This is a genomic window from Clostridium sp. ZBS2 (genome assembly GCF_023845855.1).
Classification (GTDB): Bacteria; Bacillota; Clostridia; order Clostridiales; family Clostridiaceae; genus Clostridium; species Clostridium aquiflavi.
The window spans coordinates 1-57,671 of the sequence record NZ_JAMQIF010000006.1; the positions used below are offsets into that span (position 1 = coordinate 1).

54 protein-coding genes and 1 pseudogene (1 of these 55 running past the window's edge) are annotated in these 57,671 nt (G+C 26.8%); 48 read left to right on the top strand and 7 right to left on the bottom strand.

All coding sequences use genetic code 11. The features are described 5' to 3' along the window. Positions 1-272 precede the first annotated feature (272 nt). Complete coding sequence (locus NG918_RS02550; protein WP_252216217.1) at positions 273-1,655, top strand: TldD/PmbA family protein; 1,383 nt, start codon at positions 273-275, stop codon at positions 1,653-1,655. Positions 1,656-1,658: 3 nt separating this feature from the next. Continuing rightward, complete coding sequence (locus NG918_RS02555) at positions 1,659-3,002, top strand: TldD/PmbA family protein (protein WP_252216218.1); 1,344 nt, start codon at positions 1,659-1,661, stop codon at positions 3,000-3,002. A 204-nt stretch (positions 3,003-3,206) separates the two neighbouring features. Here the strand turns inward: NG918_RS02555 and NG918_RS02560 are convergent, their stop codons facing one another. Then, positions 3,207-5,057 carry an LTA synthase family protein gene (locus NG918_RS02560; protein WP_252216219.1) on the bottom strand — a complete coding sequence of 617 codons (1,851 nt, stop codon included), beginning with the start codon at positions 5,055-5,057 and terminating at the stop codon, positions 3,207-3,209. A gap of 183 nt (positions 5,058-5,240) precedes the next feature. Between NG918_RS02560 and yedF the strand changes: the two genes are divergently transcribed. Beyond that, positions 5,241-5,819, top strand: a complete 579-nt coding sequence (yedF, locus tag NG918_RS02565; protein WP_252216221.1) for a sulfurtransferase-like selenium metabolism protein YedF — start codon at positions 5,241-5,243, stop codon at positions 5,817-5,819. Positions 5,820-5,849: 30 nt separating this feature from the next. After that, the gene (locus NG918_RS02570) at positions 5,850-6,806 is read left to right on the top strand and encodes an NAD(P)/FAD-dependent oxidoreductase (protein WP_252216223.1); all 957 of its coding nucleotides are present in this window, start codon (positions 5,850-5,852) and stop codon (positions 6,804-6,806) included. Here the strand turns inward: NG918_RS02570 and NG918_RS02575 are convergent. Next, positions 6,803-7,366, bottom strand: coding sequence for a GDSL-type esterase/lipase family protein (locus NG918_RS02575; protein ID WP_252216226.1), 564 nt, complete (start codon positions 7,364-7,366; stop codon positions 6,803-6,805). The genes NG918_RS02570 and NG918_RS02575 overlap by 4 nt on opposite strands. A 15-nt stretch (positions 7,367-7,381) precedes the next feature. Beyond that, on the bottom strand, positions 7,382-7,999 hold the full coding sequence (locus tag NG918_RS02580; protein ID WP_252216229.1) for a RusA family crossover junction endodeoxyribonuclease: 618 nt from the start codon (positions 7,997-7,999) through the stop codon (positions 7,382-7,384). 320 nt (positions 8,000-8,319) lie between these two features. Between NG918_RS02580 and tsaD the strand changes: the two genes are divergently transcribed. From tsaD to NG918_RS02610, 6 genes are all read left to right on the top strand, one after another. Next, positions 8,320-9,339 (top strand): tRNA (adenosine(37)-N6)-threonylcarbamoyltransferase complex transferase subunit TsaD, encoded by a 1,020-nt coding sequence (tsaD, locus tag NG918_RS02585; protein WP_252216234.1) that lies wholly within the window; start codon positions 8,320-8,322, stop codon positions 9,337-9,339. Positions 9,340-9,341: 2 nt separating this feature from the next. Further along, positions 9,342-10,346, top strand: coding sequence for an alpha/beta fold hydrolase (locus NG918_RS02590; protein ID WP_252216237.1), 1,005 nt, complete (start codon positions 9,342-9,344; stop codon positions 10,344-10,346). Between the two features lie 161 nt (positions 10,347-10,507). Then, positions 10,508-11,695, top strand: coding sequence for a S1C family serine protease (locus NG918_RS02595; RefSeq protein ID WP_252224373.1), 1,188 nt, complete (start codon positions 10,508-10,510; stop codon positions 11,693-11,695). Positions 11,696-11,857: 162 nt separating this feature from the next. Next, entirely contained in the window at positions 11,858-12,274 is a 417-nt protein-coding gene (locus tag NG918_RS02600; RefSeq protein WP_252216243.1) for a carboxypeptidase-like regulatory domain-containing protein, read from the top strand. A 314-nt stretch (positions 12,275-12,588) separates the two neighbouring features. Beyond that, positions 12,589-13,671, top strand: a complete 1,083-nt coding sequence (gene eutH / locus NG918_RS02605; RefSeq protein WP_252216246.1) for an ethanolamine utilization protein EutH — start codon at positions 12,589-12,591, stop codon at positions 13,669-13,671. A gap of 25 nt (positions 13,672-13,696) precedes the next feature. Beyond that, a complete protein-coding gene (locus NG918_RS02610; RefSeq protein ID WP_252216249.1) occupies positions 13,697-14,833 on the top strand; it encodes an ABC transporter substrate-binding protein in 1,137 nt (378 codons plus the stop codon). A 2-nt stretch (positions 14,834-14,835) separates the two neighbouring features. On the opposite strand, the gene NG918_RS02615 is transcribed toward NG918_RS02610, so the two are convergent. Next, the gene (locus NG918_RS02615) at positions 14,836-15,957 is read right to left on the bottom strand and encodes a glycosyltransferase family 4 protein (RefSeq protein ID WP_252216252.1); all 1,122 of its coding nucleotides are present in this window, start codon (positions 15,955-15,957) and stop codon (positions 14,836-14,838) included. Positions 15,958-16,103: 146 nt separating this feature from the next. Between NG918_RS02615 and NG918_RS02620 the strand changes: the two genes are divergently transcribed. From NG918_RS02620 to NG918_RS02630, 3 genes are all read left to right on the top strand, one after another. Then, positions 16,104-17,120: a CotS family spore coat protein gene (locus NG918_RS02620; RefSeq protein ID WP_252216255.1), complete on the top strand. Its 1,017-nt coding sequence runs from the start codon at positions 16,104-16,106 to the stop codon at positions 17,118-17,120. A 19-nt stretch (positions 17,121-17,139) separates the two neighbouring features. Next, the gene (locus NG918_RS02625) at positions 17,140-17,865 is read left to right on the top strand and encodes a spore coat protein (RefSeq protein WP_252216258.1); all 726 of its coding nucleotides are present in this window, start codon (positions 17,140-17,142) and stop codon (positions 17,863-17,865) included. Between the two features lie 93 nt (positions 17,866-17,958). Then, entirely contained in the window at positions 17,959-19,002 is a 1,044-nt protein-coding gene (locus NG918_RS02630; RefSeq protein WP_252224376.1) for a CotS family spore coat protein, read from the top strand. Positions 19,003-19,208: 206 nt separating this feature from the next. Here the strand turns inward: NG918_RS02630 and NG918_RS02635 are convergent, their stop codons facing one another. Beyond that, positions 19,209-20,351, bottom strand: coding sequence for a glycosyltransferase family 4 protein (locus NG918_RS02635; protein WP_252216264.1), 1,143 nt, complete (start codon positions 20,349-20,351; stop codon positions 19,209-19,211). Between the two features lie 109 nt (positions 20,352-20,460). On the opposite strand from NG918_RS02635, the gene NG918_RS02640 reads away from it, so the two are divergent. The 13 genes from NG918_RS02640 (at position 20,461) to rho (ending at position 35,912) form a co-directional block, all read left to right on the top strand. Further along, a complete protein-coding gene (locus NG918_RS02640; RefSeq protein WP_252216266.1) occupies positions 20,461-21,462 on the top strand; it encodes a CotS family spore coat protein in 1,002 nt (333 codons plus the stop codon). A 177-nt stretch (positions 21,463-21,639) separates the two neighbouring features. Then, a complete protein-coding gene (yabG, locus tag NG918_RS02645) occupies positions 21,640-22,503 on the top strand; it encodes a sporulation peptidase YabG (RefSeq protein ID WP_252216273.1) in 864 nt (287 codons plus the stop codon). A gap of 188 nt (positions 22,504-22,691) precedes the next feature. Further along, positions 22,692-22,934, top strand: a complete 243-nt coding sequence (locus tag NG918_RS02650) for a Veg family protein (protein WP_003369318.1) — start codon at positions 22,692-22,694, stop codon at positions 22,932-22,934. A gap of 401 nt (positions 22,935-23,335) precedes the next feature. Beyond that, a complete protein-coding gene (locus NG918_RS02655) occupies positions 23,336-24,898 on the top strand; it encodes a DUF3794 and LysM peptidoglycan-binding domain-containing protein (RefSeq protein ID WP_252216276.1) in 1,563 nt (520 codons plus the stop codon). Positions 24,899-25,121: 223 nt separating this feature from the next. Next, a complete protein-coding gene (locus NG918_RS02660; RefSeq protein WP_252216279.1) occupies positions 25,122-25,967 on the top strand; it encodes a cyanophycinase in 846 nt (281 codons plus the stop codon). Next, on the top strand, positions 25,939-28,557 hold the full coding sequence (cphA, locus tag NG918_RS02665) for a cyanophycin synthetase (protein ID WP_252216284.1): 2,619 nt from the start codon (positions 25,939-25,941) through the stop codon (positions 28,555-28,557). Before NG918_RS02660 ends, cphA begins: the two co-directional genes overlap by 29 nt. A 180-nt stretch (positions 28,558-28,737) precedes the next feature. Continuing rightward, the gene (gene ispE, locus NG918_RS02670) at positions 28,738-29,580 is read left to right on the top strand and encodes a 4-(cytidine 5'-diphospho)-2-C-methyl-D-erythritol kinase (RefSeq protein ID WP_252216295.1); all 843 of its coding nucleotides are present in this window, start codon (positions 28,738-28,740) and stop codon (positions 29,578-29,580) included. 61 nt (positions 29,581-29,641) lie between these two features. After that, the gene (gene spoIIR / locus NG918_RS02675; protein ID WP_252216302.1) at positions 29,642-30,274 is read left to right on the top strand and encodes a stage II sporulation protein R; all 633 of its coding nucleotides are present in this window, start codon (positions 29,642-29,644) and stop codon (positions 30,272-30,274) included. Between the two features lie 30 nt (positions 30,275-30,304). Continuing rightward, positions 30,305-31,297, top strand: a complete 993-nt coding sequence (locus NG918_RS02680; protein ID WP_252216310.1) for a tRNA 4-thiouridine(8) synthase ThiI — start codon at positions 30,305-30,307, stop codon at positions 31,295-31,297. A 64-nt stretch (positions 31,298-31,361) separates the two neighbouring features. After that, positions 31,362-31,784 carry a YwiB family protein gene (locus NG918_RS02685; protein WP_252216311.1) on the top strand — a complete coding sequence of 141 codons (423 nt, stop codon included), beginning with the start codon at positions 31,362-31,364 and terminating at the stop codon, positions 31,782-31,784. A gap of 130 nt (positions 31,785-31,914) precedes the next feature. Next, complete coding sequence (locus NG918_RS02690; protein WP_252216313.1) at positions 31,915-32,214, top strand: hypothetical protein; 300 nt, start codon at positions 31,915-31,917, stop codon at positions 32,212-32,214. A gap of 184 nt (positions 32,215-32,398) precedes the next feature. Next, the gene (pyrG, locus tag NG918_RS02695; protein ID WP_252216314.1) at positions 32,399-34,000 is read left to right on the top strand and encodes a CTP synthase; all 1,602 of its coding nucleotides are present in this window, start codon (positions 32,399-32,401) and stop codon (positions 33,998-34,000) included. A 379-nt stretch (positions 34,001-34,379) separates the two neighbouring features. Next, complete coding sequence (rho, locus tag NG918_RS02700) at positions 34,380-35,912, top strand: transcription termination factor Rho (RefSeq protein WP_252216315.1); 1,533 nt, start codon at positions 34,380-34,382, stop codon at positions 35,910-35,912. A gap of 47 nt (positions 35,913-35,959) precedes the next feature. On the opposite strand, the gene NG918_RS02705 is transcribed toward rho, so the two are convergent. Both NG918_RS02705 and rpmE read right to left on the bottom strand, forming a co-directional pair. Next, positions 35,960-37,063, bottom strand: a complete 1,104-nt coding sequence (locus tag NG918_RS02705) for an MGDG synthase family glycosyltransferase (RefSeq protein ID WP_252216316.1) — start codon at positions 37,061-37,063, stop codon at positions 35,960-35,962. A gap of 139 nt (positions 37,064-37,202) precedes the next feature. Further along, positions 37,203-37,412, bottom strand: a complete 210-nt coding sequence (gene rpmE, locus NG918_RS02710) for a 50S ribosomal protein L31 (protein ID WP_252216317.1) — start codon at positions 37,410-37,412, stop codon at positions 37,203-37,205. Between the two features lie 177 nt (positions 37,413-37,589). Here rpmE and NG918_RS02715 point away from each other — a divergent pair, with 177 nt between their 5' ends. The 22 genes and pseudogenes from NG918_RS02715 to spoIID all read left to right on the top strand — a co-directional run. Beyond that, positions 37,590-38,177 (top strand): thymidine kinase, encoded by a 588-nt coding sequence (locus NG918_RS02715; protein ID WP_252216319.1) that lies wholly within the window; start codon positions 37,590-37,592, stop codon positions 38,175-38,177. 29 nt (positions 38,178-38,206) lie between these two features. Then, positions 38,207-39,971, top strand: a pseudogene (prmC, locus tag NG918_RS02720) (peptide chain release factor N(5)-glutamine methyltransferase). A 265-nt stretch (positions 39,972-40,236) separates the two neighbouring features. Next, entirely contained in the window at positions 40,237-41,319 is a 1,083-nt protein-coding gene (gene prfA, locus NG918_RS02725) for a peptide chain release factor 1 (RefSeq protein ID WP_252216321.1), read from the top strand. Positions 41,320-41,400: 81 nt separating this feature from the next. After that, a complete protein-coding gene (locus NG918_RS02730) occupies positions 41,401-41,988 on the top strand; it encodes a hypothetical protein (RefSeq protein ID WP_252216388.1) in 588 nt (195 codons plus the stop codon). Positions 41,989-42,006: 18 nt separating this feature from the next. Continuing rightward, a complete protein-coding gene (locus NG918_RS02735; RefSeq protein WP_252216324.1) occupies positions 42,007-43,056 on the top strand; it encodes an L-threonylcarbamoyladenylate synthase in 1,050 nt (349 codons plus the stop codon). A 123-nt stretch (positions 43,057-43,179) separates the two neighbouring features. Next, entirely contained in the window at positions 43,180-43,629 is a 450-nt protein-coding gene (gene rpiB, locus NG918_RS02740) for a ribose 5-phosphate isomerase B (protein WP_252224387.1), read from the top strand. Between the two features lie 45 nt (positions 43,630-43,674). Beyond that, positions 43,675-44,304, top strand: coding sequence for a uracil phosphoribosyltransferase (gene upp / locus NG918_RS02745; RefSeq protein WP_252216329.1), 630 nt, complete (start codon positions 43,675-43,677; stop codon positions 44,302-44,304). Between the two features lie 111 nt (positions 44,305-44,415). Then, positions 44,416-44,910 carry a dCMP deaminase family protein gene (locus tag NG918_RS02750; protein ID WP_252216331.1) on the top strand — a complete coding sequence of 165 codons (495 nt, stop codon included), beginning with the start codon at positions 44,416-44,418 and terminating at the stop codon, positions 44,908-44,910. A gap of 127 nt (positions 44,911-45,037) precedes the next feature. Next, positions 45,038-46,186 carry a non-hydrolyzing UDP-N-acetylglucosamine 2-epimerase gene (wecB, locus tag NG918_RS02755; protein WP_252224389.1) on the top strand — a complete coding sequence of 383 codons (1,149 nt, stop codon included), beginning with the start codon at positions 45,038-45,040 and terminating at the stop codon, positions 46,184-46,186. A gap of 128 nt (positions 46,187-46,314) precedes the next feature. Next, positions 46,315-47,496, top strand: coding sequence for an acetyl-CoA C-acetyltransferase (locus NG918_RS02760; protein WP_252216336.1), 1,182 nt, complete (start codon positions 46,315-46,317; stop codon positions 47,494-47,496). 983 nt (positions 47,497-48,479) lie between these two features. Next, entirely contained in the window at positions 48,480-48,845 is a 366-nt protein-coding gene (locus NG918_RS02765; protein WP_252224391.1) for a hypothetical protein, read from the top strand. A gap of 1 nt (position 48,846) precedes the next feature. Beyond that, complete coding sequence (locus NG918_RS02770) at positions 48,847-49,527, top strand: F0F1 ATP synthase subunit A (protein WP_252224393.1); 681 nt, start codon at positions 48,847-48,849, stop codon at positions 49,525-49,527. Positions 49,528-49,559: 32 nt separating this feature from the next. Next, a complete protein-coding gene (atpE, locus tag NG918_RS02775; protein WP_017353571.1) occupies positions 49,560-49,775 on the top strand; it encodes an ATP synthase F0 subunit C in 216 nt (71 codons plus the stop codon). A 50-nt stretch (positions 49,776-49,825) separates the two neighbouring features. After that, positions 49,826-50,305, top strand: coding sequence for a F0F1 ATP synthase subunit B (locus tag NG918_RS02780; RefSeq protein ID WP_252216345.1), 480 nt, complete (start codon positions 49,826-49,828; stop codon positions 50,303-50,305). A 2-nt stretch (positions 50,306-50,307) separates the two neighbouring features. Continuing rightward, positions 50,308-50,847, top strand: coding sequence for a F0F1 ATP synthase subunit delta (locus NG918_RS02785; protein ID WP_252216347.1), 540 nt, complete (start codon positions 50,308-50,310; stop codon positions 50,845-50,847). A gap of 10 nt (positions 50,848-50,857) precedes the next feature. Then, the gene (atpA, locus tag NG918_RS02790) at positions 50,858-52,372 is read left to right on the top strand and encodes a F0F1 ATP synthase subunit alpha (protein ID WP_252216350.1); all 1,515 of its coding nucleotides are present in this window, start codon (positions 50,858-50,860) and stop codon (positions 52,370-52,372) included. A gap of 40 nt (positions 52,373-52,412) precedes the next feature. Then, the gene (gene atpG, locus NG918_RS02795; protein WP_252224396.1) at positions 52,413-53,264 is read left to right on the top strand and encodes an ATP synthase F1 subunit gamma; all 852 of its coding nucleotides are present in this window, start codon (positions 52,413-52,415) and stop codon (positions 53,262-53,264) included. Positions 53,265-53,279: 15 nt separating this feature from the next. Beyond that, complete coding sequence (gene atpD, locus NG918_RS02800) at positions 53,280-54,671, top strand: F0F1 ATP synthase subunit beta (protein WP_252216356.1); 1,392 nt, start codon at positions 53,280-53,282, stop codon at positions 54,669-54,671. A gap of 13 nt (positions 54,672-54,684) precedes the next feature. After that, positions 54,685-55,089, top strand: a complete 405-nt coding sequence (gene atpC, locus NG918_RS02805; protein ID WP_252216357.1) for an ATP synthase F1 subunit epsilon — start codon at positions 54,685-54,687, stop codon at positions 55,087-55,089. 157 nt (positions 55,090-55,246) lie between these two features. After that, a complete protein-coding gene (locus NG918_RS02810) occupies positions 55,247-55,885 on the top strand; it encodes a YwmB family TATA-box binding protein (RefSeq protein WP_252224404.1) in 639 nt (212 codons plus the stop codon). A gap of 61 nt (positions 55,886-55,946) precedes the next feature. Next, the gene (gene murA, locus NG918_RS02815) at positions 55,947-57,209 is read left to right on the top strand and encodes a UDP-N-acetylglucosamine 1-carboxyvinyltransferase (RefSeq protein WP_252216359.1); all 1,263 of its coding nucleotides are present in this window, start codon (positions 55,947-55,949) and stop codon (positions 57,207-57,209) included. A gap of 121 nt (positions 57,210-57,330) precedes the next feature. Then, positions 57,331-57,671, top strand: partial view of a stage II sporulation protein D gene (gene spoIID / locus NG918_RS02820; RefSeq protein WP_252224409.1) — the 5' portion only. The gene runs 697 nt beyond the window's last position; 341 of the gene's 1,038 nt are visible here — the first part of the coding sequence; the start codon lies at positions 57,331-57,333; its stop codon lies beyond the right edge, outside the window.

Genomic DNA, 57,671 nt, shown 5'->3' on the forward strand with positions numbered 1-57,671 from the left:
AAGGCTCTGTTTTAGCAGAGTGTTGATATATGAATAAGCAAAGTGAGCCAAGTAATTGAACTTAGGAATGCTAAAATGAGATAATATATAAATTATATATAAAAACTATTAAAGTAAAATTTAAAATTAAGATAGACTTACTATAATATGGCATAGTATTATAGTAAATAATATGAGAATATAAGAGTAGTATAGTTTAAATTATTATAGTAATTGTATTGTAATAAGAAGTTTTATTATATAAAAGATTGAAAATATGAGGGAGGATTTATATGTTAACAAAAAGCATTGTATCACAGGTATTAGCAAGATGCTTAGTAACTGGGGGGGATTTTGCAGAAATTTTTGAAGATGATTCTGTAAATAATTCCATATCATTAATAGATGGAAAAGTAGAGGATGCTATAGGTGGAAGAAACTATGGTATTGGAATTAGAATTTTTAAAGGATTAAAGAGCGTATATGCATATACAAATAATAATAGTTTAGATTCTTTATTAGAAACAGCTTATAGAGCAGCATTAGCTTTAGGGAATGCAAATGAAAAGGAAAAGAATATTATAATAAATGAGAAAAAGATACAAACAATACATCCAATAATGTTTTATCCTAAGGATGTAAATTATAATAAAAAAATAGATATTTTAAAGTTAGCTTATAATAGTGCTAAAAATTATAATAGTGAAATTTCACAGGTTATAACAAGCTATGGTGATAAGGAACAAAATATTTTAATCGCTAATAGTGACGGATTATATATAGAAGACAAAAGAATAAGAACACGACTTGGAATAAATGCTATAGCATCTAAAGGATCAGAGAATCAAACAGGATTTGAGGGGCCAGGAAGACATATGGGAATTGAAATGTTTGAAAATATAGATCCTGAATATCATGGAAAAGAAGCAGCAAGAATAGCTCATACAATGCTTCATGCAAAAAATTGTCCAGCAGGTAATATGGCTGTTGCAATAGATAATGGATTTGGTGGAGTAATATTCCATGAGGCATGTGGTCATGCATTAGAAGCGAGTTCTGTTGCTAAAGGTAATTCTGTTTTTGCTAATAAATTAGGACAGCAAATAGCATCAACTAAAGTAACAGCTATAGATGATGGTACAATACCTAATGCTTGGGGATCACTTAATATAGATGATGAAGGTAATAAAACTCAAAAAAATATTTTAATTGAAAATGGTATATTAAAAGGATATATGATTGATAAATTAAATGGTAGAAGAATGAATATGAAACCAACTGGTAGTTCTAGAAGACAGAGTTATAAATATCAACCGACTTCAAGAATGACTAACACGTATATAGCAAATGGGACAGATAACCCAGAGGAGATAATTAAATCAATTTCAGATGGTTTATATGCTAAGAAGTTAGGCGGAGGCTCAGTTAATCCTGTAACTGGAGAATTTAACTTTGCTGTACAAGAAGGATATTTAGTTAAGAATGGTGTTATTAAGGAACCAGTAAGGGGTGCAAGTCTTATTGGAAAAGGTAGCGAAGTTCTTATGGACATTGATATGGTGGGTAATAATTTAGAATTAGCTCAAGGAATGTGTGGTTCTTCTTCAGGAAGTATTCCAACTAATGTAGGTCAACCTATGATTAGAGTTAAGAAAATGACAGTTGGGGGTAGATAGTACATGGAATTTAATTTGTTTAAAGAGAAATTAATGAGTAAAGCTAAAAAATCAGGATTTGATGAATGTGAAATATATTATTCTGATGCAGAAAGTTTAAGTATAAATATTTATGATGGAGACGTTGAAAAATATAAATTAAACAATTCATTTGGATTATCATTTAGAGGAAAAATAAATGATAAAATGGGATATTCATATACAGAGATATTAGATGAAAATTCTATAGATACTCTTATAGAAAATGCTAAAAGTGCAGCTTTAGTTATAGAAAATGATGATACTCAATTTATATATGACGGTGATAGTCAGTATAATGAAATCAATTGTTATAAGGATGAATTGGATAATATAAAACCTGATAAGCTTATAAAATTAGCTTTAGAAATGGAAAGTGAATGTAAAAAGCAATGTGATAAAGTCGTTAATTTTGGTGGCTGCGGAATAGGATATGGAAAATCTAGTTATGGAATATTAAATTCAAAGGGTTTGGATTTATCAACTTCAAGAAATCACTTAACAGCTTACGTAGTTCCAATAATTGAAGATAATAATGAAAAATATGATGGCATGGGATATGTTATTGCAAAGGGAGAATCTGATATTAATCCAGAAAAATTAGCTAAAGATGGACTAGAAGAGGCTCTTTCAAGAATTGGTGGAAGAAGCATAGAATCAGGAAAATATAAAGTGGTTATAAATAATGAAGCTATGGTATCATTACTTGGAACTTTTTCAGGAATTTTTAATGCTGAACAAGCACAAAAAGGACTATCTTTATTAAAAGGTAAAGAAGGAGAAATTATAGCTTCAGATAAAGTAACGTTAATAGATGATCCTCATCTTGAAGATGGACTTGGAACAACGGCATTTGATGATGAAGGTGTTGCAACTTATAAAAAAGAAGTTATAACTAATGGGAAACTAAATACATTATTATATAATTTAAAGACAGCACATAAGGCTAATGTTAAATCTACAGGTAATGGATTTAAATCATCTTATGCATCAATAGTAGGGATTAGTCCAACAAATTTTTATATAAAACCAGGAAAGAAAAACTTTGAAGACATATGTAAAGAGGTTAATAACGGAGTAATAATAACTGAATTTGCGGGCCTTCATTCTGGTGCTAACTCCGTTACTGGAGATTTTTCTTTAGCATCTAAGGGATTTATGATTGAAAATGGAAAGAAGACATTCCCAATAGAACAAATTACAGTAGCAGGAAACTTCTTTACACTAATTAAAGATGTAGAGGAAATAGGAAGTGATTTAAAATTCCCTATGAGTAGCGTAGGTTCACCATGCGTTGTTATAAAGGAATTATCAATAGCAGGAAAATAAATAATATATTGTCTTATAAAGTAAATTCCAATGCCACTATGCAATTATACTAAAATATTAACATTTATTTAAAAAGATATTAATAATATAGTAGATTTATTGAATAGACATAAAAAATAGAAGGACTAATTTTGTAGTCCTTCTATTTTTTATTTAGCTATGTTTTGAATAGGTGTCAAAAAGATAGCCTAATTATATAGAGTATTATTTTTTAAAGTAATTTGCCCTTATCATTTTATCTGATAAATCTAATATTTTTTTGTATGTTTCTTTGTCTTCATCAGAAAGGGTGTTTTGATCTTTTATTGTACCATCTGTTAAGATTGAAAATGATTTATTTGTATTTAGCAGATTTCTTCCTAAAGCAGTGTCTTGATATTTTTCTTTATCGATGCCAAGCATATAAAGTAAAGTTGGCATAACATCAATTTGTCCACCATATAAATCAAAAGTTTTACCTGTTTTTATAGAAGTATCATAAATTACAAGAGGAACTACAGGATTACCAGTATCTAAATACCAATCTTCTTTATTAGATAACTTTTCAATTCCATTATTATAATATTTATGAACTCCTGTGTGATCGCCCATAATAGCTATTACACTATTTTCTAATAATCCTTCACTATCTAGTAATTTTAAGAAGTTACCTATTTGAGCATCTGTATAGTGTAAACTTTCAAAATATCCACCTAATTCACTAGCATCTAATTCAGGATCAAGTCCTAATTCTCTATAATCTTTTGGTATATCAAATGGGCCGTGACTTGTTAATGTTACTGTTAGACCATAAAATGGATTAGATTGTTCTTTTAACATTGGAACAACTTGCTTAAAGTAGCTTCCATCACTTATTCCCATTCCAATTGTTTCATCTGCATTGAATGAATAGTAATCATTAAACTTATCAAATCCTATTCCTTTAAGTCCAGCAGAATAATTCCAAAATGATCCTTTATCAGGATGTATAGCAATATTACTATATCCCTCTTCTTCTAATATATTAGGTAAAGAGTTGTAAGTAGCATTTGGATATCTAAAGAAAGTACTTCCTCTTCTTAATGGAAGCATAGATGTATTAACCATTAAGTCACTATCAGAGCTTGTACCTTCATTAACTTGTTCAAATACATTAGGGAAATAGAAACCATCAGATGTTAATTTGTTCAATACAGGGGTAATTTCTTTTCCATTAATACTTTTGTTTATAACAAAGCTTTCTAAAGATTCAACTTGAATGTAAATTAAATTTTTACCTTTAGATATACCAAAATAATCATTGTTAGGTAAGTTTTCATTTTTCATTTCAAATAATTTATTTAAATTATTTTCATCTTCAGCTGTGAATTTATATGGTTTTGAATCACGATAAACAGTATATAAGTCAAATACATGATATCCTATTGGTGAAAAATATCTAGCTGTATTTGTTGGATCGTAATTATCATATAAATAAGCGTCCTTAACATCTTTATTATTTAGAATATGTATATTAAAAGGAACATAAGCTATAAATAATATTGGCATAATAAAAGTTACAAGGAAAGTTTTAATTGCTCTTTTATTTATTTCAGATACATATTTTCTAGTAAAGTAAACATAAATTCCTAGTACAAATAAATCTATTATAAAGATAAAGTCTAAATGACTAAACATAGAATATATTGCACCAGATAAATTATCTAAATTTGCTGTTTGAGTAGCAATAAGAACAGAAGGAACTGTTAAAAATCCTCTGAAATAACAAACATCTAAGACAATAACTGCAGTTAATAAAATGTTTATTATGAAAATATATACTATCCTTGCTTTTCCTTTAAATAAAAGTGAAAAACTTATGAATATTAAGACGAAAGCTAGATAATAATTTAAGAATGGTCTAGCATATTCATAACCAACATTATAATCAAAACTATAAGGATTGATTCCTGTAATGAATCCTTGAAAGAATATACATTTAAGTACTATAGCAACTAATGGAAATAAAAATAATATTAATTGGTTTAGTGTATTTTTATTAAGTACATTAATAATTTTATTTTTGTAAGAATGCATAAATTCACCTCAATCTACGAATTAATAAAAAAATGATAAAATTAATACAATAATTATTATCAAAGAGTTAACATCTTATATTATACATAAATACATAAATCAAACAACCCATATAAAATTAAACATGATATAATTATCTTATCTTAATTTTATACTTAATATAAACTAAGGGGGAGAAATTTTATGAAAGAAATAGATTGCAGAGGTTTGTCTTTTCCTAAAACTATAAGAATGGTAAAAAAATATTTCAATTCTATAGGAGAAGGTGAAGCAATAGTTATTATAGAAAAACAATCTGATAATTCTAATATAGTTAATTTTGCTATGAATTTAGGATATCATGTAGATGTAGAAGAAAATGATGAAAATGTTCAGGTATTTATAGAAAAAAGAGGATGTTTAGAGGCAATAGATGAAACTGTATTTTCAGTTTTAATAACATCAGATAAGTTTGGAACAGGAGATTCTAAATTAGGAAAAATTCTATTAAATGATTATTTAAATGCATTAAGTGATGCTATAAAACTTCCTAAAAATATTATATTTTTAAATGAAGGTGTAAAAGTGTTTGAAGAATTACCAGAGAATACTGGATGGTTAGAAAATATAAAATTATTATATCAAGAAGGTGTAAGTGTATTTGTACATGATAAATCTTTAGAGTATTATAAGTTAAATATATCTAATAATTTTTCGGAAATTATCGATATGATTGATATAGTAGATATAATAAATGAATCTAATAACTTAGTAAAATTATAATATGTGATTTGTATATTTGGAGGAAATATAATGTTAGAATATGACTTAATTGTAATTGGTGGAGGAATAGCTGGTATGACTGCTGCTTTAGGTGCAGCGAGAAATGGAATAAAAAATATATTAATATTTGAGAGAGAACATAGCTTAGGAGGAATATTAAATCAATGTATTCATAATGCATTTGGTGAAAAACTCTTAGGAGAAAAAGTAACTGGACCTGAATATGTATATTTTATTGAAGAAAAATTAAAAAAATTTAATATAGATATTAAGCTTAACACAAATGTTATAGACATAGTAGATGATAAAAAAATAACTTATGTTAATTCAATAGAAGGAAGTAAAGAAGTATATGCAAAAGCAATAATACTAGCAACTGGATCAAGAGAAGTATATACAGGAAGTGTTATGGTTCCAACTCATGGATTAACAGGAATATTTACTTTAGGATCTGCACATAGATTAATTAATTTAGAAGGGTATCTTCCAGGCAAGAAAACAGTGATAATTGCTAAAAATAAATGGGGATTTTTAGTAGCTAGACGTATTTTAATTGAAGGTGGCAGTGTAGAAGCAATAATAATTGAAGATGAAATCAAAGAATTAATAGATGAAGAAATTGAAAACTTAATAGATGGATTTTCCATAGAAATTATAGAAAATTCTAGAGTTGTAGAAATTTACGGTAATAAAAGAATAAATAAAATTAAAGTACTAAATTTAAAAGAAGATGTAACTTCTAAAATAGAATGTGATTCTTTAATTTTATCAGTTGGATTTAGACCAGAAAATAAACTTGCTCAAAATTTAAAAATAGATATTAATAAAAGTACATTTGTTCCAGAAACAAAAGAGTTTGAGACTTCTAAAGAAGGAATTTTTGCTTGTGGTAATTTAATTTATGGAAAGCTAGCTCTTATAATGGAAGAAACAGATGGTATTAATTGTGGAATAAAATCAGCAGAATATATTAAAAAAATAAATTAGAAATAGCAAATAGCATTTTTATACATAAGGTCATTTCCTAAAGAATTAAGATGTATTCCATCTAAATATATATCACTATTATTTAAAGTAATTGAATAGAAATCTATAAAAGAGAGGTTATAGTTAATAGTTAAATTAATTATTTCCTCTTTTAAATTAATTAAATTTTTTTCTGCATAGCTATAAAAAGGTGAATATGAAAATAATTCATTTGCCATATTTCCTATGATTGAAGGTGGAATGCCTATGATAACATTAGAGTTGATTTCTAAAGCTTCTTGTATCATTAATTCTATATTTTCAATTATTGATTTTACAGTTCTTCCTAAAAGCAAATCATTACTACCACACATAATAAATATTTTATTAGGAGTATATTTTATTACATCTTCATAATATCTAGTAAGCATTCCTGTACTTGTATCACCATTACAGCCCTTGTTTAGTGAGGTTAAGTTTAGGCTGTTTTGAATTTTATAAACCCAGGAATCTTTTTTAGGAATACCATATCCAAAAGTTAAACTATCACCTAAAAATATTATATCTATATGTTTATTCATAAAACAAACCCACCTTTAAAATAATTTATTGAAACATTTTTTACATATCAGTGTTTTTCCACCATCTGCTTTTATGTAATCATTTGTTTTTAGTATAGTATTACAAATTGTACAAAAATTTTTGTTAGTTTCTATATCTTTATTCTTGTTAGTATTTGGATTTAATACGTTTTTCTTTATTGGAGAGTATAATTTAGGATTACCTAAAACTGATTTTTTATTTATGGAATAATTAATTTCATATTCACTTTCGGCAAATAGTTCTAATTCAAAGCGAGGATTTTCTTTATCATAATATTCCTCGACGATTATTCTAGTAATCTGAGCATCATTTATGATAAGACCACTTTTTTCTATTCCATCAAATATACTTTTTGTTATATTTATTGTGTCTGGATGACGTTTTTCACTTTTATAATAAACTTTTAGTATAGCTATTAAACTTTCTTCTAATATAATATCTGGATTTTGACTTCTAGCAATAAGAGCAATTTCTTGCTCATATATAGCATATCTATCATGATATTTACCAGAATTACTAGGTAAGATAGCACGTCCATTAGTATTATGTAATTTAAAATTTGATTTTGTTATTGGTGAACCATTAACAATTACTTTAGCATAGGTTGTCATAAAAACTCCTTAATATTTATATAAATTTCATTAAAATATAATTATACTATATAAAAATATATAGTATAATGGTAACTTATACAATAATCAAAAATTGATAATATATGTTAGATACAGTATAATATTTGTGTTAATCTGTATTTGAACATAATGTTTTAATAATAGAATATGTTTTAAGTATGTGTTGATATATACAATAAGAAAATTGATATTAGCTTAATTACTCAGTTTATTTTGCTTATGTATATATCACACTCTTATAAAATATAACTAATAAATATAGATTTAGTAATTGAATTAAATAAAAGAGGTATTTAATTATGGATAAAAAATTAATTTTAGCAATAGAATCAAGTTGTGATGAAACTTCAGCAGCAGTTGTTGTTAATGGAAGAGAAGTTTTATCTAACGTTATATCTACACAAATAGATACTCATAAAAAATTTGGTGGAGTGGTACCAGAGGTTGCATCTAGAATGCATATTGAAATAGTAGATTATGTAGTGAAAAAAGCTTTAGAGGATGCATGTGTTTCTTTAGATGATATTGATGCCATAGGTGTCACTTATGGACCAGGCTTAATAGGGGCACTTTTAGTTGGACTTCAATATGCTAAAGGATTGGCTTTTGCAGCTAAAAAACCATTAATTGGAGTAAATCATATAGAAGGTCATATGTGTGCAAACTTCATACAATATAAGGACTTAGAGCCACCATTTATATCTTTAGTTGTATCAGGAGGACATACTTTTATAGTTTCTGTTAATGATTTTTGTGATTTTGAAGTTATAGGAAAAACTAGAGATGATGCAGTAGGAGAAGCATACGATAAGGTAGCAAGATCTTTAGGACTTGGATATCCAGGAGGTCCTAAAATTGATAAATTAGCAAAAGAAGGAGATCCTAATGCTATTTCTTTCCCAAGAGCTAAGTTCCATGAAGACACATTAGATTTTTCGTTTAGTGGAGTAAAATCTGCTGTATTAAATTATTTGAATAAAGCTAAGATGAAGGGGATTGAAGTTAACAATGCTGATGTAGCTGCTTCATTTCAAAAAGCCGTTATAGATGTTTTAAAAGATAATGTATTTTTAACTTGTAAGAAAAAAAATGTTAATAAAATAGCTATAGCAGGTGGTGTTGCATCTAATTCTTGTTTAAGGGAAACTCTAAAAAAAGAGGGTGCATTAAAAAATATTGAAATTTTATTTCCAGAGCCAGTATTATGCACAGATAATGCAGCTATGATAGGAAGTGCAGCATATTTTAATTATGAAAAAAATTATGTTTCTTCTTTTGATATAAATGCAAAGCCTAATTTGAAGTTGGGAGAACGTTAAATATGAATTTATTGCCTCATTCGAATGGATTTCAAAGAATTAAATCACCTAAATTTAATTTATTAGATTTTTTAAGAAGAGCATTAATTATCATAATTGTTTTTCTTATAACTGGCTTTTTAGTGCAATCCATAAGCAATTTTATTGCAAATGAAAAATTAAAGGCAAGTTTAAAATATGTTAGAGTAGAGACTAAGAAATTAGAATATAAAATTAAGGGAACAGGATCATATACTATAGTCTTTGATGGAGGAATTGGGAGTAACATATATCAATGGGATGAAGTTTGTAAAAAACTAGAACGTGATGCTGATGTTAAAACATTTGTATATAACAGAAAAGGATATGGATTTAGTGATTCTGGTGAACGAAGAACACCAGAGGAACAAGCAGAAGATTTGAAAAATTTATTAAAAAAATCTGGTGCTAGCGAACCATATGTATTTGTTAGTGAAGAATATGGAAGTTTAATTTCTATGAATTTTACAGAAAAATATCCAGAACTAGTAGCAGGTCTTGTCTTGATAAATCCATTATCTTATGATTTAGTGAACAGTAAAGAATATTCAGAATCTATAAAGTGGCAGTACTATAAATCTAAATTAAGATTTATAGGAAGTTATTTTTATATTACAGAGTTAAGTGACAAATTAGGATTAATAAAAAGCAATATTGATATAGAAGATTTACCTAATGGAGCAAAAGAAGAAATTAATATACATAAAAATAAAAAAAATTATACTAAGGCAATATATGATGAGATAGGAAACTTATGTAAAAAAGATATTAATACAAAGATTGATAACATAATAAAAATTAAACCAACATATATAATAAGCAATAACATTACTTCTGAATCAGATGAAGTTATAGAGAATTCTTTATTAACAGTATATAAGTCTTCAATATTGAGCAGTCCATATGCATTACATGATCAACAAAGTATTGTGGATGGCGTTAATAATATAATAAAAAAGGCAAAAAAAATAGAAAAAGTTAATTCATAAAACTAATATTAAGATTATTAAATAATAAATGAAAAATATGGGATATTAATATGTAGTACATATATTAATGTCCCATATTCTTATATTGACATTTTTCTGACACAAAATAACTTTATACTAAGAGTGTAAGATAAATATAAAAATTTTAGGAGGAATTTATTATGGATAATAAAGAGAATTTTATAGATGTAAATGAAAATGAAATTAAATATACAGATGAGAGTTTTATAGACAATAATATAAAAAAAAAAAAGAAAAAAAGAAAAAAAACAATTGCCAGTGTAGCAACTTCATTAGTAATTGCATTAGTTGGTGGAATTTTCGGTAGTGGAATAACGTACTTATTAGTTAAAGATAATATTTCTGCTGCACAATATAAAAATTATTCCCCATCAATATTTACTCAAGAAACATCTTCAGGGACACTTTCTACAACGGAAGCATTTAATAAAGTAGCACCTGCAGTTGTAATTGTATCTACAAAAGGATTATCAAATTCTGGATTTTTTCCACAAGAAGTTGAGGGAATTGGATCTGGATTTATTATAAATGAGGATGGTTATATATTAACTAATAATCATGTTATAAAAGGTGCAAATGAGGTAAAAGTTACGTTAAGTGATGGAAAAGAAGTTAATGCAACAGTAGTAAATTATGATGAAGCAAAAGATGTTGCAATGATTAAAGTCGAAGATGGAACTAAGGTTCCAGCAGTTGCTGAACTAGGAGATTCTGATGCTTTATTCCCTGGAGATCAAGTTATAGCAATTGGAACACCTCTTTCAAAGGAGTTTGCACAAACACTTACACAAGGTGTTATAAGTGCTGTAAATAGAAATGTAGCAAGTGAAAGTGGAACTAGTGTTAATCTTATACAAACAGATGCAGCTATAAACCCAGGTAATAGTGGTGGACCATTAGTTAATTCTAAAGGTCAAGTTATAGGAATAAATTCAATGAAAATAGGTACTCAATTAAGTGGAACTAGTGTTGAAGGTATGGGATTTGCAATTCCAATAAATGAAGTAAAAGAAAAGATGGATTCATTATCTAAGCCTATATTAAATTTAGGAATACAAGTAAGAGAGATTGATAATAATCTTGCTAAAAGATATGATTTACCAGAAGGAATATATGTAGCAGGTGTTGAAGAATTTTCACCAGCAGAAAAATCAGGAGTAAAAGTTGGAGATGTAATAACTAAATTTGATGGAAAAAACATTACAAAATTTAATGAATTAAAAGAATTAAAGTCAGGAAAAGAAGTAGGAGATAAAGTTAAAATTCAGGTTGTAAGAGACGGAAAAAATGTTGATTTAGAAATTATATTAGAAGAAAAATCTAATTAGTTTATTCCAAATGCTATGTTTAATTTTTTAATTAAGCATGGCATTTTTTAATATATATACTTATTTTATAAGAGAAAAAAATAAATACTGTATAAAATATTCACAAAATGGAAGCTTTAGTCATATTTTATTATCATAAATAAACTTTTGGAGGTAAAAATAATGAGCGGAAGAATAAGTGTATGTTCTATTTGTCCTAGAGAAAATGAACAGATTGATGCGGTAATTAGATTATCAAAAGATAGAAGAAGTTGTATTTATGGAACAGTAATAGATGAAAATGGCGCTGCTGTAGCTGATGCAGTAGTTAAATTATTACAAGTTACTGGATGTGGACAAAAAACCCCAGTTCCATTAACTCACACTTTTACTGATAAATACGGTCAATTTTTACTTGGACCTTTATGTCCAGGTAAAAGATATATGTTAAAAGTATACAAAGATAATGTTTCAATTAGATACGCTCCACTAGATGTTGATTGTTATGAAGGATCTTGTATAGGCGTAAATGGTACAAGTGATGATTCAGAAGATAATTCAAGTGGCTGTGGAAGCAATCATAGTCATCATTGCAGATAGATAATTTCTAATTGTAATTAAGAAACTAACTTAGAATTAATTATGCTAGGAAAATAGATTATTATAGTTGAGTTTTGTTTATAAAAAGTCTTCTTTTATAATAAAGGAGACTTTTTATGTTATACTTAATATTGATTCCATATAAAAGAATTGTTAGTATTAGATAGACTTTTTATTACGTCTAAATTTGAAATATTTATACCATTAACTGGGACAAAGCTTAGATGTTTAGAATTTAAATACTCTTAGCAATAATTTATACAATAAGGAGTATTATGGATTTTAGTTATTTAATTTAAATATGGAGGAAAAACATGAATAATATAGTATTAAGTATTATAGCATTTTTCTTTTTAATTGGTGCTATTGACTATATAGAAGGAGATAAATTAAAAGTATCTAGTTACTTTGAAGAAGGCATAAAAACAATGGGATCGCTTGCTATATCTATGGTTGGTATATTGTCTTTAACACCATTTTTAGCTGAGGTTTTAACTAACTTTTTAACACCAATAGCACAAAAACTATCTTTAGATGCATCTATATTTCCAGCAAGTCTAATAGCAATTGATATGGGTGGTTTTAATTTATCTAATGAATTAGCATTATCTAATTCTATGGGGAATTTCTCAGGGATATTAATGTCATCAATTTTAGGCTGTACTATTAGCTTTACTTTACCATTAGCTGTAGGTTTAGTGAAACAAGAAATGATGGAAATAGTATTTAAGGGGATTTTATGTGGAATTATAACAATGCCTTTAGGTTTATTTATTGGAGGAATAATGTTAAGGGTACAAGTGTACACTTTAATTTATAACTTACTTCCTGTAATATTACTCTCAATAATTTTAACATTAGGTATAATTTTTAGACCCAAAAAACTAATAATAATTTTTAAATATTTAGGAAAAATGATAATGTTTATAAGTATAATAGGATTAATCATACAAGGGGTATATTCTATTTCAGGAATAAAGCTTTTAAATAATATTATGCCTATTGAAGAAGTAATCACTATTGTTGGAAGAATAGCTCTGTTTTTAGGCGGTGCATATGTGATGTTAGAAGTAATAAAAAGATCATTAAGCAAACCTTTAAGTAGAATAAGTAAACTTTTTAATATCAATTTGAATTCTATTGCTGCACTTATTGGAAGTTTAGCTTCAGCAATTGTTATATTTTCAAATTTCGATAAACTAGATGATAGAGGTAAAATTATTTGTACAGCATTTTCAGTTGGAGGTGCGTATGTACTTGGAGGTCAAATGGGGTATGTATCAAGTGTAGCTCCAAAGTTATTGTCTATATATATTTTTATAAAATTACTTTGTGGTATATTAGCAGTACTTTTTGCTTTAACTTATTTAAAATATGAGCAAAAGTATAAAAAATAATGTTAAATATTTAGAGGTGTGAATAATGAGAAATATACTTAAATATTGCTTAACTTTTTTTGTAACTGTAATTATCATTATATCTTGTGTACTTTACATCCAAGATGATAATACTCCAAAAGTTAAGGGGTACATAAATGTTTTTGTAAAAGAAGATTCATATGAATACTTAAAGCAATGCAGTGATAAATTCATGGAAGATAATAATAAAGTTCATATAGAGATTAATAGTATTGATGATTATAGTGAAACATTAAACAAGGAAAAATATAATAAGTATAAATCTACTGATATATTATTATTAAATAGATTAGAATTTGAAAATTTAAATGAAAATAATAATATTAAATATAAGGATATGAAAAAAATTTTAGATACATATTCTAAAAATTTTTCAAAGTCCAGAATAAATCAAGTTAGAATAGATGATAAATTAATGGGAGTTCCATTAAACTCCAAACCAATGGTATTATATATAAGAACTGATATGTTAAGAGAGTATGGCTATAGTAGTGATGATATTAACACTTGGGATGATTTTATAAAATTAGGTGTTGATATATATAACAAAAGCAATGGCACTGTTCAGATTCTAAATGCTACAGGAAGTGATTATGAGGACTTGGTTAGCTTGATTATTATGCAATATATAGATGAGGACAAGACAGAAGATGTTATAAAAAATGAAGTTAAAGAAAGAATAGATACTCTTAGAAATAATAATATATTAAATTTAAATAGTGATGGAAAATTCTTGGCTAGGATATCTTCAATTGATGCAATGAGAGAGCTTAAAGCATTGGATGTAGAGTGTGAATGGACTGCAATCAATCCCCCAAGCATAAGTTTAGGAACTAATAGATTTTATTGTGAAGAAGGAGATAATTTAATAGTTTTAGATGATGAGCAAGAAAATGCTGAATTAGTAGAAAAATTCATAACATATTTAATAACTAATACGAAAGTGTCAATGGATTATATTCAAGAAGGAAAGTTTTTTTCTAGTTTTCTTTATACTTATAAAAATATAAAAACAGAAGATACAATTAAAAATTTCACAGGAAAAAGCCCTCTCGTTGTAATGAGCAACATAGAAGAGAGAGCTCCAATTATGAAACAATATGATAAATATATTAAAATAAAAAATGAACTTTTAGATTAAGCTTAAGATTGTATAATTTTTTTATAAGCATCTAATGTTTTTATTGCTGTTTGCCTCCATGTAAATTGGAGGCTTCTATTATATCCTTTTTTTGATAATTCAGCTTTCAAACTATCATTATTCAGGACTTCAACCAATGAATTTTTTAAAGATTCTTCATCATAAGGGTTAATAAGTATTGCATCATTGGAAGTTACCTCAGGAATTGAAGAGAGAATGGAGGATATTACGGGAGCTCCACAACTCATCGCTTCTAATGGAGGCAGTCCAAAACCTTCATAAAAAGAAGGATATAAAAACACGTCACATGCATTGTAAAAAATAGGCAATAAATCATCGCTTACATATCCAGGGAAAATAATATTATCTTCTAAATTATTGGTTTTAACAAAATCTAATAATTTTTCACCCTCATCTTTTAATCCACCAACTAAAACTAATTTATAGGGCTTTTTAAAATCTTTATATGTTTTCATATATGCTTTGATAACTCCTAAAACATTTTTTCTTGAACTAAATCCACCTATATACAAAGCAAATGGCTGATTTATATTAAATTTTGTATTTAAATAATTTTTACAATTTATTTTATTTAAAAGTTTAAACTTAGAGTTAGCTGCAAGTGGAGTTACAAATATTTTATCTTCAGGATAACCATTAAAAAACTTTAATATATCTTTCTTTGAATATTCAGAAACTGTAAGTATACCATCTGAATTATAAATGATTTCAGGCATATCTTTAAGAAAGCGTTCCAAATATCCTTTTCCAACTGTTTCAGGCATTATATAAGGAATTAGGTCATGTATAGTAACCACATTTTTATATGCATTAGAATATTCCAACCCAATTCCATTTTGAGGAATATGATAAAGATCTATCTTCTTTTCTTTTAATATATTTGGAATATAATATTTTTCATAAAAACTAGAATGTTTTCCTGAAGAATATATAATATCTGTGTTTTTATTAATAAAGTCTTTATTAAATTTTCCAGAACAAAATAAAGTGAAATTATCTTCAAAATTTACAGATAACATATTAGATATAAGATTGTTAGTGTAAGTTCCTATACCTGTCCCCTGATGTAATGTAGAACTACGAGCATCTATAGCAATTTCCATAAAACACCTCTTAACATACATATATAACTAAGATATTAAATTAACTTGGTTTTTGTGAATACAAAATTAGTTGTTTTATATCTACTAAATCACAATAAATTATTAAATAACATACAATAAAAAGAATAATATTTTTGGGGAATTTTATGAAAAATAATGATATGGTATTAAAAATAAAGGATTATATTGAAGAAAATTATGAAATAGAAGTAGATAATTTAGAAAAAGTTAAAAATAGTTATAAGGTAATATCAAAAGATAAAGGTTATTCTATAAAAATTATAAAGTATAATTTTGAACACTTTTATTTTATTTTGTCTGCAATTAAACATCTACAGCAAAATAAATTTAGTAAGATTCCTGAATTTATTAGGACTAAAAATGGTAAAGAATATATTAGTTTAGATGGAAAATATGCATATTTAACAGAATGGATACCATCTAGAGTAAGCAATTATGACAATCCATTTGAACTGGCTAAGGTGTCTAATAAATTAGCAGAATTACATGAGTGTAGTAAGAATTTCACAATAAATGATAAGATGCAACCTAGGATAGGTTGGTTTTCTTGGGAAGATGTATTTAAAACAAGATCTAATGAAATATTAGATTTTAAAAATAGGATAAGTCAAAAGGCTAATAAGTCAGATTTTGATTTATTATATTTAAAAAATATAGATAAAGAATTAAAAAGAGCAGAAAAAAGTATTGAAGGTTTAAAAAGAAATAATTATATGGAGATAATGAAGAAAGAAGTATTTAAATCAGGATTTTGTCATCATGATTATGCAAATCACAATATTTTAATTGATAACAATAATGAAATTAATATAATTGATTTTGATTATTGTATACTAGATTCTCATTTACATGATTTATCATCTCTTTGTATAAGAAGTATGAAATATGGAAAATGGGAAGATAAAAAAGCAGATTTAATATTAAAAAATTATGAGGATATAATTGAATTGAAAAAAGAAGAAATTCCATTAATGAGAGAATTTATTAGATTTCCACAATGCTTCTGGCAGTTAGGAATACAAGTATATTGGGAACAACAATCTTGGGGAGAAGAATTTTTTATTAATAAATTAAATAAATACTTAGACGATTGTTATGAAAGAGAAGCATTTATAGAGGATTACTTCAAAGGAGGAGATTAAAATAGAAGAATTAGATATAATGCAATATTTAAATAGTAAGGGAATAGATGTTGCGGGGAAGTATTTTGAATATGATAAAAATATAACCAATAAAAAAGCTATAGATCAAGTAAAAACAATGGTTAATCTCCAAAAAATTTTATTAGGATATAATAATGAATCTTTGATTAGAATTAAGAGTACTATAGGAAAAGAAATTGAGAGTTATAAGGTTCAAATAAGAAGATTACAAAGAGATTATGAGAATATAATGAATAGAGGAATAGAGAATGATTTTGAAAAATTAATTATTTCAGATGGTAGAAGATTATTAAACCAAGCAAATGATGTAATAAATTATATATACTCTCATAATTATTTTGGAATTATAGAAAGAAGCATGAATAGAGAAGAATTATGTATTGGAAGGAGTGATCAAGGAAATTTAAGATTTAATGGAAATATTCAAATAGGAAGTCTGAAGTATATGTCATATAACTTAGTAGAAGAAGATTTATATAAATATATAAAAAGAATTAAAAGAAAAAATAATTGTATAGATGAAGAAAAATTGATAAAAGTTTTTGTATATGAATCACATTTATCTAATTACAGTATAAATTATTTGAGAGCATTGTGTAGTTTTCCAAGAGATACTTTAAAAATATGGGAAAAGTATAGAGTCAATAAAAAATTAAAAACATATGAAGAATTTTCAAAACAATTTAAAAATAGTATAGATTATGAAAGTAAAATATTTATCTGATAGTGAATATATACAATATTTTTATTTTTACTAAGCAAGAATGCTAGAAGATACAATAATGGAGTTGTTTCTTTATTTGTAGGGAGGATGTAAATGAATAGGATTAGATATGCTGAGAGGAATTCTCTATGTGATTACGATTTGAGTTTTGAATTTTTTAATGAATTAGGAATTAACATAAACGATATAAGTCCAGTAAGAAATGTATTTATAATATACACCGATAATGGTAATAAAATTTTAAAAAAAGTAGACTGTAATGAAAAAAAATTAACTTTAATTAATGAATCGTTAAATTATATAAAAGATAAGTATAATAATATAATAACTTATAGTGAGTTTGAAAATGGTTCAATATATAAGAAGTGGAAAGATAAAACTTATGTTGTAATGGACTTATTAGACGGAAGAGAAGCATGTTTTACAAACCCTTTAGAGATAAAATTATGTGCTAAGAATATTGCATTAATGCATAAGGCTTCTAGTGGTATTAGAGAAGAATTAATAAAAAAGTTAAATGAAGATTTTTTAGATGAATCATTGGAGTGGAAATTTGAGAAGGCATATGATGAACTTAGCTTTTTAAAAGAACTAGTAAGTAAATATAAATATAAGAACGAATTTGATAATTTATTTATTAATAATGTTGATAAATATTTGCAAGATATTATAGTTGTTAAAGAATTGCTTTCAAAAAGCAAATATACTGATTTGAGAAAAAATGGACAAACCATATCATTATGTCATAATGATTTGGCATATCATAACTTCTTAATAAAAAAAGAGGATGTAAGTATAATAGACTTTGATTTTTTAACTATAGATTTAAGAATAATGGATATAGCAGATTTTATATTAAAATCTATAAAAAATTCTGCATTTGATATTGATAAGATGTTATTAGCAATAAATTCTTATGAAGAAGTTTTACCTTTGATGGAAGAAGAAAAGGAAATATTATATATACTATTATATTTTCCTAGAGATTTTTATAATATATCAAGAGATTATTATTACAAGAGAAAGAAATGGGATTATGAAGTTTATTTAAATAGATTTAATTCAAAATTAAATAATGAGCAATTTAGAAAAGATTTTATAGAAGAATATAAAAGTTATGTTTTATCAGAATGTTGATATATGTACAATCATAGTGGACGGAGCAATTAAAATAAAAACAACTAAAAGCTGCCTCAAAATTACTTGAGACAGCTTTTTAAGTGCATATGTTTAAAAATATTATTGATATTGTAAGAAAGTTTTTATGTAATATAAATTCAAAGTTAAGAAATGAATATTACATAAACTTAATTACAATATCAACCTTTATTAGACATGCCAATTTACTTTCGTGAAATTTTATTTTCAAATAATATTGATTTATAAGCATTTATAGTTTCATAAGCAGTTTTATTCCATGAGAATTTAGAACTTCTCTTTAAACTTTTATTAACCATAGTTAATTTTAAAACACTGTTTTCTAGCACTCTTTGGATGTCATAAGACAATTCATCTATATTATGAGGATCTATTAATAGAGCAGACTCATAACATACCTCTGGAAGAGATGTAACATTAGATACTATAACAGGTGTACCACAAGCCATACACTCTAACGGAGGAAGTCCAAATCCTTCATAAAATGATGGATAAACTAAAACTTCAGTTGCATTGTAAAATACAGGCATATCTTCAAGAGGAATAAAACCAGTGAATATTACATTAGATGATACTCCTAATTTTTCAGCACGTTCTTTATATCTAAAATATGATTGACCTTTCTTTCCTACAATAACAAGCTTAGTTTTTTCCATTGTGCTATAAGGAAGTTTAGAGTATGCATCAATTAATCCTAATATGTTTTTTCGTGGACTAAATCCACCTACATAAAGAATAAAATTATCATCTATATTGTATTTTTCACTAATTATTTTTTTGCATTGACATTTACTTAATGGTCTATAAATTTCTTCCGCTGCAAGAGGAGTAACATATATATTTTCTTTTGGAAAATTAAATTCGTTAGCTATATCGTTTTTAGAAAACTCAGAGACCGTAATTATACCTTGGCAATTTTCTAATATACTAGGTAATTCATCATTAAAAATTCTAAGATATCTATCACTAACTGTTTCTGGCATTCTAAGTGGAATAATATCATGTAATGTAATTACTTTTTTACAATTAATATTTTTAGAAATTCCAATTCCATTTTGAGGTACATGATAAATTTCCATATCTGAGTTATTTAAAATATTAGGAACTTTAATTTCATCCCAGAAGTTATCATAATCATCGCTTGATTCTACATTTTGTATTGAAAAGTTAGCGTTTAGATTATTTAGAGAATCACACTTTGGCATAAATATTAAATAATCATTAGTGTTATCGATAGTATTTAAGCTTCTAATTAATTCATGAGTATATGTGCCAATACCAGTGCCTCTATACCATTTCGCAGCTCTGCCATCTATTCCTATTCGCATTATTTAATCCTTTCAAAGAATTTATATTAATTTATTATATTAAAAGAATATAAAAAATGTTAATAAAAGAAGTAATATGCACATATAAATTATAAAGGAGGTGAGCACTATGATGAGGGAATTTGAAATAGAAAGACAGTTCGATATTAAGATAGAAACAATTAAGGCTAATAAGGGTGTTTACTATCTTAAGACTAACAAGGGAGAACGATGTTTAAAGAGGATAAATTATGGGCCTCAAAAATTATTATTTGTATATGGTGCAAAAGAACATTTAATAAAGAATGGTTTTGGTTATTTAGATAGATATTATTTAAATGTTAATGATGAACCATATGCACTAGTAAATGAGGATTTATATACTTTATCTGAATGGTTAGAAGGCAGAGAGTGCGATTTTAGAAATATTGATGAGGTGAAAATAGCAGCGCAAACTCTTGCATATATGCATGAAGCATCTAAGGGATATGATCCACCAGAAAATTCAAAATTAAAGAGTGATTTAGGAAGATGGCCTCATTTAATGGAAAAGAGAACAAAATCTTTAGACAAAATGAAAGATATTATAAGAAAAAGAAATATAAAAAATGATTTTGATATGATATATCTAAAATCAGTAGAATTCTACAGGGAATTAGGCAAACAAGCCTTGCAAACATTAAAGGAATCAAATTACTATGAATTGTGTATGGTTGCAGAACAAGAAAAGACATTCTGTCATCATGATTTTACTTATCATAATATAATTATAGATAGTAATGAAAAGTCACATATAATAGATTTTGACTATTGCAAGAGAGAAGTTAGAACTTTTGATATAAGTAATTTTATGATAAAAGTTTTAAAAAGAGTAGATTGGAATATTGATTTTGCTAAAGCTATTATTGAATCATATAATTCAGTGTCTAAACTTAGAGATGATGAATATAAAGTCTTATATGCATACTTACAATTTCCACAAAGATATTGGAGATTGGCAAATAGGTATTATTACAATGAAGTTAATTGGGGGCAAAATACATTTACTAATAAGCTAAGTTCAATAATAGAAGAAAAAGATAAATTCTTATCATTCTTAAATGAATTTAAAAAAGAGTATACTATTGAGTAATGAATGTGATAGGAAAAAGTCCTATTAGTATAAGTTGTTCTTATATTAATAGGACTTATTTTATTGTCAATTGCCTATTGAAGTGTGGCGTAGGTACTTTGCTTTAATTTTACCACATAAGAAACTTTTAATTTTACCATCATAATATGAATTATACTAATATATTTAGGAGCAAAAATGGATATAGGAGATATTGTGGTAAGAAAGTCTTATGATAAAGATGTTACATTTAAAATAATAGATATTAGAAATGAAAATGGGAAAAATGTATTTATTTTAAAGGGAATAAGTATAAGAATTATAGCTGACTCTTCAGAAGAAGACTTAGAAGAAGTTAATGATAAATTCATGGCTTCACAAGATAAAATTTTAAATACAAGAGTAAATGATGCAATAAAAAAAGCATTATCTGTAAGAACTGATTTTAGGGAAAAAGCAAATAAAGCACCAAAGATAAAACCTGATAATGAATTGATGTTTGGTAGACCAGGAAAAATACTACATGTAGATGGTGATAGCGATTATATGGAGACTTGTTTGAAAGTATACAAGCAGTTATCACTAGATGCAGTTGGAAGGTGTGTTCCTGAGAGTAAACAACCTGGTATTATAGTTGATTTGGTAAGAGAAATAAAACCAGATATAGTAGTTCTAACAGGTCATGATGGAGTATTAAAAGACTCCAGAAATTATTTGGATTTAAATAATTATAGAAATTCTAAATATTACTTAGAATCTATTAAAGCATTAAGGGATTACAATTCTAGTTATGATGAATTGGTTATATTTGCAGGAGCATGTCAAAGTTGTTATGAATGTATGCTTGATGCAGGAGCTAATTTTGCCTCATCTCCAAGTAGAGTTTTAATTCATTGCTTAGATCCGGTTTTTGTTTGTGAAAAAATAGCCTATACAAGAATAGATGAAGTAGTTTCTATTAAAGATGTTATAGAGAATACAATAACAGGTATAAAGGGGATAGGAGGACTACAAACAAGAGGTAAATATAGAGAAGGTTATCCTAAATCACCATTCGTTTAGAAATAATTTATAAAAAATGAATAAAATAAGACCTAAACCTGAATAATAAGACCAAGAAGAGAAAATTTAAATGTAGAATTCAATATATTTACATTGACAAAACCTATAGATAAATGATAAAATATAAATTTTACTTGACAAAAACCTCTTTTCAGTGTATAATTTTGAATTAGAAAGAGGGTGTTTAAATGGAAACAATAAAAACAATTTCCTCAATAAAAAAAGACATAGAAAAGCATGTAGGTGATAAAGTAACCTTAAGAGCTAATGGAGGAAGAAAAAAGATTCTAGTTAATGATGGAGTAATTGACAGCGTATATGATAGCATATTTGTAATAAAACTAAAGACTGACACCCCAAGGACTGTGACATATAGTTACTCAGATGTATTAACAAAGACTGTACAATTGGTATTTCCGCAATCAATATAAACTTCGATTTAATCGAAGTTTTTTTCATTTAAAATTACAGAATTTTTGAACTGTGATGCATTATAGAAAAAGCATTTTTCATATAAAAAAGGTAATAAATTTATTTAAAGGCATAAAAAAAGAAAGATGGTGGGTTTCCATCTTTCAACTATGGTATAAAAGGGTATTGAGAATTTATGAGAGGTTATATGGTCAATAACCAATTACAATAATACGACAAAATATAATATATGTCAACATATTTATCGATAAAAATCACAAAAAAATTTTTTACGACAAATAATTTAAAAATTCTGAAATTAATTGGTAAATATAATTTAGAAAAAAGTATATTATTTATTCATAAAATCGTAGTAATGATTATATAAATAATAGTAGAAATTCTATAGGAGGGATATGTTATGTCACAAATAGATGCAATAAAAGAAAGTATAGGTTTTGAACAACTAATAAAAGAGAGTAATTCAGATTGTGTTTTAAAAGAAGAATATTTAATTCCAGATACTCATCCAGATGTTCAAGAAATATTAACTGTTGAAGCTAGACCTGTAATAGTTAGTAAGGAATTTGTTGGTGATAAAATTGCTTTAGAAGGAATGGTTGAATATACAGTTTTGTATTTAGCTAGAGAAGAGGGGATGGTTGTAAACTCTGTTAGCTATACAGAAAAATTTAGTAGCAATATTGATTTGAACCAAGAAGAACATAAAATCGTTTGTGAATTAGAATGTAAAGTGGAACATATTGAAGCTACTATAATGAATGAAAGAAAAATATCTATCCAAGGTGTTTTTGAAATATATTGGGAGATGTATAAGAGTAGTGAATTTGAATTTGTTAAAGATATAGAAGGAACAGATGATATAGAAATTTTAAAAAAGACTGAAAAAATTAATAGAATTAGTGCAAATGAAGAAGTTGAATTAGTTGGAAAATCTAATATTAGAGTGGGAATGGACAAACCTCAAATAAGTAAAATCTTAAAATGTTCATTATTACTTCATAAAAAAGAAATAAAAATATTGGAAGATAAAGTATATCTAAGTTGCTATTGTAAATTAAACATTCTTTATAAAGGCGATGAATCTAAAGAAATAATATCTATTGAAGATGATGTTTATTTATCAAAAGAAGAGGAAGTAAAAGGCGTTAATTCAGATATGATGTATTCTGTGTCATATAATATTCAAAATAATGATTTGATGCTAGAAGAAGACGACTTAGGAGAAGTAAGAATAATAAATAATGAATTTATAGTGAAAGCAAATATAAAGGTATTTTCAAAAGAAAATGTTGATGTAATAAAAGATGCATATTGTCCTAATTTTCCAATAGAATTGAAAAAAGAAGAGTATGAATTAGGTGCTATACAAGGGACAAATAGTTCAGAAATTATTATTAAGGATAATATAGCATTAAATGAGAATAATTTAATACCAGAGCAAATAATCTGTTCTAATGGAACATTGTTAATATCTGACAAACAAGTTGAAAATGATAAGATTATTGTAGAAGGTGTTCTAAAAGTTGATGTGTTGTATAAAACAAGTGACCAAGATAAGTATTTAGCTAATGTAAAAGCAGATATACCATTTAATTCAATAATAGACATTCAAGGTGCTAAAAAAGGAATGAAGGCAATAATAAAATGCAATCTTGAGAGTTTAGAAGCAACTATAGAAGCAAATACAATAGCAATAAAGGCTTCTGCAATGTTGTATGCTAAGATATGCTATGAAGTTAAAAAACAATTTATATGTGATGTTATAGAGCAAGAAGGGGAAGTTCCAGAGAAAAAATCTAGTGTCACTATATATGTTGTAGGTGAAGATGATACTTTATGGGATCTTGCTAAAAAGTATAATACTACAGTAGACGATTTAATAAAAATAAATGATATAGAAGATCAAGATGATATCGAATGTGGTAAAAAACTTATAATTCCTGGAAGAGCTATATTCTAAAAATAATATTCATATTATAATATAAAGTTTATGGGATAGAAGTAAATAAAATTAAACTTATGTTTATCAATATATTGAAATATAAACAATATATTGAAATGTAGATTGAAATAATAGAAAAAGGCTTCATTATTGTGCATAATGGAGCCTTTTTCTTTTTTTTTGAATAATTATTTTTTTGATGGAAACAATATCTAATGCACATGATATGAGGTGATAAAGTTTGAATGAAAATTTAAATGGAAATCTGATAATAATTGGAGGAGGAGAAGACAAAGAAGGGAAGAAAGAAATTTTAAAAAGAGTATGTGCTTCAATAGATAAAGATAAGGATGTTTTATTAATTGCAACCATTGCTACAGAATTTCCTAAAGAAGCAGCGATTAAATATAAAAAAGCTTTTGGAGAATTAAAAGTTAAAAATATAAGAGTATTAGATATTAGTGAAAGAATGGATTCTTTTAATGAGGAAAATGTAGAACTTATTAAAAATTCATCTTTAATATTTTTTACAGGTGGAGATCAATTAAGGATAACCAGCTTAATTGGAGGAAGTCCTATATATTCAGCTTTAAAAGAAGCCTTTAAAAAAGGAATATTTATTGTGGGAACATCAGCTGGAGCATCAGTTATGAGCGATACAATGATAGTTGAAGGATCAGATGAACAATCTCCAAGGAAATGTACTTTAAAAATGGCTCCCGGTCTAGGACTTATAAAGGATGTTATAATTGACCAACATTTTGCTCAAAGAGGAAGAATTGGTAGATTATTAACTGGTATAGCAGAAAATCCAGAAGTATTAGGTATAGGAATAGATGAAAATACAGCAATAATAGTTAATCAAGAAGGAAAAATAGAAGTAATAGGTGAAGGTGCTGTATATTTTATTGATGGAAGTGAAATCACATATACAAATGTCTCAGAACTTTATGGAGAAGACATTTTAAGCATGTATAATGTTAAATTACATATTTTAACTAATAGTAAAAAATTTGATCTTATAAAAAAGTTACCTTTTGAGGAGGATAAGTTAAGTAATGAAAGTAGTACAGGAAAGGATATATGAAGGAAAAAACATATATTCTCATAAAAAATGCATAAGAATAGATGTAGATTTACAGGGATATTGTGAAACTCCAAGTAAAGATATACCTAATTTTAATTTTAATTTGTTAAAGCTTGTACCAGAATTGCATACACATAGATGTGGTATAGATGAAGATGGTGGGTTTGTTACAAGACTTAAAGAAGGCACTTACTTAGCACATATATGTGAACATATAACAATTGCATTACAAAATAGATTAGGAATAGAAGTAGCTTATGGAAAAGCTAGAGAAATACAAGGAGATAGATATTATATAATTTTTCAATATGAATATGCTAAAACAGCTATGGAATGCCTTAGATTATCTGTTGATTTAATAAATGCTCTTATAATTCAATCTCCGATAAATTTTGAAGAGAGAATAAATTCAATAAAAGAAATATTAAATTCAGAGGAAATAGGGCCTAGTACAAATGCTATTTGCAAAGCTGCAAAACAATATAATATGCCTATAACTCAGTTAGGCAATAGTGGTTTTTATCAAATTGGATATGGAAAAAAAGGAAAAGTAATAGAAGCTGCTATATCTGAAAAAACAACCTGTGTTGCAGTAGATATTTCTTGTGATAAGCTTTTAACAAAACAATTACTAGAAAATCAAAATATACCAGTAGCATTAGGTGGAAAAGTTTATAATATAATTGATTTATTAAAATGTGCTGAAAAAATTGGATACCCGGTAGTTCTAAAGCCTCAATATGGTAGTAAAGGAAATGGAATATATTTAAACATAAAAAATGAAAATGAATTAATTAAATCATATAATAATTTGAAAAATAAGTTCAAAGATATATTAATTGAAAAATATGTTAAAGGAAATGATTATAGAGTTTGTGTAGTTGATTATAAAGTTGTGGCAGTATCATTAAGAATACCACCTTTTGTAATAGGAAATGGAAAGGACACTTTAAAAGAACTTATAGAAAATATTAATAAAGATCCTTTAAGAGGTGAGGATCATGAAAAACCTTTAACTAAAATAAAAATAGATGATCAATTAATTTCATATATAAATAAAAATAATGTATCACTTAGCTATATACCTAAAGATAATGAAAGAGTATTTTTAAGAGAAAATGCTAATATTTCTACAGGGGGCATAGCTATTGATTGTACAGATGATATATGTGAAGAAAATATAAATCATTGTATAAATGCAGCCAAAGCATTGGGTCTAGATATATGTGGAATAGATTTATGTGTAGATAATATATCTTGTGATATAGCTAAAAGTAATGGTGTTATTATGGAGGTTAATGCAGCACCAGGAATAAGAATGCATCATTTTCCGTCTAAAGGAATTGAAAGGAATGTTGGTAAAGCAATAATTAATATGATGTATGGTGAAGATCCTAAGAATATACCAATAGTATCTGTAACAGGAACAAATGGTAAAACAACAACTACTAGATTAATAAACCATGTATTAAGTCAAATGGGATATAGTGTAGGAATGACATCTACTGAAGGAATATATGTTAATAATAGATGTATCCATAAAGGTGATGATTCAGGGTTTAACAGTGCAAAAACAATATTATTAAATAGGGATGTTGATATAGCTGTATTAGAAACCGCAAGAGGCGGATTAATTAGAAAAGGATTAGCTTATGATATTGCAGATATTTCTGTGATAACTAATATAACTAATGATCACTTAGGTTTAGATGGTATTAATTCTATGGAAGAGTTAAGCTTTGTTAAATCATTAGTTGGAGAAGCAGTAAAAGAAGATGGATTCACTATATTAAATGCTGATGATGAATGGAGCAAAACTATAATTAATAGAATTAAAGCCAATAAAATATTTTTCTCAAAGTATGCTGATAATGAATTAATACAAAAAAATATAAGTTATGGTGGAATATCTGTCTTTATAGAAAATGATAATATAGTTGTAGTAAATAATCATAAAAGATATTTAATATGTTCTATAAATGACGTACCGCTTTCTTATAATGGTTTATTAAAATATAATTTAGAAAATATAATGGCTGCATGTGGAGCTTTAGTAGGCCTTAATGTAGATTATTGTATGATTTCAAAAGGTATAATGAACTTTGATTTAAATAGTAATAATGGAAGATTTAATATTTATGAAATAGAAGATAGAAAAATAATATTAGATTATGGTCACAATATAGAAGGATATAAAGCGGTACTATCATCTTTATCTAAAATCAAAGGAGATAAAGATTTAATTGGGGTAATAGGAATTCCTGGTGATAGATGTGATGATATAGCTATAGAAATAGGCGAAATATGTTCTGAAATTTTAGATAAAATAATAATAAAAGAAGATAAAGATAGAAGAGGAAGAAGTGAAGGAGAAATTGCTTCACTAATAAAAAATGGTGTGTTAAGGAAAAATAGAAATGCTAAAATACATGTATGTTTAGATGAAACAAAAGCTTTAGAAAAGGCATTAATGATAAGTAAAAAAGGCGATACAATAGTAGTGTTTTTTGAAGATTTAGAATCAATTGTAAAATATATAAATAATAAAAATTCCAATAATTCCTTGGATTTAAAGTTATCTAATTTATAAAAGAAATATTTTATTCTTAATTAGACAGGATTTTTTCCCTATGTTAGAATGTTACTAAGGCATTTGAAAGAACATAAGTATTCAGAAATTTTAGTTTGATATTTTTTTATTTTACTTAAATAACTGAATAGAAATTATTTTCTTTAAAGTGCCTAAAGTACTTAGAAGGGGCAAAGAAAAATGAATATTAAGGCTTATGCAAAAATAAATATTTCCTTAGATGTAATTGGCAAGAGAGAAGATGGGTATCATTTATTAAAAATGATAATGCAAAACATAGATTTATATGATATAGTTCAAGTTGAAAAGATTCCGAGTGGAATAAGCCTGAAATGTAATAAGTCTTATGTGCCTACAGATGAAAGAAATTTAGCATATAAAGCGGCTAATTTATTTAAAGAAACTTATAATATAAAAAGTGGGATTTGTATAAATATAGAAAAAAATATACCTGTTTCAGCAGGATTGGCAGGTGGAAGTACTGATGCAGCTGCGGTTTTGAAAATTATGAATAAAATGTTTAATATAAATGCATCTCAGCAGGAATTAATGAATTTAGGATTAAATTTGGGTGCAGATGTACCGTATTGTATTTGTGGTGGTACTGCATTATGTGAAGGAATTGGAGAAAAAGTTACTAAATTAAAACCATTTAGAAATAAAATTTTAGTTGTGGTAAAACCTCCATTTGGAGTATCAACTAAAGAGGTTTATAAGGCTTTTGATTTATCAAAGGTTATTTTTCACCCTAAAACAAATGAATTAATATCAAATATTAAAAAAAATAATATTGATTTTATAGCAAATAATATGAAAAATTTACTTGAAAATGTTACTTTAGGTAGATATAAGATTATCTCTACAATAAAAGAGGAAATCAATACATGTGGAGCTTTAGGAAGCATGATGAGTGGAAGTGGTCCAACTGTATTTGGTTTCTTTGATGACATGTTAAAAGCCCAAAAGTGTTATGAAAAGATGAAAGAAAAATATGTAGATGTATTTATAACTAGAACAATTTAAAAATAAATTGAATAAAAATCCCTATATTTGGAAAATATTTCAAGTATAGGAGTGTGAAATTATGAAAAGAGTATTAAGTTGCTTAGTGATTATAATTATTTTTTCTACATTAATTGTAGGATGTACAAGTTCTAATAAGGTAAATAATAATGGTTCTGAAGAGTTAAATTATGAAGAAGTAAAGAATTCTTTAATAAGATTTCATGTTATAGCAAACAGTGATACAAATGAAGATCAAAGTTTAAAATTAAAAGTTAGAGATGAGGTTATAAATTACTTATACCCTTATTTAAATAAATCTGATTCTCTTGAAGAGTCTAGAGAAATAATAAAAAATAATGTTGAAGAAGTAAGATCAATTGCAAAAAAAGTAATTAAAGAAAATAATTATGCTTATGATGTAAATATTGAATTATCTAGAGAAAATTTTCCGGAAAAATCTTATGGAAATATAGTATTGCCACAAGGAAATTATGAAGCTTTTAGAATTATAATAGGAAGTGGACAAGGAAGAAATTGGTGGTGTGTTATGTTCCCACCATTATGTTTTGTAGATGAGTCAAAAGCAAAAATTGAATACGAAAAAACTCAAAATAAAATAAAAGAAGAAATTAACAAAAAGGATTCAAAAGATAATATAAAAATTAAATTTAAAGTAGTGGAAGTAATAGATAATTTATTCAAATATCAATAAACATTACTTTATAAATAGGAGGATTAATATATGGCAAAAGCATTAGCTATGATATCAGGAGGACTTGATAGCATATTAGCAGCAAAGTTAATAAAAGAACAAGGTATAGAAGTTATAGGGATTTGTTTTAAATCATATTTCTTTAATGAAGAAAATGCGAAGAGAATGACAGAGCAAATAGGTATAAAGCTAGAAGTTATAGATTTTTCAGAAGAGCATTTTGATTTGGTACGAAATCCTAAACATGGTTGGGGAAAAAATATGAACCCATGTATTGATTGTCACTCAATGATGATGAATTATTCAGGAAAGTTATTAGAAAAGTTTAATGCTGACTTCATAATTACAGGTGAAGTTTTAAATCAGCGCCCAATGTCTCAAAATAGACAAGCTCTGAATATAGTAAAGAAAGAATCTGGGTATTCAGATAAAATACTACGTCCTTTATGTGCTCAAAATTTAAATCCTACTCAAATGGAAATTGATGGTTTAGTAGATAGAGAAAAATTACTAAAAATATCTGGTAGAAGTAGAGCTATTCAAATGGAATTAGCTGAAAGTTGGGGTATAAAGGATTATCCATCACCAGCAGGTGGATGTAAATTAACAGAACCTAATTATTCTATTAGACTTAGAGAATTAGTAAATAGAAAATTTGATGTTACACAAAGAGAAATTAATCTTTTAAAATATGGAAGACATTTTGTTACTCCTAATAATGTTAAAATTATAGTTTCTAGAACAGCAGAGGAAGGGGAAGAGTTTAAGAAATTATTAATAAAAGAAGATTTAGTATTTCTTACATCTAAATTTAATGGTGCAATGGTTATAATTCCAGAAGGTAATAATCCAACGGAAGAAGATTTGACTTTGGCTTGTAGATTTGCAGTTAGATATAGTAAAGGAAAAGATGAAAAATCTGTAGAAGTTAAATATGGAAATGTATCTACTGAATTTAATAAATTTAAAAATGTAGATTCTGTTACTCAAAAAGAATTAGAAGATTATAATTTAAACAAATAATAATATAAAGTTATTTACATAATAGTATGATTGAATATCATATCATATTAAGAGGGAGACGAGTATGAAAAAGAAGGCTATTATAACGGTTAAAAGCAATGCTTCTATGGATGATAATAAGCTAATAGAAGTTATATCACCTGGCGAATTTTATATAGATGATAATGAATTTAGAGTTGAATATGATGAAACTGAGATATCAGGAATGGAAGGAACCAAAACAATAATTTTTATTAGAGATAATTCATTCATATTAGAAAGAAAAGGATCAACTACAACTAAGATGGACTTTAAAAAAAGAATGAAATCAACATCTTTATATAAAACACCATATGGAATTCTTAAATTGAATGTAGATACTAAAAATTTAGATATAGATGTGAATGAAAATGGTGGAACTATTGATGTTAAGTATTCTATGGGGATAGAAGGTCAAGTAGCTATGAATACTAATTTGGTAGTTGATATAAAGGTAAATGATAAATAAATATTAAATGTTTTTATAAAAAAAGATAATCTATACAAGGGTTATCTTTTTTATTTTTTATTGTTTTAAAATCTATATATTGAATTAATATGAAATTTATGGAAACAATTTAAATAAGGAGGTGATATTTGTGATAAGTAAAATGAAATATATAAATATACTTAATGGACTTTGTGAATACTACGGTATTGGAGAACAAGACTTAATAGAATTATTAAAAGAAAGAGAAAATAAATACTTATTATTATTGCTTTTGAAAAATTACAGTTGCTTAGAACAAGAAAATGCTAAAGAGATATTAAGAGTAAAATCCTCCCAAAGTGTTAATAATAATTTGAAGTCAGCTGAGGAAAAGTTATTGATTAATAGAGATTTTAGAAAAAAATATTTTGAAATTCAAGACAATATAGATAGAATAGAAAAAATATAAAAAAAAGTCTAGTCATGAATTTAATTGTGTGTTATTATAATATCTATGTTGTTGCAATGCAATTATTACAGCACAAATAACCCCATTATGTAATTAGTGGGGTAATTTCAATTATATCACTAATTAATTATATAATCAATAGGAAAAATGAAAAAATAATAAATTTCTCATAGGGAGGATAAATATGAGCACTAAATACGTTTTTGTTACAGGTGGAGTTGTATCTGCATTAGGTAAAGGAATAACAGCTGCATCATTAGGTAGATTATTAAAAAACAGAGGTCTAAATATATCAATTCAAAAATTTGATCCATATTTAAATGTAGACCCAGGAACAATGAGTCCTTACCAACATGGGGAAGTTTTCGTAACAGATGATGGAGCAGAAACAGACTTAGATTTAGGTCATTATGAAAGATTCGTTGATGAAAGTTTAACTCAAAATTCAAATGTTACAACTGGTAAGATATATAGTTCTGTTATAGAAAAAGAAAGAAGAGGAGAATACTTAGGTGGAACAGTTCAAGTTATTCCTCATATAACAAATGCTATAAAAGATAAAGTATATCAAGTAGCAAAAGAAAGAAACATAGATGTAGTAATTACAGAAATAGGCGGAACAGTTGGAGATATTGAATCCCAACCATTCTTGGAATCTATTAGACAAATAAAGAGTGAAGTAGGAGCCGAAAATGTTTGTTATATTCATGTTACATTAGTACCATACTTGGGAAAAGCTGGAGAATTAAAAACAAAACCTACTCAACATTCAGTAAAAGAATTGAGAACTATAGGTATACAACCTGATATTATAGTTTGCAGAACAGAAAAAGAACTTAGTGATGATATAAAAGCTAAAATAGGATTATTTTGTAATATAGATGGAAATTCAGTGATTCAAAACTTAGATGCGGATAATCTTTATGAAGTACCATTAATGTTACATGAAGAAGGATTAGATAATTTAGTTTGTGAAAAACTTCATTTAGGATGTAGAGACATAGACAATTATGAATGGACTAAAATGGTTGAAAAGATTAAAGGTCTTAAAGAAAAAATAGAAATTGCATTAGTTGGTAAATATGTAGAATTACATGATGCATACATATCAGTAGTTGAATCATTAAATCATGGTGGATATGCGAATAATACAAAAGTAGAAATTAGATGGGTTAATGCAGAAGAACTAGAACAAGGAGATGTAAGTGCAGTTTTAGGCGGTGTTGACGGAATATTAGTTCCAGGTGGATTTGGTGATAGAGGAATAGAAGGTAAAATATCAGCTATAAAATATGCTAGAGAAAATAATATACCTTTTCTTGGAATCTGTTTAGGAATGCAATGTGCTGTTATAGAATACGCTAGAAATGTGTTAGGATATGATGGAGCAAATAGTTCAGAAATAAATCCATGTACTAAATATCCAGTAATAGATCTTATGAATGATCAAAAAGATATTGAAAATCTTGGTGGAACTATGAGATTAGGTCAATATCCTTGTAAATTAGATATAGAAAGTAATTCATATAAAGTTTATAATTCTGAACTTATAAGTGAAAGACATAGACATAGATATGAATTTAATAATAAATTTAGACAACAAATATCTGAATCAGGAATGAAAATAGCTGGAACTAGTCCTGATGGAAGATTAGTTGAAATTGTTGAAGTTACAAATCACCCATGGTATGTAGCTGTACAATTTCATCCGGAATTAAAATCTAGACCTAATAAACCACATCCTTTATTTACAGGATTTATTGAAGCAGCTATAAAGCAAAGATAAGATAAAAAAGAGTTTTCTTTTNNAAAAGAAAACTCTTTTTTATGTTAAAATAATTATATATTTACTAATATCTTAAAAGTAATTATAATATTAGTAATACTTTAAATATATAAATGCGATATAAATATGTTTAATGCAATATTTATTTGGATATAATAAGTTATAAGAGAATTTAAAAGTGTTATTTTATACATATCTTGATTTAGAATCTTAAAAGAATTCCCTAAGCTGATGTTAATTGAAATATAAATAATAAAATTTTAAGTATGCATTTTTATTAATGAGAAATTTAAATTAGTTTATAAGAAGCTAATGAATAAAATTATTATGATTTTTATCGCAATAATTTATTTGTTAATTTAAAATTGGAGGTGCTGGCTTGACAAAGCAAGTATATGAAAGCATGACTTTAGTTGAATTAAAGGATGTTGCAAAAAAATTAGAAATAAAGAATATATCAAAATATAAAAAGAATGAACTGATAGATGAAATATTAAAAAAATCACCTAATACAGTAGAAAAAGAAGGTGTTATTTTAAGAGAAAAAATATCTTCAAAAGTAAGAAATGATAATAAGTTTATTAGTAATAATGTTACTAATAATAACACTACTTTTACTAATAATGCTTCAAATAATAGTAGTAATAATAGTAATTTTAATAATAATAGTAATAGTTTTAATAATAATACAGATAATAAGACTGGTATCAAAAGTAATGAGGAAAATCCAGCATTAAAACAAGAAAAATTAAATAACATGATAAGCGAATCTAACAGTGCTAAGGGGATTTTAGAGATACTAGAAAATAATAATTTTGGTTTTTTAAGATGTAAAAATTATTTAACTAGTAGTGAAGATATTTATGTTTCACCTTCTCAAATTAGAAGATTTAATTTAAGAACAGGTGATGAAGTACAAGGTAAAGTAAGAGAAGCAAAAGAAGGAGAAAAATTTAAAGCTCTTTTATTTGTTGAAAAGGTAAATGGTGAACATCCTGAAAAGGCAATAGGAAGAAAATATTTTGAAACATTAACACCAATTTACCCTAAAGAAAGATTAAGACTTGAGACTTCTGATGAAAAGGATTTATCATCAAGGCTTATGGATATAATCTGCCCTATAGGTAAAGGGCAAAGAGGAATTATAGTGGCCCCACCTAAAGCGGGAAAAACAACTTTATTAAAAAAAGTAGCACAAAATATATCTACAAATTATCCTGATATAAAGCTAATAGTTCTTCTTATCGATGAAAGACCGGAAGAAGTTACAGATATGAAGAGATCTATAAATGGAGAAGTAATATATTCAACATTTGATGAAGAGCCTCAAAATCATGCTAAAGTGTCAAGAATAGTATTAGAAAGAGCTAAAAGAATGGTTGAACAAGGTAAAGATGTTGTGATACTTATGGATAGTATAACTAGATTATCAAGAGCGTACAACCTAACTATAACACCAACAGGCAGAACTTTATCAGGTGGATTAGATCCAGGAGCATTAATAATGCCTAAAAAGTTCTTTGGAGCTGCAAGAAATATTGAAGAGGGTGGAAGTTTAACCATTTTAGCAACAGCTCTTGTAGATACAGGATCTAGAATGGATGATATGATATTTGAAGAATTCAAGGGAACAGGAAATATGGAAGTTCATCTTGATAGAAAATTACAAGAGAGAAGAATATTCCCTGCAATTGATATTTATAAATCAGGAACTAGAAAAGAAGATCTAATATTCTCTAAAGAAGAACAAGAAGTAGCATATACAATAAGAAAAGTTATGTATAGAGATGGAAACATAGAAGATGTAACAGAAAATCTTATAGGTATGTTATCTAAAACTGCAGATAATAAAGAGTTTATAAATGTATTTAAGAAAGTAGAGTTTGAAAAAAGAAAGCAGAATAACAGATAAAAAATAATGTATTAAGTAAAAAATAAGTAGAAGTTTTAAAATTCTACTTATTTTTTATTTGTTAAATTTTCAGCTATATTTACAATTTCATCTACACTATAGTTAGATGACTGTAGCATTAATTTATTTTTTAAATTTTGCAATTCTATAGGATTATCAATTAAATGATTTACAGTATTATTTAATTGAGTTAAATCTTTTACGTAAAGAGAGTAACCGGATTTAACTAAAAAATCTGTATTTTCCATCTCTTGACCAGGAATTGCAAAAGGAATTATTAAAGGAATATTTTTCACAATAGATTCAGTTACGGTTAATCCGCCAGGTTTTGAAATTATTATATCGCAATAATCCATTAATGTAGGAATATCTTTTGTAAATCCTAAAATATGTAGTTTTTTATTGTTATAAGAATTATTAGAACAATAATCATATAATGATTTTTCTAATTTTTTATTTTTTCCACAAACTACTGTTATTCTTAATTTATGAGGATTTTTTAATAATTCTTTTAAAACTAATGAAATTGTATTTAATCCAAGACTTCCGCTCATTAATAATAAATTAAAATATTCATCATTTAAATTTTTAAGAGAACTATTTTTATTATAAAAAATCTTCTTAATAGGAATACCAATAGGATATATTATATCTGGATTTATTCCTTTATTTATTAAAGAGTGTTTTGTGTAGTTGCTTCCAGTAATATAAGCATCTACAGAATCACTTATATAAGTATAGTGTGCCTTAAAATCTGTAACTATTAATATATAAGGAATATTCAATCCTTGTTTTTTAAATGCTGTTACTATATTTATAGATAATGCATGAGTAGCCACTATTATGTCTGGTTTAGTATCATTTATTAATTTAAATAACTTCTTTTTAGTAAAGAAAAAAACTATTTTTAATAATTTATTAGTAAATTTGGTGTCTGTTAACTTATAAAATAATCCATAAAAATATGGAAGCTTACAAGCTAGAATTTCATATCCTTTTACAATTAAATCACTTAAAAATTTACTACCTTTATATAAGAAATCATATTTAACAGTTTCATATCCAGAGCTTTTAAATGTTGCTGATATAGAATCAGCAGCTTGATTATGACCTTGCCCCGTAGAAGTTGTTAAAATTAAAACTTTTTTCATTAAATTCCACTCATTTCTACTAAATTACATACAAGTAGTTTATCATGTTTAACATAATTTTTAAATATTATTTTATAGAGCTTTTAATTATATATGCATAAAAAGAAAATGGGAAAGACTAAGTCTTTCCCTCAACGTTCTATTTAGTATCAAGATTGAATCTTTTGTTGAATTTTTCAACTCTACCGCCAACGTCAACGATCTTTTGCTTACCAGTGAAGAATGGGTGGCATTTAGAGCATATTTCAACTTTAAGTTCTTCTTTAACAGAACCAGTTGTAAAAGTGTTTCCACATGCACACTTAACCACTGCGTCTGTGTGGTATTCTGGATGTATGCCTTGTTTCATATTTTTCACCTCTTCCAATAAGTTAACTTATTATTACTATTATTAAATAGCTATTAAATTATATCATAGCGTAATATGACGGTCAATACAAATTTATGGTAGTAAAAAGCTCTTTTTTACATATGTATTAAATGTTATAATCGATTAAGATAATTAAAAGAAGAGGAGTATTTAAGCATGAGCAAATTATATTTTAGGTATGGAGCAATGAATTCTGGAAAATCTACTCATTTAATGCAAGTGGCGTATAATTATGAAGAACGGGGAATGAATGTAGTTATTATAAAGCCATCTGTTGATAATAAAGGTGGAGATAAAATAGTATCTAGACTTGGTGTGGAAAAAAAAGTAGATATTATGATTTCAGAAAAAGATAATATTTTTGATTTAGTATCAGAATATATAAATCAAAAATCAAAAATTGATTGTCTATTAGTTGACGAAGTACAATTTATGAAATCAAATCAAATAGATCAGTTATTTAAGATTGCTGTTACATTAGATATTCCTATTATATGTTATGGATTAAGAACGGATTTTAAAATGAATGGATTTGAAGGTAGTACAAGATTATTATTATTAGCACATAGCATTGAAGAAATGAAGACAATATGTGCGTGTGGAAAAAAAGCTATATTAAATGGTAGAAAAATTAATGATAAATTTGTATTTCAAGGACAACAAGTGGCAATAGATGAAGAAAATGATGTTCATTATGAATCTTTATGTGGTGAATGTTATTACAAATATAAAAAGATTAATTGAAAAATAAATGATAATTGGGGAGAAGAGATATGAAAAGATGCGATGTCGGAGGTCAAGCAGTTATTGAAGGTGTCATGATGAGAGGTACCAGAGGTTTAGCTACAGCTGTTAGAACTTCAAGAGGAAATATAGAAATAAAGATGGATAAAACAGAATCAATAACTAAAAAATATAAATTTTTAAATATTCCTTTTTTAAGAGGTTTTTTTGTATTAATTGATTCATTAAAAGTTGGAATGAATTCATTAAATTACTCTGCATCGTTTTTTGATGAAGATGAGGAACCTTCAAAATTTGAAAAATGGATTAATAAAAAATTAGGAGATAAATCAAATGATTTAATCATGGCTATGACTTTAATATTTTCATTTATGATATCTATAGCTCTTTTTGTATTATTGCCAACTAGTATAGCAGCTTTGTTTAAAAATTTTACTATATCTCATGTTTTGTTAAATTTTATAGAAGCTATTATTAGAATAATTATACTTATAGGCTATATGTTTATTATAAGTAAATTAGACGATATATATAGAGTTCTAGAATATCATGGAGCAGAGCATAAAACTATATTTTGTTATGAACATGAGGATAAGTTAACTGTGGAAAATGTTAAAAAGTGTAGTAGATTTCATCCTAGATGTGGAACAAATTTTTTATTTTTAATAATGTTTGTTAGTATAATTGTATTTTCTTTTACAGGATGGGGAAGTATCACCGAAAGATTAATATTAAGAATTGTATTAATACCTGTAATTACAGGGATTACTTATGAATTGATAAAATGGTTAGGAAAGAATAACAATTCTTTGGCAAAAGCAATTGCATGGCCAGGATTAAAATTACAATACTTAACTACAAAGGAACCAGATGATTATCAGATAGAAGTTGCAATTGCATCACTTAAAGCAGCGGAAGGTATTGAAGATGATGAATAATAAAAATATAGGTGAATTATTAAATGTAGGAACTGCTATTTTGAAGGACTGTGGAATTAGTACTTCAAGATTAGATGCAGAATTATTATTAGGTAAAGTATTAAATAAAGAAAAGATATATTTAATAACGCATAGAGAAGAAAAAATAGATGAAACAAATGAAAAAATATATATGGAACTTGTTAATAAGAGAAAAGAAAAAATGCCAGTTAAATATATATTAAATGAATGTGAATTTATGAATATGAATTTTTATGTAGAACCAGGAGTACTTATTCCAAGAGCAGATACAGAAATATTGGTTGAGGAAGTTTTAAAATATATAGATGAAAATAATAGCAAAAATATATGTGATTTATGCTGTGGTTCAGGTGCGATAGGAGTAGCTTTAGCTAATTTAAGAAAAGATATTAATGTAGATTTAATTGATTATTATGAAAGTCCAGAAAAAGTTACATTAATTAATATAGAAAAATTTAATGTTTCAGATAGAGCAAGTTTTATAAAGAGTGACCTACTGAATAAAAGCATAAATGAAGCAAAGATATATGATATTATAGTTTCTAATCCCCCATATATAGAAGAATGTGAAATAAATGATTTAATGGAAGATGTTAAAAATTATGAACCACACACAGCTTTGAGTGGTGGAAAAGATGGATTAGATTTTTATAAAAGAATAATAAATGAAAGTATAAGTGTTTTAAATAAAAGCGGAATATTAGCATTTGAAATAGGTTATAATCAAGGTACTGATGTAAAAGGATTAATGGAAGAAAAGAATTTTATTGAAGTAAAAATAATAAAAGATTTAGCAGGATTAGATAGAGTAGTACTAGGAAAATATTATAAATAACAACTTAAATGTAAAATTATTATAAATTTATTTTTATATAAGAGGGTATAATAAATTTAATTAACTAAAGAATACATTCTATATATACCTGATTATTGATTAAGAGTTTAAAAATATGCTATAATACTAAGTGGTCTTGAATTTAAGGAAATAATATTTCATTTAATAAGACCATATTTAACGAAATTTTTGAAGTGAAATTAAAATATATTATTAAAAATATTTTATATATGATATGTGTAAAAATGAATTACGGAGTGATTAAATGTTATTAGATAAATTAGCCTTTATAGAAAATAAGTATGATGAACTATCAGTTAAAATTAGTGATCCATCAATTATGCAAAATCAAAATGAATGGAGAAAATTATGCAAAGAACAATCTGACCTAGAAATCATTGTTAATGCATATAAAGAATACAAACAAGTAATTGAAGATTTAGAAGTTAATAAAGATATGCTAAACGAAGAAAGCGATAAAGAAATGAAAGAAATGCTTAATGAAGAAATATCATCTTTATCTCAAAGAGAAGTAGAATTAGAAAAAGAAATTCAAATATTATTACTTCCTAAAGATCCAAATGACGATAAGAACGTTTTTGTTGAAATAAGAGGTGGAGCAGGTGGAGAAGAAGCTGCTTTATTTGCATACAATTTATTTAGAATGTATACAAGATACGCTGAAAGACAAAGATGGTCTACAGAAATAATGAGTTTAAATGAAACTGATATTGGTGGTTTTAAAGAAGTTGTCTTTATGATTAAAGGAAATGGAGCATACTCAAAATTAAAGTATGAAAGTGGAGTACATAGAGTTCAAAGAGTTCCAGATACAGAATCTAGTGGAAGAATACATACTTCAACTGTAACAGTAGCAGTATTACCAGAAGTTGATGATGTTGAAATAGAAATAGCAGACAAAGATGTTAGAATAGATGTATTTAGAGCTTCTGGTCATGGTGGACAATGCGTTAATACTACAGACTCAGCTGTAAGAATAACACATTTACCTAGTGGTCTTGTTGTATCATGTCAAGATGAAAAATCTCAATTAAAAAACAAAGAAAAAGCTATGAAAGTTCTTAGATCAAGATTATTTGAAAAAGCAGAACAAGAAAGAGCAGATGGAATAGCTGCAGATAGAAAGAGCCAAGTAGGAACTGGTGATAGAAGTGAAAGAATAAGAACATATAACTATCCACAAGGAAGAATTACTGACCATAGAATAGGATTAACATTATATAAATTAGATTCATTCTTAGATGGGGATGTTCAAGAAATGATAAATGCATTAATAACTGCAGATCAAGCAGAAAAAATGCAAAAAATGGGAAATAGTGAAATGTAAGACATTGCTTTAAATGTCAGACATTATTTAATAGCCTTACATTTTAGAATGTGAGGCTTTTAAATAATAGGGGGTGATGTTATAGATATTTATACTGCTATAAAGAAAGAAAAATCATCTTTAAAAAGATTTATAATATTTATGATAATATTAGCAACTACACTACCGGCAGTTTTATTAATAACTAATCTTTTAAATGTATTTTATTTAATATATTTAACCTTTATTGAATTTTTAATAGTAATTTCTATACTTATTAAATTAAATGGATATAAGGTAGAATACAGATGTAATAATAATCGTCTAACGTTTAAAACAGGAATATTAACAACAACATCGTTAATATTATGTGACAAAGTTGTTTTAGTACATACTAATAAATCGGATTATGATATGGAAATAATTATTATTACAAGTGTCTCATTTAAAAATAGTCTATTGAGAACTGTAGATGCTAATTTTCTTAAAAGACATCCTAAAATAAAAAAGGAATATGATAAGATACAGGAGAAAAATCCAAATAAAACCTATTATTTTCAAATAGTAAGAAAAGGCGGATTAAAGAAGTATTTATTATTAGACTGCATATATAGAAATTGTGTTAAAGCTATATATACTGATTATAGTATACAAAATATAAAGATTGCACGAGGACAAACAATAGTTTAAAGAAAGAAGGCACATATTTTGAATACCAATATTATAAAAATTAATAATATTATTGATGATGAAGAAAAAATGAAAGAAGCAGCACAAATAATAAAAAATGGTGGCATAGTTGCTTTTCCAACAGAAACTGTATATGGATTAGGTTCTGATGCGTTAAATGAAGATGCTGTTAAAAAAATTTTTATAGCTAAAGGAAGACCTCAAGATAATCCTTTAATTGTTCATGTTGCATCAAAAAATATAGAAAATTTAGTTGAAGATATACCAGAAATAGCTCAAAAATTAATAGACAAATATTGGCCAGGTCCATTAACATTAATTTTAAAGAAGAAGTCTATAATTCCTAATATGACTAGTGCAAATTTAGATACTATAGGAATAAGAATGCCTAATAATGAAATAGCATTAAAATTAATAGAGATGTCTAATACGGTTATTGCAGCACCATCTGCTAATATAAGTGGAAGACCTAGCCCGACAGATGTAGAAAGATGCATAGAAGATTTGTCAGGTAGAGTAGACTGTATAGTCGGTGGAAATAAAAGTGATATAGGATTAGAATCAACAATATTAGATTGTACAGTTAATCCACCATTAGTATTAAGACCAGGTGGAATAACTTTAGAAATGTTAAAACAGATAGATAATAAAATAGAAATAGATGGAGCTATAATGAAAAAGAGTACTGGTGATTTAAAACCAAAAGCACCAGGAATGAAATATAGACACTATGCACCTAAAGCTAAAGTTAAGATAATTTCAGGTGAAAGAAAAAAAACTATTGAAAAAATGAAAGAAATGGTAGATTATTATATAGATAATAATAAAAAGGTGTGTATACTTACAATACAAGAAAATGAAAAAGAATATAATAAAGGAATCAAAGTAGTACTAGGCAGTAGAGAAAATTTACTTATGGTTGCACAAAATTTATTTGAATCATTAAGAAAATGCGATGATTTAGGTGCAGATGTAATATTAGCAGAGGCTTATGAAGAAAAAGGTGTAGGAATAGCTATTATGAATAGACTAAATAAAGCCGCTGGATTTGATATTATAGAAGTATAATTTTACAAGAATATATAAATAAGATTTTGATTATTGCTTAAAATAAGAGGAAGATAAAGTTTAATAATCTGCTTTTTCTTCTTTTTTTATGAATAGATATATTATAGTATGGAGGTTTTGATTATGAAATTAGCAATCGGATGCGATCATGGTGGATTTGAATTAAAACAAGAAATTATAAAATTTCTAGAAAGTGAAGGACATGAAGTTAAAGATTTTGGTACACATTCAACAGAATCTTGCGATTATCCAGATATAGCATTACCAGTAGCAGAAGCTGTTGTAGCTAAGGAATTCGAACTTGGAATATTAGTTTGTGGTACAGGAATAGGTATAGGAATTGCTGCTAATAAGGTTGCAGGTATAAGAGCTGCATTATGTTCAGATACTTTTAGTGCACATGCAACAAGACAACATAATAATGCAAATATATTAACATTAGGTCAAAGGGTTGTTGGAACTGGTCTTGCTTTAGACATAGTAAAAACTTTTATATCATCTAAGTTTGAAGGTGATAGACATCAAAAGAGAATAGATAAGATTAGTGCAATAGAAGCTAAACACAGTAAATAATATTAAATTTAATATATTTAAACATTTAATTTTGGAGGGATAAATATGAGTAAAGTAATTGAAGTTAATCATCCATTAGTGCTACATAAGCTTTCGATGGTAAGAAGTAAGGATACAGGATCAAAGGATTTTAAGGAATTAGTAAAAGAAATCTCAATGTTACTAACTTATGAAGCAACAAGAGATATAAATATGGATGAAGTAGAAATTGAGACTCCTGTTTGTAAAACAAAATGTAGAGTTGTTTCTGGAAAGAAAATGGCTATAGTGCCTATTTTAAGAGCAGGTCTTGGAATGGTTGATGGTGTTCTTAGTTTAATACCAGCTGCTAAAATCGGTCATATAGGATTATATAGAGATGAAGAAACATTACAACCAGTAGAATATTTTTGTAAGCTTCCAAAAGATATAGAAGAAAGAGATGTTATAGTTGTAGATCCAATGCTTGCTACAGGTGGCTCAGCAGCAGATGCATTAACTATGTTAAAAGAAAAAGGGGCTAAGAATTTAAAACTAATGTGTTTAATTTCAGCTCCAGAAGGAATAGAATTAGTACAACAAAAACATCCTGATGTAGATATATATGTAGCTTCTGTAGATGAAAAATTAAATGAAAAAGGTTATATAGTTCCTGGATTAGGCGATGCCGGAGACAGATTATTCGGAACTAAATAATATTTTATATTATTACAAAAGGAGTATCTTAAATAAAAATTTTAAAGATACTCCTTTTAAATTTATCTGTTATAATTAACATAAATAATGTTATTTTTAGGAGAATTAAAAATGGAAAGAACAATCAAAGAAAATTATTATTTAGATATTGCTGAAACTGTATTGGAAAGAGGTACATGCCTAAGAAGAAATTATGGCTCAATAATAGTTAAAAATGATGAAATAATATCAACAGGATATACCGGAGCTCCAAGAGGAAGAAAGAACTGTATAGATATTAATAGTTGCATAAGAGAAAAATTACAAGTCCCTAGAGGAACACATTATGAACTTTGTAGAAGTGTACATAGTGAAGCTAATGCTATAATTAGTGCATCACGAAGAGATATGATTGGAGCAACATTATATCTAGTAGGAAGAGATGTTAAGACAAGAGCATATGTGGAAAATGCTAATTCTTGTTCTATGTGTAAAAGACTTATAATTAATGCCGGAATTTCTTATGTTGTTATAAGAAAGGATAAAGAAGATTACATTAAAATAGATGTAGAAGATTGGGTAAAAAATGATGATTCATTAAACATAAATGAGGACTTTGGTTATTAAAAAATTATATAGATTAAATTTAGAATATATACAAACATAATGCAAAAAATATTAACAAGAATTAATAGATTTTTATATATAAAAAATAAGTATGTAAGATCTATTATCGCAGATTGGAGGAAATACTATGAGTAAAAAGAAAGTTATAACTATATTTGGAACGAGACCTGAAGCAATAAAAATGGCTCCATTAGTTCAAGAGCTAAAAAAAAGAGAAGAAATAGAATCTAAGGTGTGCGTTACAGCTCAACACAGAGAAATGTTGGATCAAGTTTTAGAGTTATTTAATATAAAACCAGACTTTGATTTAAATATAATGAAAACAAGACAAACTTTAACTGGAATAACAAATAAAGTATTAGAGGGATTAGAAGAAATATTTGAACAAGAAAAGCCGGATATGATATTAGTACATGGAGATACTACAACAACTTTTGCAGGAGCATTAGCAGCATTTTATAAGCAAATAAAAGTTGGTCATGTAGAAGCTGGACTTAGAACGTTTAATAAATATTTCCCATTTCCTGAAGAAATGAATAGAAGGCTAACAGGAAACTTGTCTGATTTACATTTTGCACCGACAAAAAGTTCTAAAGAGAATTTATTAAAAGAGGGTGTTTCAGAAGATATTATTTATATAACTGGAAACACTGTTATAGATGCTATGAAGTATACAGTAGAGGAAAATTATGAATTTGAAAATGATGAATTAAAGAAAATAGATTTTAATAAAAAAGTTATAATGGTAACGGCTCATAGAAGAGAAAATTGGGGTGAAGGAATAAATAATATTTGTGATTCATTAAAGCAAATCGTTTTAAATAATGAAGATGTTGAATTAGTATATTTAGTTCATTTGAATCCAATTGTTAAAGATGTAGTGTTTGAAAAATTAGGCAATTTAGACAGAGTTCATTTATTACCACCATTAGACACTAAAGAAACTCATAATTTAATGAATAAATCATATTTAGTTATGACTGATTCAGGTGGATTACAAGAAGAAGCACCACATTTAGGAAAACCAGTATTAGTATTAAGAGATGTTACAGAAAGACCAGAAGCAGTACAATATGGAACAGTTAAACTAGTTGGTACTGATGTAGAAAAAATAGTTAGTGAAGCAAATAAATTATTAAATGATGTTGATGCATATAGTAATATGAGTAAAGCAGTAAATCCATACGGAGATGGTGTTGCTTCAATTAGAATAGTAGATTCTATATTGAGATATTTTGAGTTAAGTGAAAAAGAAGTTGAAGAATTTAAAATATAAATATAAACTTTGTCTAAAATTTAACAATAAAGTCTTGATTAATAAAAAGAATAAATGTATAATTATGTTATGTTAATAATTTAACGATAAGGATATTAAACATATATAATTTTTAGGAGGATTTACACATGAAAGAAGTAGTTATTGTAAGTGCAGTAAGAACAGCTCTTGGAAGCTTTGGTGGATCATTAAAAACTGTTCCAGCAGTAGAATTAGGAGCAACTGTAATTAAAGAAGCTGTAAACAGAGCTGGTATTAAACCAGAAGCTGTTGAAGAAGTTATAATGGGTAATGTTATACAAGCTGGTTTAGGACAAAATCCAGCTAGACAATCATCTGTTAAAGCAGGATTACCAGTAGAAATTCCATCAATGACAATCAACAAAGTTTGTGGTTCAGGATTAAGAGCAGTTAGTTTAGCAGCTCAAATGATAAAAGCAGGAGATGCTGATGTTATAGTTGCTGGTGGTATGGAAAACATGTCAGCAGCACCATATGTATTACCAGGTGCTAGATGGGGCCAAAGAATGGGCGACGCTAAAATGACAGATACTATGATAAAAGATGGATTATGGGATGCATTTAACAACTATCATATGGGTGTTACTGCTGAAAATATCGCAAAACAATGGGGATTAACTAGAGAAGAACAAGATGCTTTCTCAGCTTCATCTCAACAAAAAGCTCAAAAAGCAATTGAAACTGGAAGATTTAAAGATGAAATAGTTCCAGTTATGATTCCACAAAGAAAGGGAGAACCAAAAGTATTTGATACTGATGAATTCCCAAGATTTGGAACAACTAAAGAATCTTTAGCTAAATTAAAACCAGCCTTCATTAAAGAAGGAACAGTAACAGCAGGTAATGCTTCAGGAATAAATGATGGAGCAGCAGCTTTCGTTGTTATGAGTGCTGAAAAAGCAGCAGAATTAGGAGTTAAGCCATTAGCTAAAATACTTTCTTACGGATCAAAAGGATTAGATCCATCTATAATGGGATATGGACCATTCCATGCAACTAAGAAAGCTTTAGAAGAAGCTAACTTAACAATAGACGATATGGATTTAATCGAAGCTAATGAAGCTTTTGCAGCTCAAAGTTTAGCAGTTGCTAGAGATTTAAAATTCGATATGGAAAAAGTTAATGTTAACGGAGGAGCTATCGCATTAGGACATCCAGTTGGAGCATCTGGTGGTAGAATTCTTGTTACATTACTTCATGAAATGGAAAAAAGAGATGCTAAAAAAGGTTTAGCAACACTTTGTATAGGTGGAGGAATGGGAACTGCTCTTATAGTTGAAAGACTATAATTAGTAGTACTAATTACTCTTAAGAAAATTGCTATGATTATTAATCATAGCAATTTTTTTATTCTTTAGGAATTTATATTATTAAAGAATTTGTGGATAACTTTTAGAATACCGTTTTTTAAAGTTTAAAAGGTTTATAAAATCTAGGTTAAGGTAAATGTTTAGTTGAAAATTGACACTGGAAAGTTAAATGAAAGGTTCTTAATAAGTATTTTAAAGCATATTATCTTAGAAAGATTAAGGATTTTAATCATAATTTTAAAATTCTAGTTATTAATTTTTAATTAAATTAATAAATAAGATTTAAAGATTGTAATTTACAAATAAAAAGTTAATTTATAAGTGTAGTTTTTTTTATACAGTAATAATAAATTATTATAATTTATTATAATAAAAGGTAATAAAATTACATAACATAAATATAATAGTTATGAATGAATTCCTACAAATTTCAAATTTTGCTCTATTTAATGGTATATGTAATAAGAATATATGCAAGATGTAAAGAACAATATTGAATTAAATAATTATAAATACTACTTAATAAAGTGATTATAAGCCTGTAACTGGGTTTATCAATGAATATAAAAAAAAAAAATTGAATAAAGCAAATTTTTTATATTCATTAGTACAAAAACAAAAACGACAACGTTTTACAAAATTACAAAAAAATCCAACAAAAAAATTGAATAAAGTTTAATAAAACTTGTATATTCATGTAAAATAACATCAGAAAACGATACCATAAAAAAAAAGAAAATATTCAAAAAAATGAATATTCTGATAATTGCAAGAACTGATGTTGATTATTTTATTTTTAAAGATAATCTGATTAAATGAGAAATTTACCTGCATATACCAAAGGAAATAGAAGATAAACACATATTACGAGAATAAAAAGCAATTTATTACTATAAATAGTATTTTATTAAACATTGATATGGTTATATAATATCTCATATTGAAGTCAAGAGGAGAGAGTTATGAATAGAGAGCCGATTAAACTTCTTAAAGATATGATTAAATTAGATTTAAGGGGTGGACTTTTAGTATCTTTAATTATAAGTATCCTTTTTTCTTTTAAGGATGCAAGTATATATTTAGCAGGTATTATAGTATCTTTAATTAACTTTATGATAAATGTGTATATTACCAGAAGTTTTTTAGGGTATAGTAATAAAAATAAATACATAACTATGAGTGTACCATTAAAAATAGGTATTGTAATTTTAGCATCATTACCTTTTATAAAAAATGTAGAATACATTTCTTGTTATATGTGTGGCTTTATCTCACATTATGTATTTTTAACATTTAACTGTATAAACAGTAAGAAAGGAAGTGTTTAAAGTGGAACCCAGTAAGGTTGTATTTTCCTTTAAAATTGGAGATTTCCCAGTAGATATTATTCCAGAAGTAATAGTTCAATGGATAATAATTCTAGCTGTAGCAATAACGGCATATTTACTAACAAGGAATTTAAAACAAAAGCCAGATAAGAAACAAGCTGCATTAGAAAAGTTTTATGAAACAGTAACTTCACTTGTTAGTAATACTATGGGAGAAAGTTATGTAGGGTTTGTACCCTATGTAGGTACATTGATAATTTACTTACTATTATTAAATTTTACAGGATTAGTTGGTATAAAACCGCCAACACAAAACTTAAGTGTAACTGTTGGTCTTGCAATTACAACATTTGTAGTTATTAATTTTACTGCAATTAAGAGAAATGGCTTAGGCAGATATTTAAAAGGTTTTGGACATCCATTTATAGGTATGTTACCTATAAATATTATGGAAAGAGTTATGTTACCTGTATCTTTAGCACTCAGACTTTTTGGTAACATGTTAGCAGCGACAATTTTAGTTGATTTAGTATACAAAGCATTAGGACATATAGGCATGGTAGCTCAAATTGGTTTACCAATAATAGTCCATGGATATTTTGATTTGTTTGATGGAACAATCCAAATGCTAGTATTTACTATGTTAACTATAATTAATATTAAAACAACAGCAGAACATTAGTGAAAAATTATTTATTTTAAGGAGGAATTACGATGGATTTAGCAGTTATCGGAGCAGGTATTGCTGTATTAACAGGATTAGGGGCAGGTATTGGAATTGGTATAGCTACAGGAAGGGCTACAGAAGCAATTGCAAGACAACCAGAAGCAGCAAGTAAAATTCAAACTGCATTAATCATAGGAGCTGGACTTGCAGAAGCAACAGCTATTTATGGATTAATAATTGCATTTATGATATTAACAAAATAATATTTATGAGTTGATTATATTGACTCCGAAGGGAGGATATAGATAAGGATATGGAAACTAATTATTCAGTAATTTTGATGACAATAATTAACTTTTGTATTCTAGTTGCTATTTTAAAGCATTTTTTCTGGGACAAAATAAAAGGTATAATTAATGAAAGACAAGATTTTGTTGATGAACAATTATTAAAAGTTGATGAAGACTCAGAAAAAGCAAGAATGTATCTACTAGAAAATCAAAGAATATTGCAATCAGCTAAAGAAGAAGGTAAAAAAATTACCGAAAATCAAAAAGTAAAAGCTAATAAAGTATATGATGAAATAGTAGAAGATGCTAATGAAGAAGCTAAATCTTTATTAGAAAGAGCTAAAACTGATATACAACGTGAAAAAGAAAAAGCTGAGTATGAAATAAAAAAACAAGCAGTAGATTTAGCTATAGAACTTTCAATTAAGGCTTTAGAAGAAAACATAGATGAAAGTAAACATAGAGAACTTATAAGCGATTTTATTACTAAGGTAGGTATGTAGCTATGTATGAATACTTAGATAGGCGATATGCATTAGCACTTTACCAAGTTGCTGAAAAAAAAGGAAAAGTGGATGAATACTTACAAGATTTAAGAGAAATTTGTGAGATTATTGAAAATAATCATGAATTTCATGAAGTAATAAAACATCCTCAAATAAGTACAAAGAAAAAAAAGAAAACATTTATTAGTATTTTTAAAAACAAGATTGATGAAGAGTTACTTTCTTTTCTTCTTATATTAATTGAAAAAGATAGAATACTTTATCTTAGAGAAAAATTAAATGAGATGGAAAAGATAGATCTTGAAAGAAAAAATACATTAAAAGGTATTATAAAAACAGCTATACCACTTTTATCAAATGAACTTGATAACTTAAGAAATATTTTTCAAAAGAAATATGATAAAAATATTTTATTTGAAACTGAAGTAGATCGTAATTTATTAGGTGGAGTTTATGTAAGAGTTGGTAATGATGTAATAGATGATACTGTCAAATCTAAAATAGAAGAAATGAAAGATTTAATGCTTAAACAGAAATAGAGGTGAATCCATGAATATTAAGCCAGAAGAAATAACTTCTATTATCAAAAAAGAGATAGAAAAATATGAAAAACAAATAAAAACAGTAGATTCTGGTACTATAATTCAAGTCGGAGATGGAGTTTCAAGAGTTTATGGATTAGATAACTGTATGGAAGGCGAATTACTAGAATTTCCAAATGATGTATATGGAATGGCTTTAAATCTAGAACAAGACAATGTCGGATGTGTTCTTTTAGGAAATGAAGAAGGTATAAAAGAAGGAGATATTGTTAAGGGTTCAGGAAAAATAGTTGAAGTTCCAGTAGGTGAAGCGTTAATAGGTAGAGTTGTTAATTCATTAGGTGAAGAACTTGATGGAAAAGGCCCAATAAACACAAATCAAACTAGACCTATAGAAGTTAAAGCACCTAGCATCATAGATAGAAGTTCTGTTAATGAACCATTACAAACAGGAATTAAAGCTATTGACTCAATGATACCAATAGGTAAAGGTCAAAGAGAACTTATAATAGGCGATAGACAAACAGGAAAAACAGCACTTGTTATAGATACTATATTAAATCAAAAAGGAAAAGATGTAATATGTATTTATGTAGCTATTGGACAAAAACAATCTACAGTTGCACATATAGTTAATACATTAACTGAAATGGGTGCTATGGATTATAGTATAATAGTAAGTTCAACAGCAGCAGATTCTGCTCCATTACAATATCTTGCTCCATATGCAGGATGTAGTATTGGTGAATACTTCATGAATCAAGGAAAAGATGTATTGATAGTTTATGATGATTTATCTAAGCACGCAGTAGCTTATAGAACAATGTCATTACTTCTTAGAAGACCGCCAGGCAGAGAAGCTTATCCAGGAGATGTTTTCTATATTCATTCAAGATTGCTTGAAAGAGCAGCTAAATTATCAGATGAAAAAGGTGGAGGATCACTAACAGCTCTTCCTATAATAGAAACTCTAGCTGGAGACATAACAGCATATATACCAACAAATGTTATATCAATTACAGATGGTCAAATATTCTTAGAATCTGATTTATTCAATTCTGGACAAAGACCTGCTGTTAATGCTGGTATATCAGTATCAAGAGTTGGTGGTAATGCTCAAATTAAAGCAATGAAGCAAGTAACAGGTACATTAAGACTAGAACTTGCACAATATAGAGAATTAGCAGCATTTGCTCAATTTGGATCAGATTTAGATAAAGATTCTAAAAAGAGACTTGAAAAAGGTAAGAGATTGGTAGAAATATTAAAACAAGATCAATACAAACCTTTAGAAGTTGAAAAACAAATTGTTATATTATATACAGCAGTTAATGATTTCTTATCTGATATAAAAGTAGAACATATAAAGAAATTTGAAAAAGAATTGTTAGAATATGTAGATACTCATTATAGAGAATTAGGAAAACAAATTGCTGAAGAAAAAGTTTTAACAGATGAAATAAAAGCTAAATTAGAAGTAGCGATAGTTGAGTTTAAAAAGATATTTTTACAAGAAGCATAGCTTAGTTTTAAGCTATGCCCTTCTTTAGGAGGTAGAAAGTATGGGTTCAGCTGGACTTATAGAAATTAAACGAAGAATAAAGTCAGTAGAAAGTACAAGAAAAATAACTAATGCTATGGGACTTGTTGCCACTTCTAAGTTAAGAAAAACTAGAAAAGAATTATTAACAAATAAAAAGTTTTTTGAAGAAACTGAAAAAATTATAGAAAAGCTTGCATCAACTATTTCAGGAGATGATGATAATATTTATTTTAAATCTAACAAAAGTAAGTATAAATTATACATTTTAGTATCATCAGATACAGGCTTATGTGGTAGTTATAATAACACTGTAGTATCTTACTTAGATAGTTTAATTAGAGATGAAAAAGAAAACATAAAAGTAATTACTGTTGGAAGTAAAGGCTTAAGTTATATAAAAAGAATAGGTCTTGATACAGTAGCCGATTATGTTGATATACCAGATATACCAACAGTAAAGGAAGTTAAAATTGTTTTTGAAAATGCTCTTAAAATGTATAAAGATGGAGAAGTTTCAGAAATTAATGTTGCATACTTAGATTTTGTTTCTCCAGTAAAACAAGAACCAAAAGCAGAAAAACTTTTACCAATAGAAAAAATTACTAGTGTATCAGAAGAATTTATAACTGAACCTAATAATGAAGAAGTTTTAATTAATGCATTAAATATTCATTTAAAAGGTAAGTTTAGAAATATTTTATTAAGTGCTAAATGTAGTGAACAAAGTTCAAGAATGACAGCAATGGACGGAGCTACTCAAAATGCAAATGATATATTAGATAATTTAAATCTAAAATACAACAGAATAAGACAACAAATTATTACCCAAGAAATATCAGAAATAGTTGGAGGAGCAGAAGCTCAAAAATAGTAAGGAGGTATTTTTATGCCTGGTAAAATTGGAAAAGTAGTTCAAGTAATTGGACCAGTAGTTGATATAAAGTTTGATTCAGATTCTCTTCCAAATTTATACAATGCAATTAGTATCGATATGGGAGAAAGAACGCTAATTGCTGAAGTTGAGCAACATGTTGGTGATGATATAGTAAGAACAATTGCTATGGAAGCAACTGAAGGATTAAAAAGAGGAATGGATGCAATTGATACGGAAAAAGCTATTTCTGTACCAGTAGGAGAAGCTGTATTAGGAAGACTTTTTAATGTATTAGGAAAGCCTATTGACAATGCAGGAGATGTAGATGCTGAAGAGATTTATCAAATTCATAGACCAGCACCAAGCTTTAAAGATCAAGCCGTTGAACCAGAAATGTTTGAAACAGGTATCAAGGTTATAGATTTGCTTGCACCATATCAAAGAGGTGGAAAAATAGGTCTTTTTGGTGGAGCCGGAGTTGGAAAAACAGTATTAATTCAAGAATTAATAAACAATATAGCTAAAGAACATGGTGGATTATCAGTATTTACTGGAGTTGGAGAAAGATCAAGAGAAGGTAATGATCTTTACCATGAAATGAAAGATTCAGGCGTTATAAATAAAACAGCCTTAGTATTTGGTCAAATGAATGAGCCACCTGGTGCTAGAATGAGAGTTGCATTAACAGGTTTAACTATGGCTGAATATTTTAGAGATAAAGGTCAAGATGTATTATTATTTATAGATAACATATTTAGATTTACTCAAGCTGGATCAGAAGTTTCAGCATTACTTGGAAGAATACCATCAGCTGTTGGTTATCAACCAACATTAGCAACTGAAATGGGTGCACTTCAAGAAAGAATTACATCAACTAAGAGTGGTTCTATAACATCTGTTCAAGCAGTTTATGTTCCTGCTGATGACTTAACAGACCCAGCACCAGCAACAACATTCTCACATCTAGATGCAACAACAGTTCTATCAAGAAGTATAGTTGAATTAGGAATATATCCAGCAGTAGATCCACTAGAATCTTCATCTAGAATATTAGATCCTAGAATTGTTGGTGAAGAACATTATAATGTGGCTACAAAAATTAAGAACATACTTGAAAGATATAAGGAATTACAAGATATCATAGCTATATTAGGTGTAGATGAATTATCTGATGAAGATAAGGCAGTAGTTTCTAGAGCAAGAAAAGTACAAAGATTTTTATCACAACCATTTACAGTAGGTGAACAATTTACAGGAATGCCTGGAAAATATGTTTCTGTAAAAGAAACAATAAGAGGGTTTAAAGAAATTTTAGAAGGTAAATATGATGATTTACCAGAATCAGCATTCTTATTCATTGGTTCAGTTGATGAAGCTGTACAAAAAGCTAAAAGTTTAGCATAGGGAGATGATTAGTATGGCTGATACCTTTTTATTAAAGATTGTTACCCCTGATAAAGACGTATTTAATGGTAATATAAAAAGAATATTTTTAAGAAATAGTATAGGAAGATTAGAGATATTAGCAAATCATGCTAATATGGTAACAAGTACGATATCATCTATTGTAGAATTTACAGATGCTGAAGGAAAAGATAAAAAGCTATTTGTTTCTAAAGGAATCGCAAGTATGTTTAATAATGAAATGACAATTTTTAGTGATTCTGCTGAATTTTCTGACGATATTGATTTAAATAGAGCAGAAAAAGCAAAAGAAAGAGCTGAAAAAAGATTACTTGAAGGAAATAAATACGATAAAGAAAGAGCAGAATTAGCATTATTAAAATCTATTGAGAGAATAAACTTAAAAAAAATGAATTAAAAAGCTTGAGAGGAATATCCTCTTAAGCTTTTTTTTAGCTTTTATTTGGCACAAATTAGCGAAAAATTTATATATTGATATTATAAACTTAACTAAATAAATGGAATAAAAAATTAAATAGCTGTTCATAATTAAAAAATGAATAGGGGGTATAAATATGAAGTTTAAATATAGTTTATTTTTGCTCATATTATTTTTATTTTTTAATATGGCAGCTATTTCAGCTAAGGACATTAATAGTGAATCTTTTTATACTTTAGAAAATAGCATAGTTAATGAAAGTTATTTTGAAGAAAACGGATTAAAAGTACAATTTAAAACTAAAAAAAATATTAATGTAGAACAAATATTTTTAAAAAAATATTTGATTAATGAATTAAAAGGAAAATATACTAAAGTTGATGATAGAAGTTTTGATGTTTCTAATGAAAATATTAAAGCTTGTGTTAATTTGTGGGAAAAAGATAGCTACACATATGTTGAAGTAACTTTAATAAATACAAATTCTAAATATGATACAAAACATTTAGAGGAATTAGTAGAGAACATAAAAAAAACCAACGTGGAAGATGTGCAAATATTTTTATATTATAAAGGAAGAATAGATAATGATAAATCATTAAATGATTTTAGTGAATTAATATCTCTTGTGAATTTAAATATGTTGAGTATTAGCAATGGTTATACAGGAACTGGGATTTCAAAATTAGGTGAAAAGATGAATTTTGCACTAGTTAGCTATAATGACAAATCTTATATAATTATTGGAACACCTATAATATTTACAACATACTAGTACAACCAAAATAAATATACAATTTATTTTGGTTGTTTAACAATTAATTATGGAGGATAATATGGAAAAAATAATAGTTAAAGGTGTAAAAAAACTAGAAGGTGAAGTTGATATAAGTTGTGCTAAAAACTCAGTTTTACCTATAATTGCAGCTACTATATTATGTCCAGAAGATATTACTATAAACAACACACCTATGTTGGAAGATGTAGAAGTTATTTGTCAATTGTTATCTCAATTAAATTGTAATATTAGTTTTTCAAAAATAAATAATAAATTAAAAATTAATACTAAAAATTTAAATCCTGTTGATGCTAATACTGATCTTATTAGAAAAATGAGAGCATCATTTTTGATAATGGGTCCTATGCTATCAAGATTTGGATATTGTAAATTATCACTACCTGGTGGATGTAATATTGGAAGTAGACCTATAGATTTACATCTAAAAGGATTCAAAGCTCTTGGGGCTGATATTAATATTGGTCATGGATTTGTTGAAGTTAAAGCTAAAAATTTAGTGGGAAATAGAATATATTTAGACTTTCCATCAGTAGGTGCAACTGAAAACATTTTAACAGCATCAATATTAGCAAATGGAACAACGATAATAGAAAATGCAGCAGAAGAACCTGAAATCGAAGATTTAGCAAGATTTTTAAATAGTATGGGAGCTAATATAGAAGGTGCAGGAAGAGGAAAGATAACTATACATGGAGTAAAAGAATTAAAAGGAATAAGTTATACCCCTATATACGATAGAATTGAAGCAGGAACATTTATGATAGCAGCAGGAATAACAAATAGTATTATAAAAATTAATGGAGTAAATGAAGATCACTTAAGGCCTGTCATAGAAAAACTAAAAGAATGTGGAATTGAATTTAATAGATTAAAGAATGATTCAATTATAGTAGATGGTACAGGAGAAAAAAGACCAGTTGATATAAAAACATTACCATATCCAGGCTTTCCAACTGATATGCAAGCTCAAATGATGAGTTTATTATGTTTAACTAAAGGAACAAGTATTATAACTGAAACTATATTTGAAAATAGATTTATGCATGTTACAGAATTATTAAGAATGGGAGCTAATATAAAAATTGATGGAAGAACTGCTATAATTGATGGTGCACCTAAGCTAACTGGAGCTAAAGTAAAAGCAACAGATTTAAGAGCAGGAGCAGCAATGATATTAGCAGGATTAGCTGCAGAAGGAGAAACAGAAATAGGAGATATATATCATATAGATAGAGGATATGTTAATGTAGAAGAAAAATTTAGGAAGCTTGGTGCTGAAATCTATAGAATAGATGTATAAATAAAGGGTGAGAGTAAATTCTTACCCTTTAAAATTATATTTTATTTTATATATTTAATGGCTTAACATAATTCTTGATTTTGAGCATATATTTAGATGTAGGGTATGGGAGGAAAGAGTTATGAGGAGTAACAAATTTAATAAAGACATAAAGTTAATAATACTAATAACATTAATAATACTTATAATATTAATATTATCCCCAATAGTTTTTTTAAATTCTGATTTTAACATATTTAAACCATTTGAAATTAATAACAGTGTAGTGAAAGAAACATATAAAATAGAGCTGCCTAAAAATAAAAAGGTTAAATTATATAGAAAAGATAAAGACAAGCTTGATGAAATAGATATAGAAGAATATATTATTGGAGTAGTGGCAAGTGAAATGCCAGCTAATTTTGATGAAGATGCATTAAAAGCACAAGCTGTAGCTGCAAGAACTTATTATATAAACAAACT

Excerpts from the sequence above, each read along its gene's own strand:
- upp (WP_252216329.1), top strand. The coding sequence starts at position 43,675 with ATGAGTAAAGTAATTGAAGTTAATCATCCATTAGTGCTACATAAGCTT.
- eutH (WP_252216246.1), top strand. The coding sequence starts at position 12,589 with ATGAATAATATAGTATTAAGTATTATAGCATTTTTCTTTTTAATTGGT.
- NG918_RS02635 (WP_252216264.1), bottom strand. The coding sequence starts at position 20,351 with ATGCGAATAGGAATAGATGGCAGAGCTGCGAAATGGTATAGAGGCACT.
- ispE (WP_252216295.1), top strand. The coding sequence starts at position 28,738 with ATGAATATTAAGGCTTATGCAAAAATAAATATTTCCTTAGATGTAATT.
- NG918_RS02560 (WP_252216219.1), bottom strand. The coding sequence starts at position 5,057 with ATGCATTCTTACAAAAATAAAATTATTAATGTACTTAATAAAAATACA.
- wecB (WP_252224389.1), top strand. The coding sequence starts at position 45,038 with ATGAGTAAAAAGAAAGTTATAACTATATTTGGAACGAGACCTGAAGCA.
- NG918_RS02680 (WP_252216310.1), top strand. The coding sequence starts at position 30,305 with ATGGCAAAAGCATTAGCTATGATATCAGGAGGACTTGATAGCATATTA.
- rpiB (WP_252224387.1), top strand. The coding sequence starts at position 43,180 with ATGAAATTAGCAATCGGATGCGATCATGGTGGATTTGAATTAAAACAA.
- NG918_RS02600 (WP_252216243.1), top strand. The coding sequence starts at position 11,858 with ATGAGCGGAAGAATAAGTGTATGTTCTATTTGTCCTAGAGAAAATGAA.
- NG918_RS02625 (WP_252216258.1), top strand. The coding sequence starts at position 17,140 with ATGCAATATTTAAATAGTAAGGGAATAGATGTTGCGGGGAAGTATTTT.
- NG918_RS02555 (WP_252216218.1), top strand. The coding sequence starts at position 1,659 with ATGGAATTTAATTTGTTTAAAGAGAAATTAATGAGTAAAGCTAAAAAA.
- NG918_RS02785 (WP_252216347.1), top strand. The coding sequence starts at position 50,308 with ATGTATGAATACTTAGATAGGCGATATGCATTAGCACTTTACCAAGTT.
- NG918_RS02575 (WP_252216226.1), bottom strand. The coding sequence starts at position 7,366 with ATGAATAAACATATAGATATAATATTTTTAGGTGATAGTTTAACTTTT.
- NG918_RS02630 (WP_252224376.1), top strand. The coding sequence starts at position 17,959 with ATGAATAGGATTAGATATGCTGAGAGGAATTCTCTATGTGATTACGAT.
- NG918_RS02780 (WP_252216345.1), top strand. The coding sequence starts at position 49,826 with ATGGAAACTAATTATTCAGTAATTTTGATGACAATAATTAACTTTTGT.
- spoIIR (WP_252216302.1), top strand. The coding sequence starts at position 29,642 with ATGAAAAGAGTATTAAGTTGCTTAGTGATTATAATTATTTTTTCTACA.
- NG918_RS02640 (WP_252216266.1), top strand. The coding sequence starts at position 20,461 with ATGATGAGGGAATTTGAAATAGAAAGACAGTTCGATATTAAGATAGAA.
- atpG (WP_252224396.1), top strand. The coding sequence starts at position 52,413 with ATGGGTTCAGCTGGACTTATAGAAATTAAACGAAGAATAAAGTCAGTA.
- NG918_RS02685 (WP_252216311.1), top strand. The coding sequence starts at position 31,362 with ATGAAAAAGAAGGCTATTATAACGGTTAAAAGCAATGCTTCTATGGAT.
- atpE (WP_017353571.1), top strand. The coding sequence starts at position 49,560 with ATGGATTTAGCAGTTATCGGAGCAGGTATTGCTGTATTAACAGGATTA.
- yedF (WP_252216221.1), top strand. The coding sequence starts at position 5,241 with ATGAAAGAAATAGATTGCAGAGGTTTGTCTTTTCCTAAAACTATAAGA.
- NG918_RS02705 (WP_252216316.1), bottom strand. The coding sequence starts at position 37,063 with ATGAAAAAAGTTTTAATTTTAACAACTTCTACGGGGCAAGGTCATAAT.
- prfA (WP_252216321.1), top strand. The coding sequence starts at position 40,237 with ATGTTATTAGATAAATTAGCCTTTATAGAAAATAAGTATGATGAACTA.
- NG918_RS02570 (WP_252216223.1), top strand. The coding sequence starts at position 5,850 with ATGTTAGAATATGACTTAATTGTAATTGGTGGAGGAATAGCTGGTATG.
- pyrG (WP_252216314.1), top strand. The coding sequence starts at position 32,399 with ATGAGCACTAAATACGTTTTTGTTACAGGTGGAGTTGTATCTGCATTA.
- NG918_RS02760 (WP_252216336.1), top strand. The coding sequence starts at position 46,315 with ATGAAAGAAGTAGTTATTGTAAGTGCAGTAAGAACAGCTCTTGGAAGC.
- NG918_RS02590 (WP_252216237.1), top strand. The coding sequence starts at position 9,342 with ATGAATTTATTGCCTCATTCGAATGGATTTCAAAGAATTAAATCACCT.
- NG918_RS02615 (WP_252216252.1), bottom strand. The coding sequence starts at position 15,957 with ATGGAAATTGCTATAGATGCTCGTAGTTCTACATTACATCAGGGGACA.
- cphA (WP_252216284.1), top strand. The coding sequence starts at position 25,939 with ATGAAAGTAGTACAGGAAAGGATATATGAAGGAAAAAACATATATTCT.
- murA (WP_252216359.1), top strand. The coding sequence starts at position 55,947 with ATGGAAAAAATAATAGTTAAAGGTGTAAAAAAACTAGAAGGTGAAGTT.
- NG918_RS02655 (WP_252216276.1), top strand. The coding sequence starts at position 23,336 with ATGTCACAAATAGATGCAATAAAAGAAAGTATAGGTTTTGAACAACTA.
- atpD (WP_252216356.1), top strand. The coding sequence starts at position 53,280 with ATGCCTGGTAAAATTGGAAAAGTAGTTCAAGTAATTGGACCAGTAGTT.
- NG918_RS02610 (WP_252216249.1), top strand. The coding sequence starts at position 13,697 with ATGAGAAATATACTTAAATATTGCTTAACTTTTTTTGTAACTGTAATT.
- NG918_RS02765 (WP_252224391.1), top strand. The coding sequence starts at position 48,480 with ATGAATAGAGAGCCGATTAAACTTCTTAAAGATATGATTAAATTAGAT.
- yabG (WP_252216273.1), top strand. The coding sequence starts at position 21,640 with ATGGATATAGGAGATATTGTGGTAAGAAAGTCTTATGATAAAGATGTT.
- rpmE (WP_252216317.1), bottom strand. The coding sequence starts at position 37,412 with ATGAAACAAGGCATACATCCAGAATACCACACAGACGCAGTGGTTAAG.
- NG918_RS02595 (WP_252224373.1), top strand. The coding sequence starts at position 10,508 with ATGGATAATAAAGAGAATTTTATAGATGTAAATGAAAATGAAATTAAA.
- NG918_RS02580 (WP_252216229.1), bottom strand. The coding sequence starts at position 7,999 with ATGACAACCTATGCTAAAGTAATTGTTAATGGTTCACCAATAACAAAA.
- atpA (WP_252216350.1), top strand. The coding sequence starts at position 50,858 with ATGAATATTAAGCCAGAAGAAATAACTTCTATTATCAAAAAAGAGATA.
- NG918_RS02550 (WP_252216217.1), top strand. The coding sequence starts at position 273 with ATGTTAACAAAAAGCATTGTATCACAGGTATTAGCAAGATGCTTAGTA.
- NG918_RS02715 (WP_252216319.1), top strand. The coding sequence starts at position 37,590 with ATGAGCAAATTATATTTTAGGTATGGAGCAATGAATTCTGGAAAATCT.
- NG918_RS02620 (WP_252216255.1), top strand. The coding sequence starts at position 16,104 with ATGAAAAATAATGATATGGTATTAAAAATAAAGGATTATATTGAAGAA.
- atpC (WP_252216357.1), top strand. The coding sequence starts at position 54,685 with ATGGCTGATACCTTTTTATTAAAGATTGTTACCCCTGATAAAGACGTA.
- NG918_RS02650 (WP_003369318.1), top strand. The coding sequence starts at position 22,692 with ATGGAAACAATAAAAACAATTTCCTCAATAAAAAAAGACATAGAAAAG.
- NG918_RS02750 (WP_252216331.1), top strand. The coding sequence starts at position 44,416 with ATGGAAAGAACAATCAAAGAAAATTATTATTTAGATATTGCTGAAACT.
- tsaD (WP_252216234.1), top strand. The coding sequence starts at position 8,320 with ATGGATAAAAAATTAATTTTAGCAATAGAATCAAGTTGTGATGAAACT.
- NG918_RS02810 (WP_252224404.1), top strand. The coding sequence starts at position 55,247 with ATGAAGTTTAAATATAGTTTATTTTTGCTCATATTATTTTTATTTTTT.